Source organism: Avibacterium volantium, assembly GCF_049366555.1.
Taxonomy (GTDB): domain Bacteria; phylum Pseudomonadota; class Gammaproteobacteria; order Enterobacterales; family Pasteurellaceae; genus Avibacterium; species Avibacterium volantium_A.
Window position 1 is genome coordinate 1 of the sequence record NZ_JBMMGT010000006.1, and the last position, 57,671, is coordinate 57,671.

General features: G+C 41.4%; 54 protein-coding genes (1 of these 54 running past the window's edge). 34 read left to right on the forward strand and 20 right to left on the reverse strand.

Annotated elements, in window-relative coordinates; translation table 11 throughout:
* Positions 1-99: 99 nt before the first annotated feature.
* On the reverse strand, positions 100-1,065 hold the full coding sequence (gene cmoB / locus ACLS0A_RS02590; RefSeq protein ID WP_416082286.1) for a tRNA 5-methoxyuridine(34)/uridine 5-oxyacetic acid(34) synthase CmoB: 966 nt from the start codon (positions 1,063-1,065) through the stop codon (positions 100-102).
* A 133-nt stretch (positions 1,066-1,198) separates the two neighbouring features.
* Here cmoB and rng point away from each other — a divergent pair, with 133 nt between their 5' ends.
* The 4 genes from rng (at position 1,199) to tldD (ending at position 5,014) form a co-directional block, all read left to right on the forward strand.
* Positions 1,199-2,674, forward strand: a complete 1,476-nt coding sequence (gene rng, locus ACLS0A_RS02595) for a ribonuclease G (RefSeq protein WP_115249249.1) — start codon at positions 1,199-1,201, stop codon at positions 2,672-2,674.
* Between the two features lie 193 nt (positions 2,675-2,867).
* Positions 2,868-3,140: an AbrB/MazE/SpoVT family DNA-binding domain-containing protein gene (locus tag ACLS0A_RS02600; protein ID WP_103855606.1), complete on the forward strand. Its 273-nt coding sequence runs from the start codon at positions 2,868-2,870 to the stop codon at positions 3,138-3,140.
* 1 nt (position 3,141) lies between these two features.
* The gene (locus ACLS0A_RS02605; protein WP_103855607.1) at positions 3,142-3,495 is read left to right on the forward strand and encodes a type II toxin-antitoxin system PemK/MazF family toxin; all 354 of its coding nucleotides are present in this window, start codon (positions 3,142-3,144) and stop codon (positions 3,493-3,495) included.
* A 70-nt stretch (positions 3,496-3,565) separates the two neighbouring features.
* Positions 3,566-5,014 carry a metalloprotease TldD gene (tldD, locus tag ACLS0A_RS02610; RefSeq protein ID WP_416082287.1) on the forward strand — a complete coding sequence of 483 codons (1,449 nt, stop codon included), beginning with the start codon at positions 3,566-3,568 and terminating at the stop codon, positions 5,012-5,014.
* 45 nt (positions 5,015-5,059) lie between these two features.
* Here tldD and ACLS0A_RS02615 read toward each other — a convergent pair whose 3' ends face one another.
* Positions 5,060-5,410 (reverse strand): helix-turn-helix domain-containing protein, encoded by a 351-nt coding sequence (locus tag ACLS0A_RS02615; RefSeq protein WP_416082288.1) that lies wholly within the window; start codon positions 5,408-5,410, stop codon positions 5,060-5,062.
* 215 nt (positions 5,411-5,625) lie between these two features.
* Here ACLS0A_RS02615 and ACLS0A_RS02620 point away from each other — a divergent pair, with 215 nt between their 5' ends.
* The 8 genes from ACLS0A_RS02620 (at position 5,626) to ACLS0A_RS02655 (ending at position 12,868) form a co-directional block, all read left to right on the forward strand.
* Positions 5,626-6,546 (forward strand): helix-turn-helix transcriptional regulator, encoded by a 921-nt coding sequence (locus tag ACLS0A_RS02620; RefSeq protein WP_416082289.1) that lies wholly within the window; start codon positions 5,626-5,628, stop codon positions 6,544-6,546.
* Between the two features lie 2 nt (positions 6,547-6,548).
* Positions 6,549-7,562 (forward strand): hypothetical protein, encoded by a 1,014-nt coding sequence (locus ACLS0A_RS02625; RefSeq protein WP_416082290.1) that lies wholly within the window; start codon positions 6,549-6,551, stop codon positions 7,560-7,562.
* A gap of 54 nt (positions 7,563-7,616) precedes the next feature.
* Complete coding sequence (locus tag ACLS0A_RS02630) at positions 7,617-8,033, forward strand: hypothetical protein (RefSeq protein WP_416082291.1); 417 nt, start codon at positions 7,617-7,619, stop codon at positions 8,031-8,033.
* 34 nt (positions 8,034-8,067) lie between these two features.
* Positions 8,068-8,454 carry a DNA repair protein gene (locus tag ACLS0A_RS02635; RefSeq protein WP_115249254.1) on the forward strand — a complete coding sequence of 129 codons (387 nt, stop codon included), beginning with the start codon at positions 8,068-8,070 and terminating at the stop codon, positions 8,452-8,454.
* Positions 8,455-8,474: 20 nt separating this feature from the next.
* On the forward strand, positions 8,475-9,554 hold the full coding sequence (locus tag ACLS0A_RS02640; RefSeq protein ID WP_416082292.1) for a chemotaxis protein: 1,080 nt from the start codon (positions 8,475-8,477) through the stop codon (positions 9,552-9,554).
* Between the two features lie 44 nt (positions 9,555-9,598).
* Positions 9,599-11,257, forward strand: coding sequence for an ATPase (locus tag ACLS0A_RS02645; RefSeq protein WP_416082293.1), 1,659 nt, complete (start codon positions 9,599-9,601; stop codon positions 11,255-11,257).
* Complete coding sequence (locus ACLS0A_RS02650; protein ID WP_416082294.1) at positions 11,250-11,516, forward strand: YkgJ family cysteine cluster protein; 267 nt, start codon at positions 11,250-11,252, stop codon at positions 11,514-11,516. Before ACLS0A_RS02645 ends, ACLS0A_RS02650 begins: the two co-directional genes overlap by 8 nt.
* A 149-nt stretch (positions 11,517-11,665) precedes the next feature.
* Positions 11,666-12,868 (forward strand): aspartate aminotransferase family protein, encoded by a 1,203-nt coding sequence (locus ACLS0A_RS02655; protein WP_416082295.1) that lies wholly within the window; start codon positions 11,666-11,668, stop codon positions 12,866-12,868.
* A 52-nt stretch (positions 12,869-12,920) separates the two neighbouring features.
* Here the strand turns inward: ACLS0A_RS02655 and rho are convergent, their stop codons facing one another.
* The gene (gene rho, locus ACLS0A_RS02660) at positions 12,921-14,183 is read right to left on the reverse strand and encodes a transcription termination factor Rho (RefSeq protein WP_103853956.1); all 1,263 of its coding nucleotides are present in this window, start codon (positions 14,181-14,183) and stop codon (positions 12,921-12,923) included.
* Positions 14,184-14,263: 80 nt separating this feature from the next.
* Positions 14,264-14,473 carry a hypothetical protein gene (locus tag ACLS0A_RS02665; RefSeq protein WP_416082296.1) on the reverse strand — a complete coding sequence of 70 codons (210 nt, stop codon included), beginning with the start codon at positions 14,471-14,473 and terminating at the stop codon, positions 14,264-14,266.
* Between the two features lie 166 nt (positions 14,474-14,639).
* Here ACLS0A_RS02665 and ACLS0A_RS02670 point away from each other — a divergent pair, with 166 nt between their 5' ends.
* Genes ACLS0A_RS02670 through hutZ form a run of 3 tightly spaced genes read left to right on the forward strand, consistent with a single transcriptional unit; the run spans position 14,640 to position 17,815 of the window.
* Positions 14,640-16,781 (forward strand): TonB-dependent hemoglobin/transferrin/lactoferrin family receptor, encoded by a 2,142-nt coding sequence (locus tag ACLS0A_RS02670; RefSeq protein WP_416082297.1) that lies wholly within the window; start codon positions 14,640-14,642, stop codon positions 16,779-16,781.
* A 15-nt stretch (positions 16,782-16,796) separates the two neighbouring features.
* Entirely contained in the window at positions 16,797-17,303 is a 507-nt protein-coding gene (gene hutX, locus ACLS0A_RS02675) for a heme utilization cystosolic carrier protein HutX (RefSeq protein ID WP_416082298.1), read from the forward strand.
* Positions 17,297-17,815 carry a heme utilization protein HutZ gene (gene hutZ / locus ACLS0A_RS02680; protein ID WP_416082299.1) on the forward strand — a complete coding sequence of 173 codons (519 nt, stop codon included), beginning with the start codon at positions 17,297-17,299 and terminating at the stop codon, positions 17,813-17,815. The genes hutX and hutZ overlap by 7 nt, the downstream gene beginning before the upstream one ends.
* 125 nt (positions 17,816-17,940) lie before the next feature.
* Here the strand turns inward: hutZ and lipA are convergent, their stop codons facing one another.
* From lipA to rhlB, 10 genes are all read right to left on the reverse strand, one after another.
* On the reverse strand, positions 17,941-18,903 hold the full coding sequence (gene lipA / locus ACLS0A_RS02685; RefSeq protein ID WP_416082300.1) for a lipoyl synthase: 963 nt from the start codon (positions 18,901-18,903) through the stop codon (positions 17,941-17,943).
* Between the two features lie 17 nt (positions 18,904-18,920).
* Positions 18,921-19,574 carry a lipoyl(octanoyl) transferase LipB gene (gene lipB, locus ACLS0A_RS02690; RefSeq protein WP_416082301.1) on the reverse strand — a complete coding sequence of 218 codons (654 nt, stop codon included), beginning with the start codon at positions 19,572-19,574 and terminating at the stop codon, positions 18,921-18,923.
* 26 nt (positions 19,575-19,600) lie between these two features.
* Positions 19,601-19,903 (reverse strand): DUF493 family protein YbeD, encoded by a 303-nt coding sequence (gene ybeD / locus ACLS0A_RS02695; protein WP_416082302.1) that lies wholly within the window; start codon positions 19,901-19,903, stop codon positions 19,601-19,603.
* 93 nt (positions 19,904-19,996) lie between these two features.
* Positions 19,997-21,184, reverse strand: a complete 1,188-nt coding sequence (locus ACLS0A_RS02700; protein WP_416082303.1) for a serine hydrolase — start codon at positions 21,182-21,184, stop codon at positions 19,997-19,999.
* 29 nt (positions 21,185-21,213) lie between these two features.
* Entirely contained in the window at positions 21,214-22,050 is an 837-nt protein-coding gene (locus ACLS0A_RS02705; protein ID WP_423105258.1) for a septal ring lytic transglycosylase RlpA family protein, read from the reverse strand.
* A gap of 58 nt (positions 22,051-22,108) precedes the next feature.
* Positions 22,109-23,224, reverse strand: a complete 1,116-nt coding sequence (gene rodA, locus ACLS0A_RS02710) for a rod shape-determining protein RodA (RefSeq protein ID WP_416082305.1) — start codon at positions 23,222-23,224, stop codon at positions 22,109-22,111.
* Positions 23,224-25,161, reverse strand: a complete 1,938-nt coding sequence (gene mrdA, locus ACLS0A_RS02715) for a penicillin-binding protein 2 (protein ID WP_416082306.1) — start codon at positions 25,159-25,161, stop codon at positions 23,224-23,226. The genes rodA and mrdA overlap by 1 nt, the downstream gene beginning before the upstream one ends.
* A gap of 3 nt (positions 25,162-25,164) precedes the next feature.
* Positions 25,165-25,632: a 23S rRNA (pseudouridine(1915)-N(3))-methyltransferase RlmH gene (gene rlmH / locus ACLS0A_RS02720; RefSeq protein ID WP_017805627.1), complete on the reverse strand. Its 468-nt coding sequence runs from the start codon at positions 25,630-25,632 to the stop codon at positions 25,165-25,167.
* A complete protein-coding gene (gene rsfS / locus ACLS0A_RS02725; RefSeq protein WP_103853974.1) occupies positions 25,633-25,944 on the reverse strand; it encodes a ribosome silencing factor in 312 nt (103 codons plus the stop codon).
* Between the two features lie 149 nt (positions 25,945-26,093).
* A complete protein-coding gene (rhlB, locus tag ACLS0A_RS02730; protein ID WP_416082307.1) occupies positions 26,094-27,341 on the reverse strand; it encodes an ATP-dependent RNA helicase RhlB in 1,248 nt (415 codons plus the stop codon).
* Between the two features lie 477 nt (positions 27,342-27,818).
* Between rhlB and nrfA the strand changes: the two genes are divergently transcribed.
* The 10 genes from nrfA to dnaE all read left to right on the forward strand — a co-directional run bounded on the left by nrfA (position 27,819) and on the right by dnaE (position 40,570).
* Positions 27,819-29,312, forward strand: coding sequence for an ammonia-forming nitrite reductase cytochrome c552 subunit (gene nrfA, locus ACLS0A_RS02735; protein WP_416082308.1), 1,494 nt, complete (start codon positions 27,819-27,821; stop codon positions 29,310-29,312).
* A gap of 108 nt (positions 29,313-29,420) precedes the next feature.
* Positions 29,421-30,044 (forward strand): cytochrome c nitrite reductase pentaheme subunit, encoded by a 624-nt coding sequence (gene nrfB / locus ACLS0A_RS02740; protein WP_416082309.1) that lies wholly within the window; start codon positions 29,421-29,423, stop codon positions 30,042-30,044.
* Positions 30,041-30,718, forward strand: coding sequence for a cytochrome c nitrite reductase Fe-S protein (gene nrfC / locus ACLS0A_RS02745; RefSeq protein WP_416082310.1), 678 nt, complete (start codon positions 30,041-30,043; stop codon positions 30,716-30,718). The genes nrfB and nrfC overlap by 4 nt, the downstream gene beginning before the upstream one ends.
* Entirely contained in the window at positions 30,715-31,677 is a 963-nt protein-coding gene (gene nrfD, locus ACLS0A_RS02750; protein ID WP_126371691.1) for a cytochrome c nitrite reductase subunit NrfD, read from the forward strand. Before nrfC ends, nrfD begins: the two co-directional genes overlap by 4 nt.
* A gap of 256 nt (positions 31,678-31,933) precedes the next feature.
* Positions 31,934-33,853, forward strand: coding sequence for a heme lyase NrfEFG subunit NrfE (nrfE, locus tag ACLS0A_RS02755; RefSeq protein ID WP_416082360.1), 1,920 nt, complete (start codon positions 31,934-31,936; stop codon positions 33,851-33,853).
* Complete coding sequence (locus tag ACLS0A_RS02760; RefSeq protein WP_416082311.1) at positions 33,846-34,442, forward strand: DsbE family thiol:disulfide interchange protein; 597 nt, start codon at positions 33,846-33,848, stop codon at positions 34,440-34,442. Before nrfE ends, ACLS0A_RS02760 begins: the two co-directional genes overlap by 8 nt.
* Complete coding sequence (gene nrfF / locus ACLS0A_RS02765) at positions 34,439-34,909, forward strand: heme lyase NrfEFG subunit NrfF (protein WP_416082312.1); 471 nt, start codon at positions 34,439-34,441, stop codon at positions 34,907-34,909. The genes ACLS0A_RS02760 and nrfF overlap by 4 nt, the downstream gene beginning before the upstream one ends.
* Positions 34,906-35,778 carry a TPR domain-containing protein gene (locus tag ACLS0A_RS02770; RefSeq protein WP_416082313.1) on the forward strand — a complete coding sequence of 291 codons (873 nt, stop codon included), beginning with the start codon at positions 34,906-34,908 and terminating at the stop codon, positions 35,776-35,778. Before nrfF ends, ACLS0A_RS02770 begins: the two co-directional genes overlap by 4 nt.
* Positions 35,775-36,974 (forward strand): NAD(P)/FAD-dependent oxidoreductase, encoded by a 1,200-nt coding sequence (locus ACLS0A_RS02775; protein WP_416082314.1) that lies wholly within the window; start codon positions 35,775-35,777, stop codon positions 36,972-36,974. The genes ACLS0A_RS02770 and ACLS0A_RS02775 overlap by 4 nt, the downstream gene beginning before the upstream one ends.
* A 119-nt stretch (positions 36,975-37,093) precedes the next feature.
* On the forward strand, positions 37,094-40,570 hold the full coding sequence (gene dnaE / locus ACLS0A_RS02780; protein WP_416082315.1) for a DNA polymerase III subunit alpha: 3,477 nt from the start codon (positions 37,094-37,096) through the stop codon (positions 40,568-40,570).
* Positions 40,571-40,627: 57 nt separating this feature from the next.
* On the opposite strand, the gene ACLS0A_RS02785 is transcribed toward dnaE, so the two are convergent.
* From ACLS0A_RS02785 to ACLS0A_RS02805, 5 genes are all read right to left on the reverse strand, one after another.
* Complete coding sequence (locus tag ACLS0A_RS02785; RefSeq protein ID WP_416082316.1) at positions 40,628-41,992, reverse strand: L-serine ammonia-lyase; 1,365 nt, start codon at positions 41,990-41,992, stop codon at positions 40,628-40,630.
* A gap of 78 nt (positions 41,993-42,070) precedes the next feature.
* Positions 42,071-43,312, reverse strand: a complete 1,242-nt coding sequence (locus ACLS0A_RS02790) for a serine/threonine transporter (protein WP_416082317.1) — start codon at positions 43,310-43,312, stop codon at positions 42,071-42,073.
* Positions 43,313-43,695: 383 nt separating this feature from the next.
* Positions 43,696-44,523, reverse strand: a complete 828-nt coding sequence (locus ACLS0A_RS02795; RefSeq protein ID WP_416082318.1) for a class II glutamine amidotransferase — start codon at positions 44,521-44,523, stop codon at positions 43,696-43,698.
* Positions 44,524-44,643: 120 nt separating this feature from the next.
* Positions 44,644-46,053, reverse strand: a complete 1,410-nt coding sequence (locus tag ACLS0A_RS02800; RefSeq protein ID WP_416082361.1) for a multicopper oxidase domain-containing protein — start codon at positions 46,051-46,053, stop codon at positions 44,644-44,646.
* A gap of 1 nt (position 46,054) precedes the next feature.
* On the reverse strand, positions 46,055-46,798 hold the full coding sequence (locus tag ACLS0A_RS02805) for a 1-acylglycerol-3-phosphate O-acyltransferase (protein ID WP_416082319.1): 744 nt from the start codon (positions 46,796-46,798) through the stop codon (positions 46,055-46,057).
* Between the two features lie 120 nt (positions 46,799-46,918).
* Between ACLS0A_RS02805 and lpxH the strand changes: the two genes are divergently transcribed.
* Complete coding sequence (gene lpxH / locus ACLS0A_RS02810; protein ID WP_416082320.1) at positions 46,919-47,689, forward strand: UDP-2,3-diacylglucosamine diphosphatase; 771 nt, start codon at positions 46,919-46,921, stop codon at positions 47,687-47,689.
* On the opposite strand, the gene ACLS0A_RS02815 is transcribed toward lpxH, so the two are convergent.
* Positions 47,619-49,211: a phosphoethanolamine transferase gene (locus tag ACLS0A_RS02815; RefSeq protein ID WP_416082321.1), complete on the reverse strand. Its 1,593-nt coding sequence runs from the start codon at positions 49,209-49,211 to the stop codon at positions 47,619-47,621. The two genes, lpxH and ACLS0A_RS02815, sit on opposite strands and share 71 nt — an antisense overlap.
* Positions 49,212-49,356: 145 nt before the next feature.
* Between ACLS0A_RS02815 and pyrH the strand changes: the two genes are divergently transcribed.
* The 8 genes from pyrH to ACLS0A_RS02855 all read left to right on the forward strand — a co-directional run.
* Positions 49,357-50,073 (forward strand): UMP kinase, encoded by a 717-nt coding sequence (gene pyrH, locus ACLS0A_RS02820; protein ID WP_416080236.1) that lies wholly within the window; start codon positions 49,357-49,359, stop codon positions 50,071-50,073.
* 30 nt (positions 50,074-50,103) lie between these two features.
* Positions 50,104-50,661, forward strand: a complete 558-nt coding sequence (gene frr / locus ACLS0A_RS02825) for a ribosome recycling factor (RefSeq protein WP_103853991.1) — start codon at positions 50,104-50,106, stop codon at positions 50,659-50,661.
* 126 nt (positions 50,662-50,787) lie between these two features.
* Positions 50,788-51,987 carry a 1-deoxy-D-xylulose-5-phosphate reductoisomerase gene (gene ispC, locus ACLS0A_RS02830; RefSeq protein WP_416082322.1) on the forward strand — a complete coding sequence of 400 codons (1,200 nt, stop codon included), beginning with the start codon at positions 50,788-50,790 and terminating at the stop codon, positions 51,985-51,987.
* 145 nt (positions 51,988-52,132) lie between these two features.
* Positions 52,133-52,861 carry a polyprenyl diphosphate synthase gene (gene uppS / locus ACLS0A_RS02835; protein WP_416082323.1) on the forward strand — a complete coding sequence of 243 codons (729 nt, stop codon included), beginning with the start codon at positions 52,133-52,135 and terminating at the stop codon, positions 52,859-52,861.
* 3 nt (positions 52,862-52,864) lie between these two features.
* A complete protein-coding gene (locus tag ACLS0A_RS02840) occupies positions 52,865-53,728 on the forward strand; it encodes a phosphatidate cytidylyltransferase (RefSeq protein ID WP_416082324.1) in 864 nt (287 codons plus the stop codon).
* 12 nt (positions 53,729-53,740) lie between these two features.
* Complete coding sequence (gene rseP, locus ACLS0A_RS02845; RefSeq protein ID WP_416082325.1) at positions 53,741-55,072, forward strand: sigma E protease regulator RseP; 1,332 nt, start codon at positions 53,741-53,743, stop codon at positions 55,070-55,072.
* A 29-nt stretch (positions 55,073-55,101) separates the two neighbouring features.
* Entirely contained in the window at positions 55,102-57,486 is a 2,385-nt protein-coding gene (bamA, locus tag ACLS0A_RS02850; protein ID WP_416082326.1) for an outer membrane protein assembly factor BamA, read from the forward strand.
* A 111-nt stretch (positions 57,487-57,597) separates the two neighbouring features.
* Positions 57,598-57,671 carry the 5' end (the start) of an OmpH family outer membrane protein gene (locus ACLS0A_RS02855; protein WP_416082327.1) on the forward strand. It continues 511 nt past the right edge of the window, so 74 of the gene's 585 nt are visible here — the first part of the coding sequence; it begins with the start codon at positions 57,598-57,600; the stop codon falls past the right edge of the window.

A 57,671-nucleotide genomic window follows, 5' to 3' on the forward strand; every position in this document is an offset into this window, starting at 1 on the left:
GCTTTTTAAGAGAGAGCCTTAGTAAGCGATAAATAAGAATGAAGCATTTTCACTCTTATTTATATTTTTGCATTATTGTAAGTGCGGTGTTTTTTCTAATTATTTATTCGCCAAAATCACTGCTCTTTTTGGCGCAGGATAGCCTTCAATGGTTTTGCTATGATCGTTTGGATCAAGAAAATCAATCAAGCTCTCATTTTCTAGCCATTCGGTTTTACGTTGTTCTTCAAGGCTGGTTACCGCCACATCTACACAGCGCACATTGTGGAATCCGCTTTTTTCTAGCCATAAAATCAAGGCGTTGACTGAAGGGATAAAATACACATTTTTCATTTTTGCGTAGCGATCTTGCGGTACAAGCACGGTATTTTCATTGCCGTCAATCACTAAGGTTTCAAGCACCAATTCACCACCCGCCCTTAACTGATTTTTCAATTGCGCAAAATGCTCAAAAGGGGATTTGCGATGATAAAGCACGCCCATTGAAAACACGGTATCAAACACGCCTAGAGGTTGCATTTGCTCAATGCCAAGGGGGATTAAATTGGTGCGGCGGTCATTATTTAGCAATTTACGCACCGCTTCAAACTGGCATAAAAAGAGTTCAGTGGGATCAATGCCCACCACCATTTTTGCCCCTTCGCCTACCATTCGCCACATATGATAGCCACTGCCACAGCCCACATCTAAAATCACGCGATCGTTGAGTGGGGCAAGGTGAGGCAGCACGCGATCCCATTTGAAATCAGAACGCCATTCGCAATCAATATGAATGCCATAAAGATGATAAGGCCCTTTGCGCCAAGGCATTAATTGCTTGAGATGATAAATAATGCGCTGACGCTCGCCTGCGCTGAGTTCAACATCGCCCTCAGATTGCACCGCACTTTTTAAATTAATCTGATTGGCGTGCAAATCAGGCAGAAAATCTACAATTTTTGCCCATTTGGCGTAATCGCCGTGGGTTTGCTTTTCCCACTGTTTAAGTTGAGCGGGTAAGGTTTCGAGCCAAGCAGAAAGCGGGCTGGTTGCAATTTGTTGATAAAAAGGACGAAAATCGATCATAATTTATAAACTGAACATTCCAAAAGAAATGGTTAAAATTTGAGAAAGGTCATATTTTACCTGATTTGGTACTGTTATTCTATTTCCCTTTTCGCTAGACTAACCAGCAGAAAAATAAGCAAATAAGATTAATATGGAAACCGTAGAATTATTAGTTAATGTAACGCCAAGTGAAACCCGCATCGCCCTTGTGGATACGGGGATTTTGAAAGAAGTGCATATCGAACGCCAAGCCAAACGTGGCATTGTTGGCAATATTTATAAAGGGCGAGTAACGCGCGTGCTGCCCGGAATGCAATCGGCTTTTGTGGATATAGGCTTGGAAAAAGCGGCATTTTTGCACGCTTCTGATATTGTTTCGCACACAGAATGTGTAGATGAAAACGAGAAAAAACAGTTCATCGTCAAAGACATTGCCGAGCTTGTGCGTGAAGGGCAAGATATTGTGGTGCAAGTGGTGAAAGATCCGCTTGGCACGAAAGGCGCAAGGCTGACCACGGACATTACGCTGCCTTCTCGCTATCTCGTGTTTATGCCAGAAAACAGCCACGTTGGCGTGTCGCAACGGATTGAAAGCGAAGAAGAACGTGCGCGCTTAAAAGATCTGGTATTGCCGTTTTGCGATGAATTAGGCGGCTTTATTATTCGTACTGCGGCGGAAGGGGCGCGAGAAGAAGATCTGTTGCAAGATGCCGAATTTTTAAAACGCTTATGGCGCAAGGTAATGGAGCGCCGCGCAAAATATCCAACACGTTCAATGCTTTATGGTGAACTTGCGCTTCCGCAGCGTATTTTACGCGATTTTATTGGGGTCGATTTAGAAAAAATCCGCATTGATTCCCATCTTTGCTTTGATGAAGTGAAGCAATTCACCGAGGAATTTATCCCAAGTTTGACGGACAAGTTAATGCTGCATTCAGGCAAGCAGCCCTTGTTTGATGTCTATGGCGTGGAAAATGCCATTCATACCGCATTAGACAAGCGCGTTAATCTCAAATCGGGCGGTTATCTCATCATAGAACAAACGGAAGCAATGACCACCATTGACATCAATACCGGCGCATTCGTAGGGCATCGTAATCTTGAAGAAACCATTTTCAATACCAATATTGAAGCCACCAAAGCCATTGCGCAACAGCTTCAGCTACGCAATCTCGGCGGCATTATCATCATTGATTTTATTGATATGCAAAAAGAAGAGCATCAAACCCGCGTGCTGGAATCCTTACAAGAAGCACTGGCGAAAGATCGCGTAAAAACCAGCGTGAACGGCTTTACTCAGCTCGGTTTGGTGGAAATGACACGCAAACGCACCCGCGAAAGTTTAGAACACGTTCTATGTGATGAATGCCCTGAATGTAGCGGACGTGGACGGGTGAAAACCGTAGAAACCATTTGCTACGAAATTATGCGTGAAATTATCCGCGTACATCACCTTTTCGACAGTGAAAAATTTGTGGTCTATGCCTCAAGAGCGGTGGCAGATTATTTGATCAACGAAGAAAGCCACGGACTCGTGGCAGAATTAGAAGTATTCGTTGGCAAACAAATTCAAATAAAAACCGAAGTGTATTACCACCAAGAACAGTTTGACGTGGTAGTAATGTAAAACTTCCTCAAAAAGCACCGCACTTTGTTTGAGAGTAGATTAAGGCAGATCAAAGTGCGGTCTTTTTTACGAATTTTTTGCGATAAGCCCTGCGGAATCATCATTCCTTTCTTGCACGACTTGAGAAATTAGCGTAAATTATCAACGTATCATTTGATGATACATTAACTGTTTTGTGAAAGTGAGTAAAGCAATGAATATCAAAGTTGAAATCAAACAGTGGGGAAATAGTAAAGCCGTGCGTTTGCCAAAGGATTTTGCTGCTGCAATGAATTTAAATGCGGGAGATATGTTGGAATTTGCGCAAGTTGATGAACAAACCATTAAAGTTGTTGTGCTACCCAATCCAAGCAAGGTAAAGAAAAAAAGATTAAGCCTTGCGGAACGTATCGCAATGACATCGCATAAAACGTTGCCTGCTTGCGATGAATGGGATTCCATTGAACCTGTGGGAGGCGAAGTTTAATATGGTAAAATCGCCCTTTGATCGTGGTGATATTATCTCGGTGTGTTTAAATCCGACGGTTGGAAAAGAAATTCAAGGAGAACGCAGACCTGCATTAGTGCTGAGTAGTCGTGCTTTTCATCAATTGGGTTTTATGAAAATTGCGCCGATTACACAAGGTAACGCTGAAATGGCAAGAGAAAATGGCTTTGCTGTTACCTTAAGCGGTACAGGCTGTAAAACGCAAGGTATTATTCTAGCTTATCAAACAAGAACCATTGATTTTAGAAATCGAGATGCGAAGAAATTAGAATCTGCACCAGATTATATTGTGTCAGAAGTGCAAGATATTGTTGAATCCATACTCAGAGATTAATATTATGGTTTAAGCTGTTAGCTTGACTAACAGCTTTTTTATTTTTAATGATGATTAAAACGAGAAAACAATGCTAAATAAAGTAACCCAATCGCTACTTGCGCCGAGTCAGTTGGCAACGCAAGATTTAATGAATGTGTTTAACCTAATGGATCACCGCAATATTGATTATGCGGATTTATATTTCCAGCTTAGCCAAGATGAAAGTTGGATGTTAGAAGACGGTATTATTAAAGAAGGCGGTTTTCATATTGATCGCGGCGTGGGCGTGCGTGCGGTGAGTGGTGAGAAAACTGGTTTTGCTTATGCGGATCAAATCAACTTGGCGAGCTTGCAGCAATGTGCCAATGCAGTGAAAGGCATTGCGCAGCCTACGCAGCAAAGTTTTATTTTACCACAGCCGTTCACACCAGTTTCTGCGGTGCAACGCTATGCCGCGATTAATCCACTGGAAAGCCTCAGTAAAGAAAAGAAAATTGAATTATTGCATCTGGTGGATCGCACTGCGCGTTCGGCTGATCCGCGTGTTACTAAGGTTTCTGCTAGTTTAAGCGCAATTTATGAAGAAGTGTTGATTGCTGCCACTGATGGCACATTAGCCGCGGATATTCGCCCTTTAGTGCGTTTGTCTATTTCTGTCTTAGTGGAAGAAGATGGCAAGCGTGAGCGTGGTGGTGCAGGCTGCGGCGGACGCTTTGGATTAGATTGGTTCTTTGAGATAGATAACGGCGAAATGCGCGCAGTGGCGTTTGCCAAAGAAGCGGTGCGACAAGCTTTGGTGAATCTTAATGCAATCCCAGCACCTGCTGGATTAATGCCTGTTGTGCTTGGTGCTGGCTGGCCGGGCGTGCTATTGCACGAAGCGGTCGGGCACGGCTTAGAAGGGGATTTCAATCGTAAAGAAAGTTCCTTATTTACAGGCAAAGTGGGCGAGCTGGTAACTTCACCGCTTTGCACCATTGTTGATGACGGCACATTGCCAAATCGTCGCGGCTCGCTCACCATTGATGATGAAGGCGTGCCAAGTCAATGCAACGTATTGATTAAAGACGGCATTTTGCAAGGCTATATGCAAGACAAAATGAATGCGCGCTTGATGGGCGTTGCACCTACGGGCAATGGCCGCCGTGAAAGTTATGCCCATTTGCCAATGCCAAGAATGACCAATACTTATATGCTTGAAGGAAAAAGCAAATTTGACGATTTGATTGCTTCTGTAGATCGTGGAATTTTTGCACCGCACTTTGGTGGCGGCCAAGTGGACATCACTTCAGGCAAATTCGTGTTCTCAACCTCTGAAGCCTATCTAATCGAAAATGGCAAAATCACCAAACCAGTCAAAGGCGCAACCCTTATCGGTAGCGGAATTGAAGTGATGCAAAATATCTCAATGGTGGCCGACAGCGTAGAAATCGACCACGGCATCGGCGTATGTGGCAAAGAAGGCCAAAGCGTACCCGTTGGTGTTGGGCAGCCCGCATTAAAAATTGAAGAAATTACGGTGGGGGGGACGAGTTAGTCATATTTTTCAAAGTAATTAGCCTCTATTTTTAGAGGCTATTTTTTATTCTTCTTTATATGCTTTCCATTTCAGCATTCGTTCTACCAAATTAAGTAGTTCAGCACGTTCATAACCATCTAATCCTTTTAATAATTGTTCTAATTGTCTAGCTTGATCCATAGAACGATTACTACTATTTGTTAATAAATCTGCAATTTCACAGTGAAAGATTTCAGATAATTCTAATAAACGCAAAATATTTGGAACTGATTTCCCACGCTCCATTCGAGAAACTGCATCATTGCTAATTTCCAAAATTTCTGCCAATTGTGCTTGAGTTAATCCTACTGCTTGGCGGTATTTTGCTATGGCTTGTCCTACATTGAGTAGTAGCTGCTTATTCTTATCCAGCATTATTTTCTCCCTTAAAAGAGAGAAATAATAGATATTGACTTCTATTCATAAATAGCACAATATACTTATACTAGATGTTAAAAGTCTAATTTTAGGGCGGAAAAATAATTTACAAAAAAATAAAAAAATTTTTAGCTCGACACAACCTGACGTAAGTCTTACTTAAAGCTTATTTACAATAGCTTTCAATCAATAACCAAACCGATTTCTAAGTTATGACAAAAAGCAGTAGAACCAATCAGTTAGCTCAACGTATCAGTGCTTTGCTTGCTGATCTCAATATGGGAAAACGTGTTGATATTAACCAACTTGCAGAACGTTTTGAAGTTTCTATCCGCACTTTACAGCGTGATATTAATGAGAGATTAGATTTCCTCCCTTGGGAAGAACTTGGCCCAAGATTTTATAAATTAAACCGCCAAAAGTTAGATATTTTAACGGAAGAAGATATTCAACGCTTTGCACTCTTTGCAAGTATCTCCAACCTTTTCCCAAGTGTTGATAAAGCTTTTTACCAAGAAAAACTCACACAATCTGTGCAAGTGAAAGGCTTTCAATATGAAGATATTTCACATCTGAAAGCTCAGTTTGATTTACTTAATCAAGCCATTCACGAAAGTAAAAAAATCTCTTTCAAATATAAAAAGTTATCAACGAATCAAAACAGTTTTTATCAGATTTCCCCTTATTTACTCACAAATAAAAATGGCATTTGGTATCTGGTTGGTACGGATAACAATCAAAATGATAAACAAAAAACCTTTTGTTTTACCCAAATTAGCCAGCTGGAAGTGCTAGCTGAGCATTTTATTCCTAATCAACAGTTTATTGAGCAAATTAAAAACAGCGATTCGCTTTCTCACGGCAATGTGATTACAGAGGTCGTGATTCAGGTTTCCGCCTTTGCAGCACCATTTTTCTTACGCCGTAATTTATTGCCAAATCAAAAGCTATTACACAAGTTAGAAAACGGTGAATTGTTATTGGCTTCAGAAAATGTCAATCCTCTAGATATTCTGCCTATTGTGCAATATTGGATTCCACATCTCTCTATTATCAGCCCGCAAAACTTGCAGGGAGAATTGCAAAATAATTTGGTGCAGTATTTGAATAAGATGGAAAAAAGCAGGGAGTAATTATGTCAAAGTATGATGTATTAGCAAATTATTGTGAAAATGATCTTCTTTTAACAAGAGAGGAATGGATTGAGCGATATGGTAATAGAACCTATCAAGATATAAATATTAGTAATCTATTAATTGATAAGTTAATCAAAATGAAGGTAGATTTCTCAATTAAAACAAATGATATAGCATATGAAGTGAAACGAGTTGAAGAGATTATTGAAGGTAATGGTTTCTCTTGCCGAGTATATACCGAGAATCGTTCTGTAGCAATTGGTGCCAGTGTTATCTCTGGTATTGGATCTTTGATTGGAGCAGCTTCGGCAGTAGCGATTGCTGCGCATAATTTGGCAACTTATGATCCAGATTTTGAAATTGGTAAAAGTCTAACAGAAAATAAAGTTAATGTGAGATATAAAAAAGGTAATACTAAAGATAATAAGTTTTTGCCACCAGATTCACCAGAAAGCAGCGCTCAAACATCAGTACAGAATAAAATAGAAGATAGTATTAATTGCAAGAATGCTAAAGCAGTAGAGAAGATATTTTCTATGCTAACAGAGTGGGTAAATACCAATTTTGATAAGGTTGAAGATAAATATAAAAGAGATTTTTTAGAAGCAGAATATTTTCTAATTTTATTCCATAATCTGATTAAAGAACTTTCAGAAGATAAATTGATTAATGTTGAAGATGCATCTGATATTGAGCTACTTTCTGCAATTTACTATTATTTTTCATTCTATGATTGCAATGATTTTACAGATTTATTTGAAGTGTTGGATGCATTTTCATCTTATCTAAGTAATAATGATGAAAATGTGATTTCACGTAAATTTGGAGTGGCTGGATTAAATTTTTCTTATTTATACAAGCAAATGTTACTTTTTATGTCAATAAAGTTAATTTTAAAAATGGAACTGGAAAGAAAAGAGCATCCAACTTTTTCAGGTTATGAAAAATGGAAAAAAGAAAAACCTAAGGAACATCAATATGCAATTGATGTGGTTTCTTATCTTTTTAAGTAAACTATCAATTTAGAATAAGTTATTTTAACTTAGCCAACTTTATAGGAGAAAATTATGTTAGTTGATGAAACCTCACTAACGAGAGTTGATTTAAATGATGTAACCTCACTAACGAGAGAACAATTTATTGATAAATATTCTTATCAAACATTTCACTGTTTGGCGATTTCAATGAGTTTTTTACAAAGGCTTATTGAATATAGAATGAATTTTTCTATTAGCACGTCTAATGTGATTGGAGATGCAAAAATAGTTGAAGCTGCTATAGAGAAAAATGGTTTTACGTGTCGTGTTTATACTGAAAATAGGGCGGCAGGTGTGGGAGCGGCTTTATTTTCTGGTGTTGGAGGTGTTATTGGTGCAGCCACTGCTATAGGTATTGCTGTACATAATTTAGCAACCTACAACCCAGATTTTGAGATTGGCAAAAACTTAATTGATAAAAAAATTAACGTAACATATAAAAAATAGTTCACTAAAACACAACGAACAATAGGAGATAAAAATGTTTGTACAAAATCTAACCTTAGAACAACAAGGTGCACTTATTTATTTAGCTAAAGAAGTTGCTCAGGCTGATGGCTATGCTGATGAATTACAAGCAGGTATGGTAGAAATTCTAAAACAACAGTCTGAAACTGGTGTGGCAGAAAGAGAAATTTCTATTAATGAGCTTGGTACATTATTCAACACAAAATTAGCAAAATATTCTTTATTATTAGAATTACTTGGTGTCGCACTTTCTAATGATGAATATCACGCGAATGAACAAAGTCTTATTGTTCAGTATGCTTCTAGTTTAAATGTATCGCAAGATGAATTACATCTGCTCGAAAAATGGGTTGAAAAACAATTTGCATTACAAAAAGAAATTAATGCATTACTAGCTTAATTAATAAGGAGAAAATTATTATGCCACTACCATTTATTTTGGCTGGAGCAGCGGTTGCAGCTGTAGCAGCAGGAGCCAAAAAAGGCTATGACGGCTATCAAGATAGTTCAAAAGCAGATGATATTATTGATAGAGAAAAACGCCGTTATGAGAATGCAGAGGAAAACTTTAAAGAACAAGAGAAATCAATGGGGAAATCTCTTGATAAATTAGGTCAATTACAATTATCTATTGGTGAAGATTTTTCCAAATTTGATACTCTCGCGAAATCCTTACTGGAAAAGCTCTCTCAATATCAAGAAACCAAAGATTTGCAAATCAATATTCCTAAACATCAATTAGATAAAATTCAAGGTGTTGCTTTGTCTGCTACTGTCTATTTAGGACAGATAGCTGGTTCTGCTGCGATGGGGGCTGGCGCAGCTTACGCCGTATATGGTGGAGTGATGGCATTAGCAGCTGCTTCTACAGGCACACCGATTGCAGCTCTTTCTGGTGCTGCTGCCTATAATGCAACAATGGCAGCAATTGGAGGAGGTTCTCTTGCTGCTGGTGGATTAGGTATGGCTGGTGGTGCGGCTATTTTAAGCGGTGTCGTTGCTGCACCAATTGCATTAGTAGCTGGTTTTGCTTATGCAAATCACGCAGAGAAGAAACTTGAAAATGCAAAAGAATATAGTTATGCCGTTAATCAAGCTATTTTAAGTATGGAGTCTGCTAACCAGTATTTTGAAGACACTCAATATTATGTTAATAAAATCTATGATGAACTTAGCAGAGTATATAAAATATTTAAACGATATTTTCAAGATTTAAAAAATATGGATACTTTGGTTCGTAACGGTGCGGACGTGACAGCTATTGGTGAACCGATTATTCGAATTACTCAGAATGGTTATGCCCTAGCTTCTATCTTGACGGATGTCATTACAACACCATTATTTAAAGCGAAAAAACAAGATAATGGCGAATTAGTCAAAGATGAAAATAATACTATTGTATTTAAAACAGATAGTAAGGGAATGAAAATCATCAATAAAATAGAAATTGATGAAAGCCTTGCAAAATCCAAAGATAGCTCAACAAAATTTGAAGCATAAATAATAAAAGGCGAGAAATATCTCGCCTTTTTAGGAGATAACAGATGACAAGCATTGCAGCAGACAAGCCAGAATTTGATTGGGCTGGTGAATTAGAAAAAACAGTAGTAAATTCATTAGTAACAACGTTTGGATTAGATTTTTTACTTTTTGAAGATAAACGGGGAGGGGATGTTGATACGATAAATAATGCTCGCCAGGGTGTTTATGCTACTGAAGAAGCTAAAAATACCTATGAAAATAGAGAGGCTTATGATTCTCACGTTTATCATTCAGATAAACGTTATATAGGAAAAGGTAGAGCGGATAAGGCATTGCAAGAACAAGGAAAATTAGATGATGCTTACCGAGTAGGAAAAAAATTAGGTAATAAGAAAGGAATCCGACAATTAGATCATACGATTTCAGGTAAAGAAATTTCTAATGATGCAGGACGTGTTTTAGCAGGGTTGAATGGAGTTGATTTAGCTAACCAAGAAAGCAATTTAAATTCTACACATTGGTATGTTAATAACTTGAAAAGAGATCATAGTGTAGAAAAGTTTGTTAATGAAATTATACCCAAAAAATCTGCAGAATTAGAAAAATTAATTCAAAAGAAAGAGCAAGAACTTGCTAAAATGCCAACCTCAACGCCACAAGAGCGTCATAAAAAAGATCTTGCCCACAATGAGTTAGAGCAAAGTAAAGCCAAAAAGAAAGTACTTGATGATGTATTAGAAAATAAAGAAAAAATCATTGAAGCAGATCAAAAGGCACGCAAGGCATATAATCAACAAATTAATTTAAAATACTATACAAGTGCTACGTTCTTTAAATCAACTGCGGTAGCCGCAGGTAAAAAAGGATTGCAAATGGGAGCTCGCCAAGCCTTAGGTTTGATTCTCGCTGAAGTTTGGTTTGAATTAAGAGAGCGTATCCCAGAAATTTATCAAGAATTAAAACAAAATTTTACTATTGCTAAGTTTTTAGAAAAAATTGCCGTATCGTTAGAAAATATTTTTAATCGAGTAAAAAAACGATTTAAAGATATTATTTCTGCTTTTAAAGATGGTGCTCTTTCGGGGATACTTGGCAGTATTAGTACAACGGTGATGAATATTTTCCTTGTTTCAGAAAAAATAGTTGTTAAGCTTATTCGCGAAATGTGGAATAGCCTTGTTAGTGTAATTAAATTAATTGCATTTAATCCTGATAAATTAGATACCAAAATGTTGTTTAAAAGTGTATTAAAACTGCTTGGTGCAGGCTTGGCAACTGCCTTGGGGGCAATGTTAAACGCACACTTAGCAAGTATGCTTGTATTCCCTATGGGAGATTTAATTAGTGCATTCTTAAGTGCTTTAGCAACGGGGGTTATGACATTAGCATTTGGATACTTCATTGAAAATGGGCTTTCTTTGCAATTTATATGGGACATAATTAATTCATATAAACAAAAATACGAAGTAATGATCAATCATATGAAAGAAATTAATGCGGAGCTTGATCGTTATTTACTACGATGGGCAGAGATTGAATTTAATCTTAAACCTGATGAAATTATGATTTTTGCCGACAGCTTAGAAGCCTGTAACTCTGAATTAGAACGATCACTTGTTTTAAAACAAGAAATCGAACGACGAAATATTGATTTACCTTTTGACCTAGGTGATGTAGAAAGTGCTAGAAAATGGTTTGCTAGCTTAGCAAAAAATGCATAATCTAACACAATTCCCTTGTGATGCTTGTGGCAAATGTTGTCGCCGAGTCAATTTAAGTGAGCAAACTCGCTTTTTAGATCGTAGCGATGGTGTTTGCCATCATTTCAATGAACTAACAAATCTTTGTAGTATCTACGAAAAGAGACCTCTTGTCTGCCGAGTAAAAGATTATTATTTAGCACATCTTTCTCATCAGTATTCTTGGGAAGAGTTTGTTCGTTTAAATATTGAAGTTTGTGAAATATTGAAGAAAGGATAAAGTCTTTCTTTTATTATTTGTAGCATTCTTGATTGTTAAGTGAGATAGTTCTGAATTAATGGCTTTGTTGATTTTATATTCAAAATAATTGATTAATTATTCATTTTAAACTATGCTATCCTCACTTTTGGAAAATTTAAGGATCGCAAATGAGTGCTTATAACAGACAAACCTTTGATGAAGTGATGATACAAAATTATGCGCCGGCAGAGTTTATTCCTGTGAAAGGGAAGGGGAGTAGAGTTTGGGATCAGAAAGGGCGAGAATATATCGATTTCACAAGCGGTATTGCTGTGAATGCGTTGGGGCATTGTCCTGATGAGATTGTGGCGGTGCTGAAAGAGCAAGGGGAAATACTGTGGCATTCTAGCAACTGGTTTACCAGTGAGCCAACCTTGCAATTAGCTACAAAATTGGTGCAGAAAACCTTTGCGGATCGGGTGATGTTTGTTAATTCTGGCGCGGAAGCTAACGAGGCTGCGTTGAAATTGGCTCGCCGTTATGCAGTAGATCATTTTGGCGCGCAGAAAAGCAAAATTATTGCCTTTAAGCAAAGTTTTCACGGACGTACATTATTCACCGTGAGCGTAGGTGGGCAAGCGAAATATTCCGGTGGCTTTGGGCCGAAACCTGCGGATATTATCCACGTTCCTTTTAACGATCTTACCGCGGTAAAAGCCGTGATTGATGACCATACTTGTGCCGTGATTGTTGAGCCAATTCAAGGCGAAAGTGGCGTGAAACCTGCTGATCCTGCATTCTTACAGGGGTTACGTCAGCTTTGTGATGAAAACAATGCCTTGCTAATCTTTGACGAAGTGCAAACAGGCTTGTCTCGCACGGGCTATCTTTATGCTTACATGAAATATGGCGTTGTGCCTGATATTCTGACTTCAGCTAAAGCCTTGGGCAATGGCTTTCCAATTGGCGCAATGCTCACTACCAATGAGATTGCAAAAAGTTTTTCTGTTGGTGTACACGGTACAACTTTTGGCGGCAATCCCCTTGCTTGTGCTGTGGCGTCAAAGGTGGTGGACGTGCTTTCTGATGAAAAATTCTTAGCAAAAATCCACCGCACTTCTGAATTATTTATGCATAAATTGAATGAACTAAATCAGGCGCTGAATTTATTTAGCGAAATTCGTGGTGAGGGCTTGTTGATTGGCGCAGAGCTAAATGCGAATTATCAAGGAAAAGCCAGCGAATTTGTGAAAAGTGCGGCTAAAAATGGACTAATGATTTTAGTTGCAGGTCCTGATGTCTTGCGTTTCACCCCCGCGTTGAATATTAGCGATGAAGAATTGCAAGAAGGGTTTGTGCGCTTGGAAAAAACCTTGCAAGAATTTGTGTAATAGATTGAATTAAAAAGAAAAACCTCGCATTTAGCGAGGTTTTTTATGGACGTTATGAACGCTTCATAATCTCGAAAAACTCTTCATTGGTTTTGGCAACGGCAAGTTTATCAATAAGGAATTCCATTGCTTCCACTTCACCCATTGGATTAAGGATTTTGCGTAGAATCCACATTTTTTGTAGTTCGTCAGGGGTGGTGAGTAAGTCTTCTTTACGCGTGCCTGAACGGTTAAAGTCAATGGCTGGGAACACACGTTTTTCAGCGATTTTACGCGAAAGATGTAGCTCCATATTCCCCGTTCCTTTAAATTCCTCGAAGATCACTTCATCCATTTTTGACCCTGTATCTACAAGTGCGGTTGCTATAATGGTTAAACTTCCGCCTTCTTCAACGTTACGCGCTGCACCGAAGAAACGTTTTGGACGATGTAACGCATTAGCATCTACACCACCAGAAAGGATTTTACCTGAAGCAGGGGTTACGGTGTTATAAGCTCGGGCAAGACGCGTGATACTATCTAATAAAATCACCACATCTTTTTTATGTTCAACTAAACGTTTTGCCTTTTCGATAACCATTTCAGCAACTTGAACGTGGCGTGAGGCGGGTTCATCAAAGGTTGAAGCAATCACTTCACCTTTTACCGAGCGCTGCATTTCCGTTACTTCTTCTGGACGTTCGTCAATTAATAATACGATAAGCACACATTCAGGATAATTATGGGTGATGCTTTGTGCAATGTTTTGTAACAACATTGTTTTTCCCGCTTTTGGTGGGGCAACAATCAAGCCACGTTGTCCTTTACCGATAGGAGAGGCTAAATCTAAAATACGCGCGGTTAAATCTTCTGTTGAGCCGTTACCACGTTCCATTCTTAAACGTGAATTGGCGTGAAGTGGGGTTAAATTTTCAAATAAAATTTTGCTACGTGAAACTTCAGGTTTGTCATCATTAACTTGATCCACTTTTAGCAAAGCAAAATAACGTTCCCCTTCTTTTGGCGGACGAATTTTCCCTTCAATTTTATCCCCAGTTTGTAAATTGAAACGGCGAATTTGGCTTGGAGAAACATAGATATCATCAGGGCCAGCAAGGTAGGAGCTGTCAGCGGAACGTAAGAAACCAAAGCCATCAGGCAGGATTTCTAACACACCACCACCGAAAATATCCTCACCGCTTTTGGCGTGTTGTTTTAGGATTGCGAAAACAATATCTTGCTTGCGTAAACGGGCTAGATTTTCTAAACCCATTTGTTCTTCACCGAGTTTTACCAGCTCGGAAACAGGCATATTTTTAAGTTCTGTTAAATGCATAATAATTTGAAATGTTGGTTAGATTGGAAAATGAATTTGTAATGAAGATGTTTGAACATAGAATGGGCGTAAAGTTACCATTAAATAGCGGTGATGTCTAGAAGATAAAGGGGTAAATAATAAAAAAATTGGCTAGTGATATTAATGCTAGCCAAGTGCGGTGTATTTTGGTTGAGTTCTTTGGAAAGCACGGCGGATTGTTGTAACTGCTGTTGAGAATCTGTACTTTGAGCAAGTGAAATAGCAGGTAGAAATCCCAGTCCATAAATTAAGCAATTGATTTTACGCATAAAATTCCTTGTTTATGGCGCATACTGTGTTTTAGGTAGGATTTGAATTGTATATAAATGAAAATTATTATCAATATCATTGACAATCCTTTTTTGCCTTTTTAAGATAAGCGAAATTTTTTTGGAAATGACAACTTATCAACAACAAAAAGGATAGAAAACACTTATGAAAATGAAGTTTTCACCATTGTATCTCGCACTAGCATCAACGATTTGTACGACTATTTGTAGCGCGGCTTATGCGGTAGAGCAGTTAGAACAAATTAACGTTCAAGCGTTGCGCGATCCCACGCAGTACACCAAAGATCAAGCGAATATCGCCATTTTAAATCGATCTCAATTAGATACTTTACAGCCTGCTAGCGTAGCGGAAGCCTTATCGACACAAGCGAATGTGGAGATTGCAGGCGGTTCGCGAACACTGGCACAAAAACCAGCTATTCGTGGTTTAAGTGGAACAAGAGTGGTTCAGGTGGTAGATGGCGTGCGGCAAAATTTTAATTTAGAGCATCGTGGATCTTATTTCTTACCAACCAGTATGCTAAGCGAAGTCGAAGTGGTGAAAGGGCCTGCAAGTACCTTATGGGGCAGTGGCGCATTAGGCGGTGTGGTGGCAATGCGAACCTTGAATGCCTTTGATTTACTTAGACCCAACGAAACTTGGGGGGCGTTGATCAAGCAAGGCTATCATTCGGCGGATTCAGGTTCACAAAGTGAATTGGCAGTTTATGGAGCAAATGGTCAGTTTGATTGGTTAATTCAAGGATTTTACAATAAAAATAAAGACTTACGTTTAGGTAAGGGTTTAGGCAAATTACCGCATAGCGAACTCACTCAGCAAGGTGGCTTAGTTAAAGCAGGTTGGCAAATAAATGATCATCATCGTTTAGAATTAAACCTGCGCGGCACGCAAAGTAAACAAACTGCGCCAGCTAATAATGAGATGTATGAGCCTTATACGCCGAATGATTTTGTTGCAGAAGTAGGGCAAATTTATGCAAGCGGTGGCAAGCCTGATTATGGCAAAGCTGGCGGTATCGCTGATCTTTCTGCACAAAAAGTAAAAGATCGTTCTGCGTCATTGCGTTATCTTTTCAATCCAGATTCCCGCTTGGTGAATGGTGAATTAACGCTGTATATCAATGATACCAAAGAAACCGAAACCAATCTTCGCACAGGTACCAATGATGAAACTCATTATAAAACCACGGGATTTAACTTGCGTAATGCCTCAGAGTTTGATCGTGTTGCCTTGATTTATGGGGTAGATTTTTATCAAGACAGAGTAAAAACAAAACGCGAGAAAAAAGCGCAAGATGGCACTTGCATCAATGCGACCTCTCCTCGTTGTCGTGATTATTCTACTGCCAATTATCGCCCAAATCCTTATGATGCCAAAGCCAATGTGTGGGGCGCTTATTTGCTCAGCCACATTAATCTCAGCGACGATTTCGTGCTTTCGCCAGCGCTACGTTTTGATAGCTACCAGAGTTCAGAAAAACAAAGCCAAAGTTATCGTAAAAACCACTTATCCCCTTCCGTTACCTTGGATTATCGAGCCACACCTTGGCTGAATTTAAGCGCAAAATATGCAGAAGCATTCCGCGCCCCAAGCCTGCAAGAACGTTATATTTCAGGCCATCATTTCGGTTTTAAAGGAATGGCGGAAGCGGTATTTGTAGAGAATACCGATCTCAAAGCCGAAGTGGCGAAAAATAAAGAATTGAGCGCCAAATTCCACTGGCAAGATTTGTGGACAGCGCAGGATAAGCTCAGCGTCACCGCAACGGTTTTCCAAAATGATGTAAAAGATTTTATTGAATTACAGCAAATTGGAATGATACGCCAAAAACGCACATTGCAATTCCAATATCGTAACGTACAAAATGCGCGTTTAAGAGGGGCAGAACTTGCCGCTCATTACGAAACGCCACGTTGGTCAGCGGATCTTCAGTATGGCGTATTGCGTGGTAAAGATCGCCAAACGGGCGAAGCCTTAGAAAATATCAATGCGGATAAAATTGTTCTTGCAGCGTCTTATGCGCTTGTGCCAGAAACTTTCACTGTTGGGGCAAAAGTGCGTCACTATTTTGCGCAAAAACGTGTACCTACATCGCATAAGGGGCATTATCCGTCTTATACCTTAACGGATATTACCGCTAGCTATGCACCACAAAAAGGCGAGTGGTCAAATTTACGCATTGATTTTGCGGTGGAAAATTTCTTTGATAAAGCCTACACCCCAGCTTTCAGCTTAACCCCTGAAGCAGGGCGCAATGTCAAAGTATCGTTAGCTTATCAATTCTAATTTGGGGGATAAACAATGATACAACAACAAATTGCGCAGGCATTGGCAGATAATCCTGATTTGCACACCCTTGATCTTGCCGCACAACTCAAGGTGAAAGAAGGAAAAATTATCCAAAATTTACCCCCGCACTTTATTGATTTTTATCGAGGAGATACGGCAGAGTTGCTGGCAGAAATTCATACTTGGGGCAACGTGGTTACCATTGTGGAAAAAGCGGGATCGATTTTTGAAATCAGCGGCATGTTTCCCCAAGGACAATTTGGTTACGGCTATTTTAATCTCAATATGAAAAAGGAAGCCGGCATTGCCTTACACGGACATTTACAGTTAGACAAAGTGAAACACATTGTTTTGTTGAGCAAGCCTTTTCGTGGTAAAGAAAGTTATGCCATCGCTTTTATTACTGATGAAGATGAGGTGCTATTTAAAATTTATCTTGGGCGTGATGAGCAACGCCAGCTCATTCCTGAGCAAGTTTCAAAATTTAACCAATTAAAAAATAAGGACAATTTATGCTAGATCGCCAACAACGTTTAAATCAACGCCTTGCGCCAGAAATTCAGGCCTTAAAACAGCAATGCAAAACCTTGTTATTAGCCACGGTTGATGAAAATGGCACTCCCAATGTGAGCTATGCCCCTTTTGCCGAAGGGGAGCAAGGCTACTATATTTTTATTTCCACCATTGCCAAGCACGCACGAAATCTAAAAAATAATGGCAAGGTTTCCATCATGCTCATTGAAGATGAAAGCGACAGCCGTCAAATTTTTGCTCGCCACCGTTTAACTGCTGATGCGCAAGTCATAGAAGTGGCGAGGGATTCTGAGCAATGGCAAATTGGCACGGAATTATTGCAAAATCGCCACGGCAAGGTGATGGAAGAATTGGTTCAATTCCAAGATTTCTCACTATTTCATTTGATCCCACAGCAAGGGTTATTCGTTAAAGGTTTTGGTCAAGCCTTCCAAGTTGCACCGAATAATCAAGTTGATGTGGTACATTTAGATCAAGGGCATATCGAACAGCACTAAGCCAAAAATAACGGAAAAAAGCCCTGCACTTTATTTCGCGGGGTTTTTTATTATGTAGAAAAAGAGCGGTGAAAAATCTTGAAATTTTCCACCGCTCTTTGTATTAGAGTAATTTAGTTGCTGGATTATTTCACCAATCCGCCGCTGGCTTGGAGATCAGCGTGGTAAGAAGAACGCACGAAAGGCCCGCAGGCGGCGTGTTCAAAGCCCATTTCGTTGGCTTTATCACGGAACTCATTAAATTCTTCAGGCGGAACATAGCGCGCCACAGGTAAATGATGGCGGCTTGGTTGCAAATATTGCCCGAGTGTGAGCATTGTTACGCCGTTGGCGCGTAAATCTTGCATCACTTGCAAAATCTCTTCGTTGGTTTCGCCTAAGCCCACCATTAAGCCTGATTTGGTTGGAATATCAGGGAACATTGCTTTGAACTCACGCAATAATTTGAGCGACCATTCATAATCTGCCCCTGGGCGAATATCACGATACAAGCGTGGCACATTTTCCAAATTGTGGTTGAACACATCTGGCGGATTATCTTTTAATTTTTCTAGCGCTTGTTCGATGCGTCCACGGAAATCAGGCACAAGGATTTCAATTTTGATCCCTGGATTAAGCGCACGGATTTCTTTCACACATTCAGCGAAGTGGCCTGCACCACGGTCAGGTAGATCATCGCGATCCACCGAAGTGATCACCACATAACGTAATTTCATATCCTGAATAGTTTCGGCTAATTTGCGTGGTTCGTCAGGATCTGGCGGTAAAGGCTTGCCGTGTGCCACATCACAGAATGGGCAGCGGCGGGTACAAATTGCCCCTAAGATCATAAAGGTTGCCGTGCCGTGGTTAAAACATTCGTGCAAGTTAGGGCAAGAGGCTTCTTCGCACACTGAATGCAAACCGTGGCGGCGCATACCATTTTTGATGCTATCAATTTTTGCTGAATTGGCTGGCAGTTTGATTTTCATCCACTCAGGCTTTTTCAATAAAGGCTGGTTGGGATCAATATTTTTTACTGGGATAATGGAAGTTTTTGCGGCATCACGGTATTTTACGCCACGTTCCATTTTAAAAGGCGTTGCCATTAACGCTCCTATTTTTGTTAAGAATTTGTTACGGAATTATACCCCAATAATTGGGTGAAGTGTGTAACTAATTTGGGCGAAACCTTGTCTGGCTGCGCTTCTTGTTGCGGGATAAAGTCTGCCATTTGAGACATTTCAAGCCCTGCATAACCACAGGGGTTAATGTATAAGAAAGGCGTAAGATCCATATTAATATTTAGCGCTAGACCGTGGAAAGAACAGCCTTTGCTAATGCGTAAACCGAGCGAGCAGATTTTTTTGCCGTCCACATACACCCCTGGTGCATCAGCTTTGGGATAGCCTTCAATGCCGTAATCTGCCAGCGTTTGCACCACCGATTGTTCAAGAGCGCTAACCAGCTGACGTACATTGAGATCTTTGCCTTGCGCTTTCAGGCGTTTAATGTCGATCAACACATACATAACTTGCTGACCCAATCCGTGATAGGTGATTTGTCCGCCACGATCCGATTGCACCACAGGGATCGCACTTTGTTGCAATAAATGCTCAGGCTTGCCCGCAGAGCCCTGGGTGAACACCGCAGGGTGCTGAACGAGCCAGATTTCATCTTGGGTATTTTCATCACGATTATCAGTAAATTGCTGCATTTTATGCCAAATTTCTTGATAATCTTGCACGCCAAGTTGGCGGATAATAATGGATTGGGTCATCGCCTTTACCTTATTGTTTATGCAGATTAAAGCACCATTCTTACGCCGTCAATTTTGGCAAGTTCGTTATAAAGGGTTTCCACTTGCTCAATATTTTCAGCCACAATATCCACTGAAATGGATTTGTATGTGCCTTTTCCGCTCACATTTTCACGCGGATTATAATCACCTTTGGCATATTTTTGTACCACAGCGATCACATCATCGGCTAAATCTGGGCGGTTTGTGCCCACCACTTTGAAGGTGAAATCACAAGGGAATTCAAGAAGATCTTTAAGTTGTTTTTGTGGAATATCTTCAAGTTTTACGACTTTTTCTTGTTCTGCCATTTTTTGTCCTCAAATTTGTTAAAAATTTAGACCGCACTTTGATTAGTGCGGCCATTTGAGCTTTAGATTGGGAAGATTTTACCAATTTCAAGTTTAGCTGAATAAACTTTTTACAGTTAGTACTAACCAATCCCAGATTTGGCCGAAGAAACCGCCTTCTTCAACATTGTTCATTACTTGTAAATCCACTTTAGCAATATCTTTACCATCAAGCTGATAGGTGATTTTTCCTACCACTTGGCCTTTCGCCAATGGCGCTTCAAGGTATTTTTTATCTAAATCATAACGGGCTTTCACTTCCGCTTGGCGTCCTTTTGGCAAGGTGATAAATTGATCTTGCAACACGCCAAGTTGTACTTTGCTGTTATCGCCATAATAAACACTTTGTTCGGAAACGGTTTTGTTGGCTTCTAGTGCTTTGAAGGTTTCAAAGTTAGCAAATCCCCACTGCAATAATTTTTTGCTTTCTATTTCACGGCCTTTGTAAGTAGGCACGCCCATCACCACTGAAATTAAACGCATATTGCCGTTGCCCAATGCAGAAGCCACAAGGTTGTAGCCTGCTTTGTCTGTATGGCCTGTTTTCATACCATCAACTTTAAGGGTTTTATCCCACAACAAGCCATTGCGATTTGGTTGGCGGATTTTGTTGAAAGTGAATTCTTTTTCCGCATAGATTTTGTATTCTTCTGGTAAATCACGAATGATATGCGCGCCAATTAATGCCATATCACGGGCGGAAGAATATTGATTTTCGTCATCTAAGCCGTGTACGGTGGTGAAATGGGTATTTTTTAGGCCAAACTGTTCTACATATTTATTCATTGCATTGATGAAATTTTGTGTTGAGCCTGAAACGTGTTCCGCCATTGCCACACAAGCATCATTGCCTGATACCACGATGATCCCGCGATTAAGATCGGCAACGGAAACCTGTTGGTTTAAATTTAGGAACATTTTTGATGAACCCGGGAAATTTTTACCCCAAGCGCTATTACCAATGGTAACCATATCTGAATCGTGGATTTTACCTTGTTTTAACGCATCGCCCACCACATAGCTTGTCATCATTTTGGTGAGTGAAGCAGGGTATTGGCGCTGATCAGGGTTAAATGCCGCTAACACCGCACCAGAATTGTAATCCATTAAAATATAGGTTTGCGCATTAAGTTGTGGTGCGGCAATACCATATTGAATATCTTCTGCCATTACAGAATGGCTTGCGCATAATGTAGCAGTGATAAGGGCAAATTTGGTTTTTTTAAGCATATGTTTAAACATAATTCATTACGTCCTAAATAGAGTTAAATTTATTTGTGGCTATAAATAATCAGTGGCTTAGTGCCATTTAATTTATGAAGTTTGGCTTTAAATTGCTGTGCTTCACTTTTAGTTTTAAATGGCCCAAAGGAAATACTGTGAGATTTTTTATTTGAGTCAATTTTTGTTTTGACTTTTAAGCGTTTGGCTTGCTTCACCATTTGTATTGCTTGTTTGTAGGTTAAGTTTAGCATTTTTACTTTATAACCGGAAAAATCTGTGTCAGAAAGCACCGCACTTTGTTTTGCGGATAGATCCAAACGTTTTACTGCTTCTGGTGTTTTCGCCATTTTAGCAAGGCTGTGCGTTCCCGCGCCGAGAATTTTCCCTTTATGATTAACGTGTAGCGCCTCAACGCGAACTTGTCCGACACCACGATGAATAATCCCCAGTTCTTTTGCGGCAACAAGAGAAAGATCAATAATTCTTCCTTTTATGAAAGGGCCGCGATCGTTAATTTTTACGATCACTTTTCTGCCGTTGTGTAAATTGGTGACCAAAGCGTAAGAATTTAATGGCAGAGTTTTGTGTGCTGCCGTATAGCGATTAGGATCATAATATTCGCCATTGAAGGTTTTACGCCCTGAAAATTTTTGGTGGTAGTAACTTCCTCCCCCTGTTTTGGCGTAGTGCTTAGCCGTACTCGGGTGCTTGGTGGTGTAACTGACGCCATTGACCACATAGGTATGGGTTTTGTCAGACATTTTTTGATGCACCAGTTTAGGACCTTTCACCCCATATAATTTTTGCGTTTCGGCATTGCTATTCACACTTGCTAGTGTGAGTAGAAATGCCAAACTCAGCTTAATTATTTGTGTTAATTTCATTTCGATTATTCACTTTAGTTAAAATTTTGTTGGAATACTGGTTAAGAACAATAAATTCTTAGTTAGTTCCCCTAAAGAAATGTTCTTTATGGCTATGAATGGACATAATCAAGCCAAAACCTGCCATTAATGTAACAAAAGACGTCCCACCATAGCTCATTAATGGGAGTGGCACACCCACCACGGGTAAAATGCCACTCACCATTCCGATATTCACAAAAACATAAACAAAAAAGATTAGCGTTAATGCCCCAACAAGGGTGCGACCGAAAGCATTTTGTGCTTCCACGCCAATCACCAAACCTCTTGCCACAATAAATAAATAAAGGCACATCAAAACGGCGAAACCAACCATTCCGTGTTCTTCACTTAATACGGCAAAGATAAAATCGGTATGGGGTTCAGGCAAAAATTCTAGCTGGGATTGCGTGCCTTGCATCCAACCTTTGCCCCAAATACCGCCCGAACCAATGGCAATTTTTGATTGCAAAATATGATAGCCTGCCCCAAGGGGATCTTTTTCTGGATCAAGCAAGGTTAGCACCCTTGTACGTTGATAATCGTGCATTAGGTAAAACCACATTATAGGAATAAAACCAGCCAGCCCAATCACCGCAATTAAAATCAGCCACCAGCTCATTCCTGCTAGAAAAACGACAAAAATTCCAGACGCACTTACCAGAATTGATGTACCTAAATCAGGCTGAATGGCAACCAATAGGGTAGGCACAATAATAATAAAGAGTGCAATAAAGGTATCTCTTAAGGTCGGTGGAAGCGGACGTTTGCCTAAATACACCGCCACCATTAATGGCACGGCAAGTTTGACGATTTCCGAAGGCTGAAAACGGAATAAGCCGAGATCTAACCAACGCTGCGCGCCTTTACTGGTTGTTCCCACCAAATCCACTAGAATCAGCAATACTATGCCCACACCAAATAAATAAGGGGCAATGCCCTGATAAAAACGCGGGGAAAGTTGTGCCATAACAAACATCACCACAAAGCCAAGGGTAACTTGAATGATACGGTTGCGGAACATCACTTCATTGCCACCAGAAGCGCTATATAGCACGAATAATCCATAGGCGGAAATCATTACAAGACCAAGAAATAGCCAGAAATCAATGTGTAAACGCTGCCACAAGCCGAGCCAGATTTTCCTTTTACTCATTATTCTGTTTCCTCTTGTTGGGGTTGTGCTTCGTTCTGTTTGTTTTCCATTTGGTTTACTTGTGGAAGCCGCTGATTAAGATAATAATCCATAATTTTTCTTACCACGGGGCCTGCGTTGCTACCGCCACCGCCTGCATTTTCTAAAATGATAGAAACCACAATTTTCGGGTCTTCATAAGGGGCATAGCCGATAAACCACGCGTGATCGTGCAATTCTTTGCTCAGAGATTTTGCATTATAGGTTTGGTTTTCTTTTAAGCTGAAAACCTGCGCAGTGCCTGATTTTCCTGCAACGTGATAGTTCGTACCAGCAAAGGCTTTACGCCCTGTCCCATTGCTCGCATTAATTACGTTATACATACCGCGTTTGGCTTGCGCCCAATAGCTATCATTGGCTTTAATATCGGGATATAAAAAAGGATCTTGGTAAGGTTCAAAGAAAGAGCCTTCCACCCCTTTCATTAAGTGCGGTGTATTTACCTTGCCATTATTAATTAAGATAGCTAAAGCCTTTGCCACTTGCAATGGCGTTGCTGTCCAATAGCCTTGTCCAATACCCACGGAAATGGTATCACCCTGTAGCCAAGGTTTTTTATACCGTTTTTGTTTCCATTCGCGCGAAGGCATAATTGCCGAGGTTTCTTCACGAATATCTAAACCCGTTGGCATACCAAAACCAAAGGCTTTCATCCAACCAGAAAGTTTATCAATCCCCATATTGTAAGCGAGCTGATAAAAGTAGGTATCGGAAGATTCGGTAATTGCTTTATTGAGATCCGTATAGCCGTGGCCTGATTTCTTCCAGTCGCGGAATTTTTTCGTACTATTTGGCAACATCCAATAGCCCGGATCAAACACCGTTGTGCTTGGCGTGATCAAGGCTTCTTGCAAACCAGCTACCGCAATAAACGGTTTTACCGTAGAAGCTGGCGGATAAGCCCCTTGCGTAACACGGCTATAAAGCGGACGCTCAGGATCTTCAAGCAGGCGTTTGTAATCTTTACCTGAAATGCCATCAACAAAAAGGTTATTATCATAACTTGGCGTTGAAACCATCGCTAAAATGCTGCTGTCTTTTGGATCTAGCACCACCACCGCGCCTTTATGTCCTGCTAGCAGATCGGTGATATAACGTTGCAATTCTAAATCAATGGTGAGATGAATGCTTTTACCCGCCACCGCAGGCTGTTCGCGCAATTTACGGATCACCTTACCACGGTTGTTAATTTCTACTTCTTCAAAGCCCACTTCACCGTGTAATTGTTCTTCGTAATAGCGTTCAATACCGAGCTTGCCGATATTGTGCGAGCCAGCATAATTGGCGTATTTGTCTTCTTTTTTCAGGCGTTCCACATCTTTATCATTAATTTTTGCCACATAACCTAAAATATGGGTGAGCGGTTCGCCGTACAAATAATGACGTTTAAAATAAGGCTTAACGGATAAACTCGGGAATTGATGCTGATTTACCGCAAAACGTGCGATCTGTTCTTCGGTGAGATCTGGCTTGAGTAAAATGGACGTATAGCGCGAAGAACGGCGGCGCTCTTTCTTAAAATTCGCAATATCGTCTTCATTTAACCCCACCATTTTTTTGAGCTGTTCAAAAGTGCGGTCTAAATTTTCTACTTTTTCTGGCACGATATATAAGCCAAAAAAGGTGAGATTTTCGGCAAGCAATTTGCCATAGCGATCGTAAATCAAACCGCGTGTTGGTGGCAACGGCAATAATTTGATACGGTTGCCATTAGAACGGGTTTGATAAGTGTCATAATTGACGATTTGCAGATGGTATAAATTGGTGAGCAAAATTGCAGACAGCCCAAGCACGCCTAAAAAAGACACCAAGGCGCGGCGAATAAATAGATTGCGCTCCGCTTTTTTATCGCGGATCGGCTCCATTGCTGGCTGAGAAAGCAATTTCTTTAAATCCATTGATTACTCTCGATGATAAGGGTGATTGGTAGTAATCGACCAAGCACGATACAAACTCTCTGCCACCACCACGCGCACTAAAGGGTGGGGTAAGGTTAAAGGGGAAAGCGACCAGCTTTGTTCGGCGGCTGCTTTACATTCTGGCGATAAACCTTCAGGCCCGCCGATGAGCAAACATAAATCCCGTCCATCATTTTTCCAACCCTCCAGCTGTTGTGCCAGTTGTTCGGTTGTCCAAGGCTTACCGGGAATGTCTAAGGTAACAATCTTATTGCGCCCACAAGCTGCCAGCATTGCTTTGCCTTCTTGCTCCAAAATGCGTTTAATGTCTGCATTTTTGCCACGTTTTCCTGCGGGGATTTCGATTAGCTCAAAGGGCATATCCTTTGGGAAACGGCGTTGATATTCTTCAAAGCCTGTGGTTACCCAAGCAGGCATTTTTGTGCCTACCGCAATTAATTGGATTTTCATTTAGCCCCAAAGTTTCTCTAATTGATACATTTCACGGCTGTCTGCTTGCATAATATGCACCATCGCTTGCCCGAAATCGACCACCACCCAATCTGCAGTAGCTTTGCCCTCTTCACCGAAGGATTCAAAACCCGCTTGCTTGCTTTCATCAATTAGTTTTTGTGCTAAAGAACTAATATGGCGGCTTGATGTCCCTGTGCAAATAATCATATTGTCCGTTACGCTTGATTTGCCTTGCACATCTAAATGCAAAATATCAACGGCTTTTAAATCGTCTAATTTGTTAATTAAAAAATCTACTAATGTTGTCATACGAAATGTTATCGCTCATTAAATTTGTGTGTTAAAAATCCGTCAATTCTATCACGAGATAAAACAGAAATAATAGAAAAAATCACCGCACTTTTCTTGTTTATGTTTTGTTTATAAAAGTGCGGTGGAATTTTGGCGATTTTTTGAGATTAATAACGCTTTTTAAAATTGCGTTTATTATTTTGATAATGGCTTTGCCCAGTGCGTTTGCGGTAAGGTTTTGGCAAATCACTGAGTAGCGCTTGCGGATCATATTGGCTTACTGGAATAGAATGGCCAATATATTCTTCAATGGCAGGTAAATTCATTGCATATTCTTCACAAGCAAAACTAATGGAAACGCCACTTTCGCCTGCGCGCCCTGTACGTCCAATGCGATGCACATAATCTTCGCGATCATCAGGCAAATCATAGTTGAAAACGTGCGTAACATCAGGAATATGTAAGCCACGCGCAGCAACGTCTGTCGCTACTAGAATGTCCAATTGTCCTGAGGTAAATTGTTGCAACAAAGCAAGGCGTTTTTTCTGTGCAACATCGCCTGTGAGTAGCCCCACACGATGCCCATCAGCGGCTAAATAGCCCCAAATTTCTTCACAGCGATGTTTGGTGTTGGCGAAAATAATGCAACGCTCTGGCCATTCTTCTTCCAACAACGTCATTAATAACGCCATTTTGTCTTGGTTAGACGGATAAAACAGTTCTTCTTTAATGCGGTGGCCTGTTTTTTGCAGTGGCTCAACTTCCACATATTCAGGATCATTCATATCTTCAAAGGCAAGTTCACGCACTTTATAAGATAGGGTGGCGGAAAAGAGCATTGTTAAGCGTCCAGCAGGGGGCGGACATTTTCGCAGTAAGTAGCGAATATCTTTGATAAAGCCTAGATCGAACATTCGATCTGCTTCATCTAGCACCACCACTTCAATATCCGTTAAGCGAATAATGCCTTGTTTAACGTAATCAATCACGCGTCCTGTTGTGCCGATTAAAATATCAATGCCTTGCTCAATCACTTTAAGCTGTTTATCGTAGCCATCGCCCCCATAAGCTAGCCCCATTTTTAGTCCTGTGGCTTGTGAGAGCGCTGCGCCATCATTGCTAATTTGCACGGCAAGCTCGCGTGTGGGCGCTAAAATTAACGCACGCGGTTGCGTGGCATTATGCTGCGAATTTTCGCTTAATAAATGATGAAAGGTGGCGGTGAGAAAGGCCATTGTTTTGCCTGTGCCTGTTTGCGCTTGCCCTGCCACATCACGCCCTGCAAGGGTGATTGGTAAAGAAAGAGCTTGGATTGGCGTGCAGTATTCAAAACCGTTTTTTTCTAAACACTGTAATACGCTTGGATTTAGTGGTAAATCAGCAAAACGTTGCTGAGTTAAATGATTATTTTGCATAGTTATCTGACTATTTTCGATTTTATGAGAAAAAATTGTGCTAAGCATAGCACGAAGGGCAGAAATCCCCAAAAATTCTTCTTTTCTCTCTTCTTTATCTCTAAAAAAGGGAACAAATAAAGTGCGGTTAAAAATGTAGCATTTGTTGGTTGTTTTTTATCACTTTTTATTTTGTTTTATAGCAAGAATAAATTACCCCGTTATGCTTAGAAAAGGCAAATTACCTAGGATTTTAATAACTCTTAAGGGTTATTTTTATGTAGCAAAAATAACTCAAAAAGGTTATTCCTAATAAAAACATTGATCAAACGCAAAAAATAGCAAAATAGCGCTGAAAAATGAGAATGAATTTGTTATTTTTAAGCGCGAAAAACTTTCTCTTAATTCATTATCATATTGTTTTTAATGAGAAAAATTATCATTTATTGCTTAAGTTTATTTGTTGTACAACATTGATCAATGTATGGAGTAATTATCGTGAACATTTTCAGAAAAACTTTAGCTTCTCTGGCGATTGCTGGATTGACTTTAGTGTCTGCCCAACCTTTGATGGCGGCAGATAATAGTGTAGCAGAAAAGCGAGCTCCAACTCGTGAGGAATTAGCAAAACCAAATCCTGATTTGAAAATTCAAGCAATCAGTGAACGATTTGCTGAAAAATATCCAAAACAATATAACAGTTGGGCTGCAACCGCAGAATCTACGGAAATTGTTCCGGCAATTGAAGTTGATCCTAGAATGATCGTAATGTGGGGCGGTTATGCGTTCTCAAAAGAATATAACAAACCGCGTGGTCACTTTTATACTGTAACTGACGTGCGCAATATTTTGCGTACAGGTGCGCCGTTTGATGCTAACAGCGGCCCACAACCAATGGCGTGTTGGACGTGTAAAGGCCCCGATGTACCACGTTTGATTGCTGAATGGGGTGAAGAAGAATACTTCAACGGCAAATGGGCAAAAGGTGGGGCTGAAGTGGTAAATTCTATCGGCTGTGCTGATTGTCACGACACCACATCAAAAGATTTTGCAGAAGGTAAACCTGCTTTACGTATTGCTCGTCCGCACGTTTTACGCGCCTTAGATGCGATCGGAAAAGACTTCGCTCATTTAGATAAAACAGACAAACGTGGCGCAATTTGTGCTAACTGTCACGTTGAATATTACTTTGATAAAAAAGTGGTAAACAATGTGGTATTCCCTTGGATGAAAGGGGTAGATGTGGATAGTATGGAACAATACTATGACAATATCGAATTCTACGATTGGATTCACTCTATCTCTAAAACACCAATGTTAAAAGCACAGCACCCAGACTATGAAACTTGGTTACAAGGTACACATGGTAAAAATGGCGTAACCTGTGTAGATTGTCATATGCCAAAAGTACAAGGGGCTGATGGTAAAGTTTACACTGACCACAAAATTGGTAATCCGCTTGATTCTTTTGAAAATACCTGTGCAAACTGCCACGATCAAAGCAAAGAAACTTTAACCAAAGTGGTGGCAGGTCATAAAAAAGATATCAAAGACGTGATGATTAAACTTGAAGACCAAATCGTGAAAGCGCACTTTGAAGCGAAAGCGGCTTGGGACGCAGGTGCAACAGAAGAAGAAATGAAACCAGCATTACAAGCTATCCGTCACGCACAATGGCGTTGGGATTATTCTGCTGCGGGCCACGGTGGTCATATTCACGCACCAGATATTATCTTAAAAACCATTGCAACAGGCTTAGATCGTATTGCTGATGCGCGTACTAAATTAGCCATTATTCTCACCAAACACGGTGTGAAACAGCCAATCAATTACCCAGATATTTCAACAGCTGAAAATGCGTGGAAAGCAATGGGCATTGATATTGAAAAAGAACGTGCAGCGAAAGCGAAATTCCTCAAAGAAGTTGTTCCACAATGGAATAAAGAAGCGTTAGAAAAAGGCTTAATGGAGAAAGCTCCACCAGCAAAATAAGCCAAAAAGTAACCGCACTTTATTAAGTGCCGACTTAGGAAGAAACCTTAAAGTGGGAAGAAAACTAAAGTGCGGTCTATTTTGAACGAAAATTTGAGGTAATAAGAAATGAACGTTGTATTAAAGAAAATGGTAAAGCTTACCGCCTTATTAGGGGCGATGATCTTGGCTTTGCCTGCACAAGCTAATACAGAAAACTCTGAATTAAGCTATCAACCTACGTTAGAAAATCAGCGTAATCCAAATGAATACTGTGCGAAATGCCACAAATTAGAAGCCACAGATGAACAATCTGGCGGTGATTTACATTTTGGTAAATTCCACGGTACGCACTTATCCAAAACCAATCCAAGCACAGGCAAGCCAATTACTTGTGTGAGCTGCCACGGTAATATTTCGGAAAATCACCGCCGTGGTGCAAAAGATGTAATGCGTTTTGAAAGCGATATTTTCTCTGACAAAAAACCAATGTTCTCTGTGCAAGAGCAAAATCAAGTTTGCTTCTCTTGTCACCGTCCTGAAAAATTACGCGAGAAACTTTGGGCGCACGATGTTCACGCAATGAAATTGCCTTGTGCTGCGTGCCATACCTTGCACCCAGAAAAAGACGCAATGAAAGGCATTGAGAAAAAACAACGTGTTAAACTTTGCGTGGATTGTCACGGAGAACAACAAAAACGCAAAGCCTTAAAAGATCTTGACCCGACCAGCGAACAAAAGGATAACAAATGACAACTTGCTCACGCCGTAATTTTGTTTCTGGAATGGGCGCTTTGATCCTAATGACAGGAACAACAATTAAGTCAGTAGCACAAGATAAGGCAGAAGAAAAGCCAATTCGTTATGCAATGTTGCACGATGAAACCGCTTGTATTGGTTGTACCGCTTGTATGGACGCGTGCCGTGAAACCAACCAAGTGCCAGAAGGCGTTTCACGTTTAGAAATTATTCGTAGCGAACCTTATGGCGAATTTCCTGACGTGAAATATGAGTTTTTCCGTCATTCGTGCCAGCATTGTACCAATGCACCTTGTGTTGCTGTGTGTCCAACAGGGGCTTCATATATTGACGCTTCCACTGGTATTGTTGATGTCAACAAAGATCTTTGTGTTGGCTGCCAATACTGTATTGCCGTATGTCCATATCGCGTGCGCTTTATTCACCCTGTGTATAAATCCGCCGATAAATGTAATTTCTGTCGCGATACGAATTTGGCAAAAGGCAAACAGCCCGCTTGTGTAGAGGCTTGCCCAACCAAAGCGCTAACCTTTGGTAATACCAACGATCCGCAAAGTGAAATTTCTTTGAAACTGAAAGAAAAACAAACCTATCGTACAAAAGTTGAATTAGGTACAGATCCAAATCTTTACCACGTTCCAGCTAGAGCAGGGGAGATCAGACGATGAACAGTCCATTTCATTTCCCATCTTTAGTGTGGGACGGGCCAATTGCGATTTATCTCTTTTTATTAGGGATTTCCGCAGGGGCAACAATGCTTGCGGTATTGTTAAAACGTGCAGGATTAGCAGGGGAACGCCCGGAAGAAAACAATATCTTAAAGGTTAATGCCTTGCTTGCACCGATTAGTATTACCATTGGTTTATTGCTATTGATTTTCCACTTAACCAAACCTTGGACATTCTGGTACTTAATGTTCAATTATCACCACACCTCAATTATGTCCGCAGGGGTGATGTTGTTCCAAGTGTATATGCTGTTCTTGGTATTATGGTTAGCGATTATCTTCAAATCACTGGTGTTGAGCCTTGTGAAGCGCTTTGTGCCGAAACTTGCGAACCTTGCAGAGAAAATCATTGATATTGCCGCTAAATTTACTAATGCCATTGAGATCATTACTTTATTGCTTAGCGTGGCGTTAGGGGCATATACTGGTTTCCTACTTTCTGCATTAGTGAGCTATCCAATGCTAAATAACCCTGTCTTGCCAGTGTTATTCTTGGCGTCAGGCACGTCATCGGGCATTGCGGCATTGATTTTCTTCACCATTTTATGCACCAAAGAAAGCACTCATTCCAAAGGCTTGGCGTTCTTGCATAAATTTGAACAGCCAGTGGTGTTGATTGAAGCCTTCTTATTGTTCGCTTTTTTCTTTGGTTTATACCTTGGTGGCGGACAAAAAACCGTGGCATTTCACACCGCACTTTCGGGGGGCTTCTGGGCGAATGTCTTCTGGATCGGCGTGGTAGGCATTGGGATTGTGTTACCCCTCTTACTCAACGCTGTTGCAGGTGAGAAACTCAAACACCAAAAAGGCTTTATGCTGATTGTGGCAGGATTGGGCTTAATCGGGGTACTTTGCTTGCGTTACTTCATTTTATACGCAGGGCAAATGACTTTGGCCTAATCAAAACAATCAATGATTATCAGGGCGAACCAAGGTGTTCGCCTTTATTTTAATGGCGTTTTTTGCTGTAAATCCCCTAATGGCAAAGGGAAAACTGACGAGAAAAGTTATTTGCAGAAAATAAAGTGCGGTGCATTTTTACGCATTTTATCACTGCTTGAATTGAGAATGAGCTTGATGATTTTTCTGCATAACACAATGACATTGCTACGCATTTTCTCTAAAATACACAACAAATTAACCAACGAATATGACAATGATCCCAGAACTTGCTTTTCTTGCTTTACTTTTTGCTCTTGTTTCCGCATTGCTGTTGGCGATTGTGCCGCATATTGGGATTAAACAAGGCAATCCACGTCTAATTACATCGGCGTGGAATTTGAGTTATCTGTTTGGGATTTTTACCGCTCTTTCTTTGCTTGGGCTAGCTTATTGCTTTGCGACTGATGATTTTTCCGTGCAATATGTGGCAGCACATTCCAATTCTGCCTTACCGCGATTTTTCAAAATTGCTGCCACTTGGGGCGGACACGAAGGCTCAATGCTGTTTTGGCTATTTTCGTTGGGATTATGGACAATGGCATTTGCCTTTTTTAGCCATAAAATCGACCCCATTATTGCCAGCCGAACCTTGTCTATTTTAGGCTTGCTTTGCTTTGGCTTTGCGCTGTTTATCGTATTTTTCTCCAATCCTTTTGAGCGTTTATTTCCTAGCCCCTTGGAAGGGCGAGATCTTAACCCGATGCTGCAAGATGTTGGGTTAATTTTTCACCCACCGTTGCTTTATTTTGGCTATGTAGGCTTTGCGGTGAATTTTGCTCTCACCCTGGCCACCTTGTTAAGCGGACATTTTGATGCCGCACTGGCTCGCTGGACACGTCCTTGGATGCTAGTTTCTTGGTTCTTCTTAACCTTAGGCATAATGCTCGGCGCGTGGTGGGCATATTATGAGCTTGGCTGGGGCGGCTGGTGGTTCTGGGACCCAGTTGAAAACGCCTCATTAATGCCGTGGTTGCTTGGACTGGGACTATTGCATAGTTTATCCGTGAGTGAGCAACGTGGTGTTTTCCATTATTGGACGATTTTATTTTCCCTGTTTGTCTTTGCATTCAGTTTATTAGGTACGTTTATTGTGCGTTCGGGCGTGCTAACTTCCGTACATGCTTTTGCTATGGACGGAGAGCGGGGAATGGCGCTGTTAATGCTCTTTTTCTTGCTCACCACTTGCTCGCTCACCTTATTTGCGCTGAAAGTGAATGTACGCTCAAATGAAAATAGTGCGGTACATTTTTCCTTTTTTTCTAAAGAAAGCCTAATGCTCATTGCCAATATTTTGGTGGCGGTCGCTACGGCAAGCGTATTTTTAGGCACATTTTATCCAATGCTATTTAGCACAATGGGCTGGGGTTCGATTTCCGTAGGCGCACCTTACTTTAACACCATTTTCTTACCTCTTATTGTGCTGGCATTGCTGGTGATGATTTTTGTCGTCAGTGCATTTTGGAAAAAAATCCACCGCACTTTGTTGCGCCGCAATGTCTTATTGCTGATTCCTGCCTGTGGGCTTGCTTATGCAATGATCGCATTCACCATTCAAAATGATGAAACCTTACATTTTCAGGCCTTGCCTTTTGCGTTAATTAGCTTGGCGGTTTGGTTGCTTGGCGTTACCCTTTGGAGCACGTGGCGATCCCTTTCCTTAAAGCGTTGGGCAATGGTGATCGCCCATTGTGGGCTAGCACTTACGGTGATTGGCGCGACAATGTCGAGCTATTTTGCCAGTGAAATTGGCGTGCGTTTATCGCCTAATCAAAGCCAAATGCTCAACGGTTATGCGTTTCACTACCTGGGTTTTCGTAATGAACTCGGGCCGAATTACACCAGCGAAGTAGCGCAATTTGAGATAACAAAAAACGGCGAAAAAATCACCGCGCTTTATCCTGAACGCCGTTATTACGAAGTGCGCACGATGAATATGTCGGAAGTGGGGCTATATTGGAACTTGCTTGGCGATATTTATATTGTAATGGGTGATAAACTTGGCGCGGGCGAATTTTCGTTCCGTCTGCATTACAAGCCTTTTGTGCGCTGGCTGTGGATTGGTGCAACTTTAATGGCGTTTGGTGCATTATTGAGTGCCTTTGCCTTACGCACAAGGAGAGTGAAAGATGAATAGAAAAATCATTGTGTTTTTACCCTTATTCTTGATCATTGCAGTCTGTGGTCTTTTGTTGCTAGGGCTGCATAATGATCCGAAAAAAATTGCCTCCGCGTTAATTGGTAAGCCCGTGCCTGAGTTTTATCAAAGTGATCTGCTTGAGCCTGAAATCAATGTGAGCAACGCATCTTTGCCGAAAGAAACTTATCTCATTAATGTATGGGGCAGTTGGTGTGCCTATTGCAAGCAAGAACACGCCTTTTTGATGCGCTTGCAAAGCCAAGGCGTGCCGATTGTGGGGCTAAATTATCGAGATAAACGGCAAAATGCCTTGCTAATGTTGCACGAAATGGGCAATCCTTTTCATCAGGTGATTGATGATAGCAAAGGCTTATTTGCAATGAAATTGGGCGTGGACGGTGCGCCAGAAACCTATTTGGTTGATGCCAACGGCATTATTCGTTATCGCTATTCAGGGCCGTTGGATCAGCAAATTTGGCAACAAGAATTTCTGCCCTTATGGCAAAAATTAGCAAAAAATGCACCGCACTTAGCGTTGCAAGAAACAGCTAAGCAAGAGACGGCTAGACAGGAAGGAAAAGAATGAAAAAGTGGTGGTTAGTCGTCATAACATTTCTCGCAATCAGCCAACTGGCTCAGGCAGAAATGGTGGATACCTTTGAATTTAGCAACCCTGCCGAGCGCACCCGAGCCGTGGCCTTGGCGAAATCCCTGCGTTGCCCACAATGCCAAAATCAAAACTTGGTGGAATCCAATTCGCCCATTGCTTATGATCTGCGTATTGAAGTGTATAAAATGGTGGAAGCCGGCAGCAGCAATGAGCAAATTATTGACGTGATGACGAGCCGCTTCGGTGATTTCGTGCGTTATAATCCGCCAGTGAAATCCACCACCCTGTTATTGTGGGGCTTGCCTTTCTTCTTGCTATTGCTTGGTGCACTGGCAATGTGGCGAATGTTGCGTGTGAAGCAAAAGCCGCAAAATTCAGCGCTCAGCGCAGAGCAGCAACAAGCATTAGACAATTTATTAGCCAAAACGGATAAATCAGAATGACTTTTTTTATCGGCGTAACCCTTTTACTCTTGATTAGCCTTGGGCTTTGGCTGCCTTTAGGGCACGGAATAAATTGGCAGAAAAATTATCGCCAACAGCAAAATATCGCCCTTTATCAGCAGCAAACGAAAGGTCAGCTTGATCCAGAATTAGCGCAGGAATTTGCCCAACGTTTACTTGATGATGAAAAACAGCTTAAAAAACAACCGCACTTTGTGATGGCTTCAACATTGAAAAGCCGTCCTTATTTTGTGGCATTGAGCCTATTATTGATTGCGCTGCCTATGGGATATTATTTTTCCCTTGATCGCTTTTCTGCTGAAAAGCTACATCAGCAACAACTTCAAGCAAAACAAGTGATTACAACTCAATCAGCCGATCCCTTTGTTGAAACACTTAATAGTCAAAGTGCGGGGCAAAAAAATGAAACTTATGTGGAAAAAATTGAGCAACGTTTGCGCCAAAATCCCAACAACAGTGAGGCTTGGATCGAGTTAGGGCAGGCTTATATGCAAAATAATGAGTTTGATAATGCCTTAGTCGCTTATTCTTATGCCGATCGCTTAACAGGCGGAAAACCCGCAATTTTAGGCTTGGCGGCAAATGCGTTGTATCAAAAAGCAGGGCAAACAATCACCCCACAGGTGCAAGCTATGCTTGATCAAGCGCTCTCGCAAGATTCGAAAGAAGCATCGAGTTTATCACTATTAGCTGGAGAAGCCTTCGTACAAACGGATTATCCCAAAGCCATTGCCCTTTGGCAAAAGGTGCTAGATTCTGACAAATCGGGGATCGATCGGCGCACTATTATTCAAAGTATGCAAATGGCAGAAATGCTACAAAACGCCAAAAAAGGAGCCGCGCAATGACACCTTATTTTTCTGATACGCTGATTATTGGTGCAGGGGCAGCAGGGTTATTTTGTGCAGGTCAGCTTGGCAAACAAGGCAAACAGGTTACAGTTTTAGATAGCGGTAAAAAAGCGGGACGGAAGATTTTGATGTCCGGCGGTGGTTTTTGTAATTTCACTAATTTAGAGGTTACGCCACAGCATTATCTTTCGCACAATCCTCATTTTGTGAAATCTGCTTTAGCGCGTTTTACCCAGTGGGATTTTATCGCCTTAGTGGCGGAATATGGCATTGCCTATTACGAAAAAGAACTCGGGCAGTTGTTTTGTGATGAAAGCGCGCAACAGATTGTGGATTTATTGCTTATGGAATGTGAGAAATATCAGGTTAATATTCAGTTACGTCAGCACATAGAGCAAGTTTCTGCCTTGGAGAATGGTGGTTTTGCCGTGCAAGCAAATGGACAAACTTGGCATTGTCATCAGCTTGTGGTAGCAACAGGTGGGCTTTCAATGCCTGCTTTAGGTGCTTCCCCTTTGGGCTATCAAATTGCTGAACAGTTTGGCTTGGCCGTGATCCCACCGCGTGCGTCCCTTGTGCCATTCCGTTGGCGAGAAACAGAGCAATTTTACACCGCACTTGCTGGCGTGTCTTTGCCTGTGCGTGTGAGTGCTGAAAATGGGCAGTCTTTCTTCAATCAATTATTGTTTACCCACCGCGGTATTTCTGGGCCAGCAATCTTACAAATTTCTAATTATTGGCAGCCGAATGAATGGGTGGAAGTGGATTTATTACCAAATCAATCCATTGGCGATTATTTGCAGGAATTACGCCAAACTTCGCCGAAATTGCAGTTAAAAACCGCATTATCACGCATTCTGCCAACGAAATTAGTGGAGCTTTGGCAAGAGCGTGAGATGATTCCAACAGAAACCTTAGCGAATTTAAGCAAAGTGCGGTTGGAAAATTTAGAAAATTTCATTCATCATTGGCAAATTTTCCCTAATGGCACGGAAGGTTATCGCACCGCAGAAGTAACAATGGGCGGTGTGGATACGCACGAAATTTCGTCAAAAACAATGGAAAGTGCGAAAGTCAAAGGGCTGTATTTTATTGGTGAAGTGCTAGATGTGACCGGCTGGCTTGGTGGTTATAACTTCCAATGGGCGTGGAGTTCCGCTTATGCCTGCGCAAGCCATATTGCCAGTTTATAGGCTAATTTCGCACTTTTATTGCTCGCAAAAAGAAATTTGATCCGCGCTAAAATCTCGTTAAAATGGCAGGCAAATTTCCCTTTTTCATCTCATCAATAGCAAAATAACAAGGATTTTTTATGTCAGAACCGCGTTTCGTGCATTTGCGTGTGCATAGCGATTTTTCAATGATTAACGGTATTGCGAAAGTAAAACCGTTGGTCAAAGCCTGCGAGGAAAACGAAATGGTGGCAATGGCATTGACGGATTTCACCAATTTCTGCGGTTTGGTGCGATTTTATGGCGAAGCTCTTGGCTCAGGGGTGAAGCCCATTGTTGGGGCTGATGTGCTGGTGAAAAGTGGTTTGCTCGGCGATGAACATTTTGAACTCACCTTGCTTGCGAAAAATAACACAGGCTATCACAACATCACCCTATTATTATCCAAAGCTTATGAACGGGGTTACACGGATTTACCTTATATCGATCAGCAGTGGCTGGTGGAACACCGCGAAGGCTTGATTATTCTTTCTGGCGGGCGCAATGGTGATGTGGGGAAAAAATTACTGAAAAATAATCCTGCGGATGTAGAAAGTGCGGTGCGTTTTTATCAAGAATTTTTTCCTGATCATTTTTATTTGAGCCTTTGCCGCACAGGCCGTCCTGAAGAAGAACGCTATATTCAAGCCGCCCTAAAATTGGCAGAAAAACATCATATTCCCCTTGTGGCAACCAATGATGTGTGCTTTTTGTCTTCCGAAGATTTTGAGGCGCACGAGATCCGCGTTGCGATTCACGACAGCTACACGTTAGATGATCCAAAACGTCCGAAATTATACAGCGATCAGCAATATTTCCGTACTGAACAGGAAATGTGCGAATTATTTGCCGATATTCCCACCGCACTGGCAAATACCGTGCAAATCGCCAAACGTTGTAATGTAACAATTCGTTTGGGCGAGTATTTCTTACCAAAATTTCCCACCGGGGATCTCAGCACGGAAGATTATTTGGTGCAAAAATCCCGTGAGGGCTTGGAAGAGCGCTTAGCCTTTTTATTCCCCGATGAAAAAGAGCGGGCGGAAAAACGCAAGGAATATGATGAGCGCCTGCAAGTTGAGCTAGATGTGATTAACCAAATGGGTTTCCCCGGTTACTTCTTAATCGTCATGGAGTTTATCCAGTGGTCGAAAGATAATGATATTCCTGTTGGCCCGGGGCGTGGTTCTGGGGCGGGATCGCTGGTGGCGTATGCGTTGAAAATCACCGATCTTGATCCCCTTGAGTTTGATTTACTTTTTGAGCGCTTCTTAAATCCAGAACGGGTATCAATGCCCGATTTTGACGTGGATTTCTGTATGGACGGGCGAGATCGCGTGATTGAACACGTTGCGGAAACCTACGGACGTGGCGCGGTGTCGCAGATTATTACCTTTGGTACGATGGCGGCTAAGGCGGTAATTCGAGATGTGGGGCGTGTACTTGGACACCCTTATAGCTTTGTGGATCGCATTTCCAAATTGGTGCCGCCCGATCCAGGAATGACCTTAGCCAAAGCCTTTGAGGCTGAACCTCGCTTGCCTGAAATTTATGAAAGCGATGAAGAAGTTAAAGCCTTAATTGATATGGCGCGCAAGCTTGAAGGGGTAACCCGTAACGCAGGGAAACACGCTGGGGGCGTGGTGATTTCCCCGGGGCTGATTACCGATTTTTCACCGCTCTATTGTGATAGTGAGGGCAAACACCCTGTTACCCATTTTGATAAAAATGATGTGGAATATGCAGGGCTAGTGAAGTTTGACTTCTTGGGGCTGCGTACCCTAACCATCATCAAATGGGCATTGGATATGATTAACACGCGCCTTGCTAAAGAGGGCAAGCCGTTAGTGGATATTAATCGCATACCCCTTGATGATCCGCAATCTTTCCAAGTGTTACTCAATGCTGAAACAACCGCGGTGTTCCAGCTAGAGTCGCGTGGAATGAAAGATTTGATCAAGCGCCTAAAACCGGACTGTTTTGAAGATATTATCGCACTGGTGGCGCTATTCCGCCCAGGGCCATTGCAATCGGGAATGGTGGATAACTTTATCCGCCGTAAACACGGAGAAGAAGAAATCTCTTACCCCGATGCGGAATATCAGCACATTTGGCTGAAACCAATTTTAGAGCCAACCTACGGCATTATTTTGTATCAAGAGCAGGTAATGCAAATTGCTCAGGTGCTAGCAGGTTATACGCTCGGCGGCGCGGATTTATTACGCCGTGCAATGGGGAAAAAGAAACCGGAAGAAATGGCAAAACAGCGTTCTGTATTTGAAGAAGGCGCGGTGAAAAACGGTGTGGACGGCACTCTTGCAATGAAAATTTTCGATTTGGTGGAAAAATTTGCAGGCTACGGCTTTAATAAATCTCACTCTGCCGCCTATGCCTTGGTTTCTTACCAAACGCTCTGGCTGAAAGCCCATTATCCTGCGGAATTTATGGCAGCGGTAATGACATCGGAAATGGACAACACGGAAAAAATTGTTGGGCTTTATGATGAATGTTTGCGAATGGGGCTGAAAGTTACGCCACCAGATATTAATACGGGCAAACATCATTTCAGCGTGAACGATAATGGCGAGATTGTGTATGGCATTGGTGCAATTAAAGGGGTGGGTGAAGGCCCGATTGAAGCCTTGATTGCTGCGCGTGAGCAAGGAGGCATTTTTAAAGATTTATTCGATCTTTGCGCCAGAGTGGATTTAAAGAAAATTAACCGCCGCACTTTTGAAAGCCTGATAATGTCAGGTGCATTCGATAAATTAGGCCCACACCGTGCTGCGCTGGCAAAAAATTTAGAAGATGCGCTCAAAGCCTCCGATCAATATGCTAAAAATGAAGCTATCGGGCAGGCAGATATGTTTGGCGTGCTAACTGAAACGCCAGAAGAAGTAGAGCAGGCTTATGCGAAAACCCCACGTTGGAACGAAAAACAAATTTTAGACGGCGAACGGGAAACCCTCGGACTTTATTTAAGCAGCCACCCGATTAGCCCTTATTTAAAAGAGATCGCCCATTACAGCTCAACAAGGCTAAAAGATCTTGTGCCAAATTATCGCGGACAAATTAGCACAACCTGCGGTTTGGTGGTGAGTTCGCGTGTGGCGATCACGAAAAAAGGCAATCGCTTAGGCATTGCCACCTTAGATGATCGCTCGGGACGTTTAGATCTCACGTTATTCGGTGAGAGCCTCGAGCATTTTGGTGAAAAATTGCAGAAAGACACCATTGTAATTGCTTCAGGACAAGTGAGTTTTGATGATTTTTCACAAGGCTTAAAAATGTCTGTGCGAGAATTAATGACTCTTGACGAAGCACGCAGTCGCTACGCCAAAAGTCTGGCAATTTGCTTAACACAAGAACAGCTTTCACCACATTTTATTAAGCAATTTAAAGAGACTCTTAGCCCATATAGCGGCGGTGCGTTACCCATTAATATTTATTATCAAAGCCCGCAAGGGCGTGCTTTAGTGAAACTCGGCGTGCAGTGGTCAGTGAACCCAAGTGATGAATTGATTAATACGCTAGTGGAAATGCTCGGCGAAAGTGCGGTGGAAATTGAGTTTAAATAATTGAAATATAAAAATAAAATAAGGCGGAACAAACCGCCTTATTTTTTGCTGCAAATTTTAGGTGCAAACCACTTTGATTGCCAAACCGCCTTGCGAGGTTTCGCGGTATTTAGCGTTCATATCTTTACCGGTTTCGTACATTGTTTCGATCACTTTATCCAAGCTCACGCGTGGGTTAGAGGTGCGTTGCAATGCCATTCGGCTAGCGTTAATGGCTTTGACGGAAGCAATGGCGTTGCGCTCAATGCAAGGCACTTGCACTTGACCGCCCACAGGATCGCAAGTTAGCCCCAGATTATGTTCCATCGCAATTTCAGCGGCCATACAAACTTGCTCGGGGCTACCGCCCAAAATTTCTGTTAAGCCAGCCGCTGCCATTGAGCAAGCCACCCCCACTTCGCCTTGGCACCCCACTTCAGCCCCTGAAATGGACGCATTCATTTTGTAAAGTGAGCCGATCATTCCGCAAGCAAGCAAATAGCGTTCTACAATTTCATCGGTAATTGGCGAAATGAATTTTTCATAATAAGACAGCACCGCAGGCACAATACCGCAAGCGCCGTTTGTTGGTGCGGTAACTACACGCCCGCCTGCTGCATTTTCTTCATTGACCGCAAGCGCATACATATTGACCCAATCGATCACTTTCATCGGGTCGTTGGAAAGCCCATTATTGGCTTGCAGTAAACGGTGTAAGGTTGCTGCACGGCGAACCACTTTGAGCGGGCCGGGTAGTAACCCTTCCGTAGCCAAGCCGTGTTCGATACATTCTTTCATCGTTTGCCAAATGCGTTTTAGGTGCGTTTGCGTGGCTTCTTTTCCGTGCAAGGCAATTTCATTTTGTAGCATCACGCTCGATAAGGCTAAGCCATTTTCTTTGCAATGATGCAAAATATCTGCCGCACTTTGATAAGGGAAAGGTACATTGATGTCGGACTCTTCCTGCTGATTGAAATGCGCTTCATCAACAATAAATCCGCCGCCAATAGAATAATAGGTTTGCTGATAAAGCAAGTTGTCATTTTCATAGGCGGACAGCGTCATGCCGTTTTCGTGTAAAGGCAGAAAGGTTTGATGAAAGATCATATCGCTTTCATAATCCAACTTTGCCACTTGCTGTCCTTGCGCTAATGGCAAAAGTGCGGTGCTTTTTACATCAGAAATAAATTTAGGGATTAAATCAATATCCACATCGTGCGGTAAATAGCCCGCTAAGCCCATAATAATAGCAATATCGGTATTATGCCCACGCCCTGTCATTGAAAGTGAACCATAAACATCAACCTTAACTTGGGTTACCTTGGCGAGTAAATTTTTCGCCACCAAATCATCGACAAATTGCTTACCCGCTTTCATTGGCCCAACGGTATGAGAGCTAGAAGGCCCAATGCCGATTTTAAACATATCAAAAACACTAATCATCGTTTTCTCGAAGTTTTCTGGCAGGGCATTTCGACCTGCTTAAGGTGATTATTATAAAAGGTGCGTATTCTATCTTAATTAATAAAATAATCCATACACCACTGCTGAGATTGCAATCATTCCCATCACGGTAACGAAAACATTGCTAGCATAGCCTTGATAACGCGCCATCGCAGGTACTTTACGAATGGCATACATTGGCATTAAAAACAGAATTGCGGCGATAATTGGCCCACCAATGGATTCAATTAAACCAAGAATGCTTGGATTGATAATTGCCACCGCCCATAAAGTCAATAAAAAGAAAAGTGCGGTGAAAAAATTCAATTTTTTTCGATTTGTAATGTCTTGTTTGCCCGAAAATTTTAAATACAGCCCCTGAATGCCTTCTCGCGCGCCTAAATAATGGCCAAAGAAAGAGCTGGTAATAGCAAGAAATGCTACTAAAGGGCCAAAGTAGGAAATATAAGGGTTATCAAATTTATTGGCTAAAAAGGAAAGGATACTGATATTTTGTGCTTTGGCTTGCACTAAATCTTCAGGGGTAAGGGTTAGCACACAGCTAAAGACGAAAAACATCACGAAAAATAACAGTAAGGTTGAGGTGTTTTTCAACGCTTGGCTTGCGTGGCATTCGGTCAGCTCTGGCAATTTATATTCCCGTTGTTGTGATTGCGAAAAGCAAGAAATCGCAGGGGAATGATTAAAAGAAAACACTAACACCGGAATGGTGATCCACAGCGTGCTAATAAAACTGGTGGCATCAGGCATTTGGTGAAGCATTGCGGTGTTCCATTGTGGAATTAAATAAATGGAAAGAGAAAATAAAATAAAAACAAGGGGATAGACCAAAAACTCAGTCATTTTGAGCATTATTTTTTCGCTCATCAGCATCACCGAAATCAGGCTTGCAATCAAAATGAAAGAAAGCAAAATGCGGTTCGGTGCGCCTAGCCCTAACTGGTTGACAATAAAGGATTCCACCGTATTGGTAATGCCATTACCATAAATTAACAAAATAGGAAAAATTGCGAAAAAGTAGAGTAGGGTGATAATTTTCCCTGCGCCTTGTCCAAAATGTTCTTCCACTACCTCTGTAATATCGCTGCCGGGTTTGGAAGATGACAGCACAAAGCGAGATAATGCGCGGTGTGAGAAATAAGTCATCGGCCCAACCAACAGCATAATGGCGATTAATGGCCAAAATCCGCCCATTCCAGCATTTATGGGCAAAAACAGCACCCCAGCTCCTACGGCCGTGCCGAATAAATTTAACGTCCAAAGTAAATCGAATTTGTTTGTTATTGTTGTTTTAAACATTGTTTAACTCCGTAATATAAACTTGGATTAGTGTATGTGAATACCCTAATCTCACCGCCGCAGATGATATAGCGGTTGCGAATACGAAACAGGACAAAATATGGAATTTGTGAGAATGATCGACTTTTGCTGGAGTAATTGACTAGAAAATAGCGAAGTGTTTACTTATTTTTAACATTTTGCTTTTTTAGACTTTCGATTTCGCGATATTTTGCTTCGACAAGCAACAAAGTTGAGTCTTTTTTCTTTATTAAGAATGGGTTATCAAAAATTGTAAATGTTTCGTTTTATTGAATGATCTGAGTGAGGGCAGCGCAAGATTGTTAATAATTGGATAAAAAGCACTTTTAATGGCAATAAAAGTGCTTACAACGAGAGAATAATTAAGCGGCTTTCGCATCACCTAATGTGCCATCATCAATGGCTTCTTTTGGCGTACCTAGCACTTCGTAAACTTTATCGCCATCTTTGAAAAACACAAAACCGCCGTGTTCCATTTTTGTCCAGATTTCATCTTTAGTGAGTGGAAAGGTGGTAATAATGGTTACTTTATCTTTCTCGGTGGTATGTTGGCGGAAGTCGATCACGCCGTCATCATCAATGCGTTGCGCTGTACCAAAAGGGGCTTTGCGCGTGATGTAATGCAAATTGGTGGAGCAGTGAGCGATCATCCATTCCCCGTTCGAGAGAATAAAATTAAACGTGCCGCCTTGTGCTAATTCTTTAGTAATTTCTTGAATGACTTGGAAAATTTGTTCTTCAGTGGGCTTTTTACGAAAGCGATTTTTAAGTTGTTCTGCCATATAACAAAACGCAGCTTCGGAATCGGTGGAGCCAATGGGCTGGCAGAAATTTTCCGACATATCAGGGAAGCTCGTCAGATTGCCGTTGTGCGCAAATACCCAGTTTTCGCCCCAAATTTCACGAATAAATGGGTGGGTGTTTTCAATGGTTACCTCGCCTTGCGTGGCTTTGCGAATGTGGGCAATCACATTGAAAGATTTGATGTGATATTGTTTTACGCAATCTGCAATGGGGGAACTATGCCCGGCTTGGTTATCGCGAAAAATACGCACGCCTTTGCCTTCAAAAAAGGCAATGCCGAAACCGTCAGAATGGCTATCGGTAAGCCCTGCGCGGCGGCGAAATCCTTCAAAAGAGAACACAATATCGGTGGGAGTGTTGCAATTCATTCCTAATAGCTGACACATAACGAAACCTTAACTGATTTTAACTTCCTAAATCTTGTTTGATTTAACAAAAAAATTCACAAAAATTCAACCGCACTTTTAGATTAAAGGTGCATATCACATAACTTGGCGTTATTTCCTTTATTGCACCACCATTAAGCCTAAGCAACCTTTGTCTGCTGCCATCAGATCCGCTGCGCCAAAGGTGAAAGGGTGGCCGTTAGAAGACGGCTGTTGAAAGCGAACTAAAATCTGCACTTTGCTCTCAATCCATAGGCTGTCTTTCCACGCAAGATCGCTTTCTGCCACTGGCTTATCATTAATACTTTCAATGATAAATTTTGCCCCCTGAATTTTAAATCCTGCTGGCTCGTTGCTCGTGATTGTCCAGCGTTCCGTGCTGTTTAATTCGGCATTTACATCAATGCGTCTAGGATCGAAACGTTGTTGATTGAGCATTCCATTATTCGCATCAAGTTGAAACTGGCGTTCACGGCGAACTTCCGCCTTTAATGCTTGCGGTGCATCGGTGTTAAACTGCATTGTGTTGTTTTGTGCAAAGGCACTGCTTAAGCCTTGTGGGCGTAGCTCAAGTACCGTGTTGTCGAGCAATTCTTCATCGCTGGCGAAAAAGCCTGTGAGTTTACTGAAGAAATTTCGTTTTTTCCCCACAATTAAGGTGGTGTTTTCCCCTTCATTGAGATTAACAAGAATTTCAGCGCGTTCGCTCGGTGCAAGAAAAAGCACCTTTGTTGTTTTCGCTTGCGGTAAAAAGCCCTGATCAAGCGCGATGAGTTGGAAATCGCGCTCGCCATCAAAGCGTAATTCATAACGGCGTGAAAGGGAGGCGTTCAGCAAACGTAAACGCACAACGCCGCGCGGCACCTCTAAATAAGGTGCTTCTTGCCCATTAACGAATAAACGATTGCCGAAAAAGTGCGGTCGATTTTGTTGGAATAATTGCACCCCTTCATCATTTAATTGCATATCTTGTAAAATCAAAGGAATATCGTTTACGCCATATTTTTGTGGCAAGCTCGATTTACGGCTTTCGTTATCTTCAATAATGCACAGTCCGAGCAAGCCGCGGTAGGTTTGATAAGCGGAATGCCCTAAGGTGCAAGCGGAATACCAGCAAGTACAAGCAGGCTGAGTGATCGGTAGAATAGGCGACCAGCCTTGCCCTTGTTTGAAAGGGTGAGAAATGCCACCCAGTGATTCGGCACTCACTTGTAGGCCTTGAATGGCTAATGCCACCATTTGCGACAAGCTATTGCGATAGTTCAGCTTGGCAAAATCCCCTTGGCGCATTTTTAATGTTGGGCCTAAATAATTACCATTAAATCCCCACACTTCACTGGATTTTCCCCGCTCTAATTGGGTTTGCGCGCTGTTCATTTCTAAAAAAACAGGCTTGCCACGGCGAGTTTCCATTAATGGTGGAACACGCAAAGGCTGGCGATCGGCCGCCCATAATGGCGCAGGAATGGCTGAAAAAGCCCCCGCAGTGAGGGCAGTTTTGAAAAATTGACGGCGAGAAAAATGATTCATTTTATTTTGTGGTGTCTTGTTGAGCTTGGCTGGCGGCAATTTCCGCATCAAGTTCGTTGATTCGTTGTTGCATTAAAGAATGGCAATAGCCCGCCAATTCACGCACATTGTCTTTGGTGTAAGCCGATGTATCCACAGGTGGCAACATTTCACAAATCACTTTGCCATTATCCCAACGGTTAAGATCGATTTTATTTTGCGTGTTGGAACAAACCACTGGCACAATCGGCACACCAGCGGCAATGGCGGCGTGAAATGCGCCAGTTTTAAATGGCAGCAAACCACGTCCACGGCTACGCGTGCCTTCAGGGAACATCCAAATAGAAAGTTTATCACTGTTAATGCGTTCAGCCAGTTGGGTCATTGTGCTATGTGCTTTGGAGCGGTTATCACGATCTAAAAAAATATTACCCGATGCCCAATATAAAATGCCAAAGAACGGGATCCAAATCAGGCTTTTTTTCCCGACACTCACGGTGCGCGGCATCACCATATAAGAAATGGTAACCATATCGTAGTTATTTTGGTGATTGCCAATGTAAATGCACGGCCCGATATTTTCCGCATTAGCAGGGAAGCGATGTTCCACTTGCAAACCGAAAAGGGGATATAAGCGCCCAAACCAACGTGCCACATCGCCCACGTTACTTGGATTTCTGAAACGAATGAGAGAATAAATCGTGCCGAGCAAACAAATTAAAATACAGCACAGCACAACCACAATAATGCGAAGAAGTTTTAGCATAAACACATACCTTGAAAAAAATTTGCACAAGTATAGCGAAAATCCGCAAATATTTGTATCAATCCGCTAAAAAAATGCTAGGCTATCAAACAATTTCCTTCTTCCCAAAGATATTCAACAATGGCAAAGACCTATTTTATTGCAGATTTACATTTAAGCGAAAATCGCCCAGATTTAACCGCACTTTTTGTTGATTTTATGCAAAATCAAGCCAAAGATGCGGAAAGTTTGTATATTTTAGGCGATCTTTTTGATTTTTGGATTGGCGATGATGAGCATTCCCCTTTGATTGATTTGGTGAAACAGCAAATTCGCCACTTAACGGAAAAAGGCGTGAAATGCTATTTTATGCACGGCAATCGCGATTTTCTTATCGGCAAAAAATTTGCCCGATCTTGCGGTTTAACGCTGTTGCCAACCTATCAAGTGATTGATTTATACGGCGCGCCTACCTTGCTTTGCCACGGCGATACCCTTTGCATTGATGATGTGGCTTATCAACGCTATCGTAAAAAAGTGCATCAAAAATGGCGTCAATGGCTTTTTTTACATTTGCCTTTAAAAGTGCGGTTAAAAATTGCCGAAAAAATTCGTGCTAAAAGCAAACAGGACAAGCAATATAAATCCAATCAAATTATGGACGTGAACGCCGATTTCGTGTTGCAAACAATGCAACAATTTAACGTGCCGCAGCTGATCCACGGGCATACGCATCGGCAAAATTTGTATAAAATCCCACCGCACTTTGAACGAATTGTATTGGGCGATTGGGGCGAAACTTCTTCTGTGCTAGAAGTCTCGCCGCAGGGAATGCGATTTATTAATCACTCGTTACAGAAATCAGTGAGTGATGATTTGGAATCACCACCGCAGGATCATCAGGTGCGGTGATTTTTTCAATTTTTTCTTTCAAACCGTAATCTGGCTGTGGCGTATCATCGAAAAGATCCGCATTGGGGTCAATGTTAGCGTTACGAATGCCAATCCAATTCGCCAAGCCTTCCGTGAAGTTCAAGCCTGATTTTGACACCTTTTTTTCGTGACGCTGCTGATCATCACTGGAAATTTTAAACAACGGAATATCGTAATGGCGTTTACTTTTGCCGCTGCTATTGTGAATAGCGATATAGTTATCGCTAATTTGATGAGCTAAGCCGTGATCAGAAAAATAAATCATCGAAAAAGTGCGGTGATTTTTTTGCTGATTTTTGACCAGATCCTGATAAATTTTACTCAGCACTTCATCGGTTTTTTTGATCGAACTGATGTAGCAATTCACGTCCTGATATTTTTTAGCAATTTGATTTTCATCGAAAATCTTGTTGTAATCGGTAACGCGTTCGCAAACCAACGGGTGCGAGCCATATAAATGCACCACAATAAAACGCTTGCCTGTGGTTGGGGTTTGAATGAGTTGAGCAAATCGGTTTAATAAGTTGAAATCGCTCACATCATTACTAATGGAATCGCCCGCGCGTAAAAAGATTTTTTCATCGCTTTTATTGGCAATAGCGGAAATTGGCGTGTCGTATTGCCCTAAATAACCTTGATTGGAAAGCCAATAGGTTTTGATTCCTGCGGATTTAATTAAGTCAATGAAATTTAAGCGATAATTCCCTTCCCAAGTTTGCTTGTTAGGCTTGGTAAACATCAATTTAAGCGAAGCGATGGTGTTTGTGCCGCCTGCGGTTAGGCCATCAATTACCGTTCCTTTAGCAGTGGAAAGAAAAGGCGTGTTGGCAACAGGGTAGCCGTAAGCGTGGTGATAATCTTTTCTCGCGCTTTCGCCGATAACTAAAATGTAATCATCATAATGGGAACGGCTATCCAGTTGGCTTTCGCCCCATTCGCTTGGCACATCAAAGCGGTTGAGTAAGCGTAATTCTTCGACCACTTTTTCCCCTGCTAAATAGCTTTCTTGCAGCGGTTGAAAGGGAATATTTCCCCAAAGTGCATTAACAAAAATGAGCGCCAATAGCCCCTTATTTTTATAAAAAGCCAAGTGGAATTTTTGACTTAACCTGCGATAAAGCAGCGCACCGCCAAGAATCGCAAGGGGATAACCATAATCAAGAAGGGGGATTTGAGCGAAAAATTCTTTGCCTTCTTGTAAGTCTGTGGCGAAAACAGAGGCGATATATTGATAAGATGGCGCGCCAAAATTTACCCCAATGGGCGCATAGCAGGCATAGATAAATAAAATAGGTAATGCAATGAAATAAAAGAGTTTTTTCGAGCTAGAAAAAATAATAATGAAAGACATAAAAAGGCTGATCTGCTGCCAACTAGGTTGCGGAAAATAGCCCGAACCTTGTAGCGCTAACAGGCTGATAATATAAAGTAGCGCAAAACACACCACACTTACTAGCAATGATGAAAGATGAAATGTTCCTTTTTTGTTCTTTTCTGCCACAACATTGTTCCTTATTTTTTAGTTCGCTTCATTTTACTGAATTTTTTTCATTGGTTCTATGCGATTTTTGCCTTGAGCTATTTTCACTGCAAAGATGTTGCTCTATAATATGCAGAATTTTGTACCCAACTTTTGTGAGGAAAAAATGAGCAAACCCGTATATAAAAGAATCCTGCTTAAATTAAGCGGTGAAGCTTTACAAGGTGATGAAGGTTTTGGAATTGATCCTTCAATTTTAGACAGAATGGCGCTTGAAATTAAAGAATTACTAGAAATGGGCGTAGAAGTCGGGGTTGTGTTAGGTGGCGGAAATTTATTCCGTGGTGCAAAACTGGCTAAGGCGGGAATGAACCGCGTGGTGGGCGATCATATGGGTATGCTTGCCACCGTAATGAACGGCTTGGCAATGCGTGATGCCTTACACCGCGCAGATGTGAATGCAAAATTGATGTCCGCTTTCCAGTTAAACGGAATTTGCGATACCTATAACTGGTCTGAAGCGATCAAAATGTTGCGTGAAGGACGCGTGGTGATTTTCTCTGCGGGAACAGGTAGCCCATTCTTTACCACCGATTCAGCGGCTTGCCTGCGTGGGATTGAAATTGAAGCTGATGTTGTGCTTAAAGCCACCAAAGTGGACGGCGTGTATGATTGCGATCCTGCTAAAAATCCAGATGCAGTGTTGTATGAAAAACTCACTTATGCCGAGGTGATTGACAAAGAATTGCAAGTAATGGACTTAGCTGCCTTTACTTTAGCACGCGATCACGGAATGCCAATTCGTGTGTTCAATATGAGCAAACCAGGCGCATTACGCAAAGTGGTTTTAGGTGAGCGTGAAGGTACGCTAATTTGTAACTAATTGATTAAACTTAAATAAAAAGGAATATTTGTGATTAACGAAATTAAACAAGATGCGCAGTTGCGTATGGAAAAAAGCCTTGAAACATTCAAACACCATATTGCCAAAGTAAGAACAGGGCGTGCGCAGCCAAGCTTACTGGACGGTATTCAAGTGGAATACTATGGCGCATTAACCCCATTGCGTCAATTAGCCAACGTAGTGGCTGAAGATGCGCGTACCTTAGCGGTAACTGTGTTTGATCGTAGCTTAATCGGTGCGGTGGAAAAAGCCATCTTAACTTCTGATTTAGGCTTAAACCCATCATCAGCTGGCACAACTATTCGCGTTCCACTTCCACCATTAACGGAAGAACGCCGCCGCGATTTAATCAAAATCGTAAAAGCGGAAGCTGAGCAAGGCAAAGTAGCTGTGCGTAATGTGCGCCGTGATGCGAACGATCAAATCAAAGCGTTGTTGAAAGAAAAAGAAATCAGCGAAGATGAAGAGCGCAAAGCACAAGACGAAATCCAAAAAATCACCGATCTTTATGTGAAAAAAGTGGACGAAGTGTTAGCGGATAAAGAGAAAGAATTATTAGATTTCTAATCATTCTAACGAAATAAAGGGCGAGCCAAGGGTTCGCCCTATTTTTTCTTGCTGAATTACAGGCTTTTGAGTATATTCATGACAATTTTAGCAACCTTAACCCTTTTAAAGTGCGGTCAAAAATTTATGCAAAAACAACAAAAACTCGTCATTCTTGGTTCGACAGGCTCCATCGGCACTAGCACCCTTTCTGTGATAGAACATAACCCTGAGAAATATCAAGCGTTTGCCTTAGTGGGCGGACGTAACGTGCAATTAATGGTGGAACAATGCGTTAAATTTCAACCGACTTTTGCTGCCTTAGATGACGAAAGTGCGGCGAAAAATTTAAAAGAAAAATTGACCGCACTTGGTCTAAGAACCCAAGTGTTAAGCGGACAAAAAGCCATTTGCGAGCTGGCGGCTCACTCTGAAGCGGATCAGGTGATGGCTGCTATTGTTGGCGCGGCGGGCTTATTGCCTACTCTTTCAGCGGTGAAAGCGGGTAAGCGAGTGTTGTTAGCTAACAAAGAAAGTTTGGTGACTTGCGGGCAGCTTTTTATTGATGAAGTGAAGAAAAATCACGCTCAGTTACTGCCTGTGGACAGTGAACACAATGCGATTTTCCAATCGTTACCACCGCAAGCGCAGGAAAAAATCGGTTTTTGCCCGTTGCAAGAATTAGGCATCAGCAAAATTGTACTCACGGGATCGGGCGGCCCTTTCCGTTATACGGATCTTTCAGAATTTGACCAGATCACACCAGAGCAAGCTGTTGCGCACCCTAATTGGTCAATGGGCAAAAAAATCTCAGTGGATTCAGCTACAATGATGAATAAAGGCTTGGAATATATTGAAGCCCGTTGGTTATTCAATGCCAGTGCAGATGAGATGGAAGTGATTATTCATCCGCAATCTATCATTCATTCTATGGTGCGTTATATTGATGGCTCAGTGATTGCGCAAATGGGCAATCCAGATATGCGTACGCCAATTGCGGAAACAATGGCTTATCCGCAGCGTACCTTTGCCGGTGTTGCGCCACTGGATTTTTATCAGCTCAATGGGCTGACTTTTTTAGCGCCAGATTATCAGCGTTATCCTTGCTTAAAATTGGCCATTGATGCCTTTGCCGCAGGGCAATATGCCACAACGGCAATGAATGCGGCGAATGAAATTTCCGTTGAAGCATTTTTAAATCGTCAAATTAAATTTACCGATATTGCTAAAGTGAATACGCAAGTGGTAGAAAAAATCAGCCCACAACAGATTCAATCTATTGATGATGTGTTAGACGTGGATAAAAAAGCGCGCGCTTTAGCGTGGCAAATTATTCAAGCGAAATAACATTTTGTTTTCGTTACAAATAAATCAAGGCGGGCGAAAGTTCGCCTTGATTTTTTTATGCATAATTCTGTGCGTTTTCATAGTAAGTAATATCATATTATGATATATTCAGCCATTAATTTTGTAACTAGAAAATCCTTGATGAATGACTGAGATTGACTTAAACAATATTCCCCAACACGTTGCGATTATTATGGACGGCAATGGGCGTTGGGCAAAACAGCAAGGAAAAATGCGTATTTTCGGGCATAAAAATGGCGTGGCGGCAGTGCGTCAAGCGGTTTCCTATGCGCGAAAAATTGGTGTCAATGTTCTCACTCTTTATGCGTTTAGTAGCGAAAATTGGACGCGTCCAGAAAGTGAAGTGAGCGCATTAATGACACTTTTTATGCAAGCACTGGATTTAGAAGTGAAAAAATTGCATAAAAATAATATCCGCTTAAACATTATTGGGGATAAATCCCGTTTTAGCGAAAAATTACAGCAAAAAATCGAAAAAGCAGAAAAATTAACTGAAAATAACACCGCACTTACTTTAAATATTGCAGCAAATTATGGCGGTTATTGGGATATTGTGCAGGCAACCAAACAGCTTGCTACTTTGGTGAAAAATGAGCAGCTGACGCTTGATGAGATCACTGCTGAACGTTTTCAACAACATTTGGTTACCCAAGATCAGCCTATGGTGGATTTATTAATTCGCACCAGCGGTGAACAGCGTGTAAGTAATTTTTTACTGTGGCAAATTGCCTATGCAGAATTTTATTTTTCTGATGTGCTATGGCCAGATTTTAACGAACAAGAATTCAATCAAGCTATCTTAGTTTATCAACAACGAAATCGCCGTTTTGGTGGAGCAGAACAAGAGGACTAAACTGTGCTTAAACAACGTGTTATTTCCGCAATTATTTTAATTGCTATTGTCTGTGCAGCGTTATTTTTATTTTCTCCTTTTTATTTTGCCTTAGCCTTAGGGGCAGTGGCGACCTTAGGAATTTGGGAATGGACACAATTCGCTCAAGTCAAAAATAAATTTTGGCGTGTTGTAGTGGCAGGCTTAGCAGGTGCGGTGCTTTTTTTGTGGATTTTAAGCGAAGCCAATTATCTCAATGCGGGCCGTGTGTTTGAACATTATGCTGAGCCTATTTTATTAAGCGCAGTGATTTGGTGGATTGTGGCGCTTGGCTTTGTGGTGAGCTATCCAAATTCTGCCAAATTATGGGCAAAATCGGTGATTTTGCAAGGCGTTTTCGCCATCGTAACCCTTGTGCCTTTTATTGTAGGCGTGTTGCGTTTGCGCTTAGATGGTTATGTTGCCAACCCTTATCACGGCTTAATGTTGCTCTTTTATGTGTTTATTCTGGTATGGGCAGCAGATTCTGGTGCTTATTTTGCCGGCCGCAAATTCGGAAAACATAAACTTGCACCAAAAGTTTCCCCAGGGAAAACGTGGCAAGGCGTATTCGGTGGGCTGATTACCGCTGGCGTGCTAGCAGGGATTTTTATGCAAGTCGCCCCACAAGATTTATTCAATGTACCAACCGTGCCTTTTATCGTCTTATCTGTTGCCACTGTGGCAATTTCTGTACTGGGTGATTTAACGGAAAGTATGTTTAAGCGCGAAAGTGGGATTAAAGATAGTAGCAATTTAATCCCCGGACACGGTGGGATTTTAGATCGTATTGATAGTCTTACCGCTGCCGTACCATTCTTTGCGTATTTCTATTTTTATGTATTGTAGGAAAAAACGGATATGTCCTTTTTGTGGTCGTTAGGTTCATTTTTGATAGCCATTTGTGTACTGGTTTTTGTACACGAATACGGACATTTTTGGGCTGCCAGAAAGTGCGATGTAAAAGTTGAACGTTTTTCTATCGGTTTCGGTAAAATGCTGTGGTCGTTCTTTGATAAAAAAGGCACAGAGTTTTCTATTTCGCTTATTCCCTTAGGTGGCTATGTGAAAATGCTTGATGAGCGTAACGAAGCCGTGCCAGAAGCATTAAAATCTCAAGCCTTTAATAATAAATCCGTGGCACAACGTGCTTTTGTGATTGCAGCAGGCCCGATGGCGAATTTTATTTTTGCTATATTGGCCTATTGGCTGGTGTATTCCATCGGGATTCCTAGCGTGAAACCTGTGATCGCAGAGGTTCGACCAGCGTCCATTGCGGCACAAGCGCAAATTCAACCTGGTTCACAAATTATCGCCATTGATGGCACGGCGACACCAGATTGGGAAACCATCAATATGGTGCTTGCCACCAAAATGGGTAACCCCAATGTAGAAATCACTCTTTCGCCTTTTGGTTCAGATGTAAAACAGCAACGCACTTTAGATTTAGCCAATTGGCGATTCGATCCTGAAAAAGAAAGTGCTTTTGGCGCATTGGGTATGATTCCCGTGCGAACTAAAGTGGAAATGACCTTGTCTAAAGTGGCGGAAGATTCCCCAGCACAAAAAGCAGGCTTGCAAGTGGGGGATAAATTTTATACCAATACTGGCGAGCCAATGAATTGGCAAGATTTTATTCAAGATGTGCAAAAAGGGCAGCCTTTTACATTGAGAATTGAGCGAGCAGGGGAAACCTTATATAAAACCTTAATACCAGTGTTAAATGAAAAAGGCAGGTGGTTTGTTGGCGTATCGCCAACGGTTCAGCCCCTTGATGAAAAATATCGCACGGAATTAAAATATGGTGTTTTTGAGGCTTTACAGAAAGGCGTAGAAAAAACCAAGGATTTAATGCTACTGACGGTAAAAGTAATTGGCAAATTATTTACCGGTGATCTTTCTTTAAATAATTTAAGTGGACCGATTTCTATTGCCAAGGGCGCAGGGATTTCCTCGGGAATTGGTTTTGTTTATTATTTAAGTTTTATGGCATTAATTAGTGTAAATTTAGGCATTATGAATTTGTTCCCGTTACCTGTGTTAGACGGCGGACATTTAATTTTTCTTGCCGCTGAGGCGATAAAGGGAAAACCGCTTTCGCAAAAGGTGCAAGATACCGCTTATAAAATTGGTGCAATATGCTTATTAGCTTTAACAGCATTTGCTTTGTTTAACGATTTCTTACGTTTATAACTCTTTCTTTTACAAGGATAAAAGTAACAATGAAAAAACTTTTAATCGCAAGTTTATTATTGGGTTCAACCACGGTGATGGCTGCCCCTTTTGTTATGCAAGATATTCGTGTCGATGGCGTTCAAGCTGGCACGGAAGGCAAAATTCTTGCGAATTTACCCGTTCGAGTTGGGCAACGAGCAACAGATAAAGATATTGCCAATGTTGTAAGAACCTTGTTCTTACAAGGTTATGAAGGGGTTAAAGCCGCCCGAGAAGGAAACACGCTAGTTATTTCTGTGCAGCAGCGTCCAATTATTGCCGATGTGATTCTTGACGGTAATAGTTCAATTCCAAATGAAGCCTTGAAAGATAATTTAGATTCTAATGGCTTTGCCGTTGGTGATGTATTGAATTTTGATAAATTAGAGGCTTTCCGTCAAAGTTTACTTGATCATTATCACAGTGTAGGTCGCTATAACGCAAAAGTGGAAACGATTGTTACGCCATTGCCAAATAATCGTGCGGAAGTAAAAATCCAAATTAAAGAAAATGATGTGGCACTGTTAAAAGGGATCACCTTTGAAGGAAACAATGCCTTTAGCTCAAGTAAATTACAAGAGCAAATGGAATTACAACCTGATGCTTGGTGGAAACTTTTTGGTAATAAATTTGATTCCGTACAATTTGGTAAAGATCTAGATACATTGCGCGAATTTTACCTTGATCACGGCTATGCCAAAATGCAAATTAGCAAAACAGATGTGCAATTAAATGATGCAAAGACTGAAGCAAAAGTTTCTATTGATGTCAATGAAGGTGAAAAATATACCGTTAAAAGTGCGCGTATTGTGGGTAATGTGGCAGGAATGAGCGATGAACTTTCTGCATTATTAAAACAAATTCGTGTGGGTGATACTTTCCGCCGTAGTGATGTTGTCGCAGTAGAAAATGAAATTAAAACAACCTTAGGTGAGCAAGGCTATGCCAATCCTCAAGTGAATATTAGTCCTGAGTTTGATGATCAAAATCATACAATTGCTTTAACTTATGTGGTTGATGCAGGTCGCCGTTATTCTGTGCGCCAAATTCGTTTTGAAGGCAATAACGTAAGTGCAGACAGTACATTGCGTCAAGAAATGCGTCAGCAAGAAGGAACTTGGTTATCTTCTCAATTAGTTGAGCTAGGTAAAGTGCGGTTGGAAAGAACAGGATTTTTTGAAAGCGTAGAATCTCGCACCGAAAATGTGCCAAATACTGATGATGAGCTTGATGTTATCTATAAAGTGAAAGAACGTAATACAGGTAGCATTAACTTTGGTATTGGTTATGGTACAGAAAGTGGTTTAAGTTATCAGGCAAGCATTAAGCAAGATAACTTCTTAGGAATGGGATCGTCAATCAGTTTCGGTGGTTCGCGTAATGATTACAGTACCAGTGTTAATTTAGGTTACACAGAACCTTACTTCACAAAAGACGGTGTGAGCCTTGGTGGAAATGTATTCTTTGAAAAATACGATAACTCGAAAAATGACACTTCCGCATCTTACAGCCGTACGACTTATGGTGTGAATGGAACGCTAGGCTTCCCAGTGAATGAGAATAACTCATACTATGTTGGGCTAGGCTATGTATATAATAAATTAAAAGATGTACGCCCTGAATATAACCGTAATATCTATCGTGAATCAATGAATGTCAATGATTGGACATTCAAATCCCACGATTTTGAGTTCTCTATGGGCTGGAACTATAATAATCTTAACCGCGGTTATTTCCCAACTTCAGGAATGAGAGCCTCAATTGGTGGGAAAGTGACTATTCCGGGTTCAGATAATAAATATTACAAAGTGTCAGCAGATGTACAAGGATTCTATCCGTTAGACCGCGATCATAGCTGGGTTATTTCAGCAAGAGCTTCGGCGGCTTATGCAAATGGCTTTGGCGGAAAGCGTTTACCATTCTATCAAACTTATAGTGCTGGTGGTATGGGAAGTTTGCGTGGTTTTGCTTATGGTGCAGTAGGTCCACAAGCTATTTATCGAGATGAAAAAAATTGTGCAACGACGCCGGATAAATATTGTAAGAAAGGGGTAAATGGGGACATTGTTGGTGGTAATGCAATGGTAACCGCAAGTGCTGAATTAATTGTTCCAACCCCATTTGTGGCAGACAAAAATCAACGTTCCGTAAGAACGTCTCTTTTTGTTGATGCGGCAAGTGTATGGAATACAAAATGGAAAACAGACGGAAAATCACGTTTCACGAATTTACCTGATTACGGTAATCCGAGCCGAGTTCGCTCATCAGCTGGGGTTGCCTTCCAATGGCAATCACCGATTGGGCCTTTGGTGTTCTCTTATGCCAAACCAATCAAAAAATATAAAGGCGATGAAATTGAACAATTCCAATTTAGTATCGGCGGAACATTCTAATTGGAACTTCTTTCATTCTTTTTAGTCTAAGTAAAAGCTTGGAAAGCTAATGGGAGCTTGCTCCCATTGGTATTGAATTTAAAAATTGATTTATTTTAAGGAAACTCAAAAATGAAAAAAGCAGTAAAATTAACCGCACTTTCTTTAGCGTTAGCATTAGGTTCATCAATTGCAATGGCTGAAGA

Coding starts and splice junctions, on each gene's coding strand:
- cmoB (WP_416082286.1), bottom strand. CDS start 1,065: ATGATCGATTTTCGTCCTTTTTATCAACAAATTGCAACCAGCCCGCTT.
- rng (WP_115249249.1), top strand. CDS start 1,199: ATGGAAACCGTAGAATTATTAGTTAATGTAACGCCAAGTGAAACCCGC.
- ACLS0A_RS02600 (WP_103855606.1), top strand. CDS start 2,868: ATGAATATCAAAGTTGAAATCAAACAGTGGGGAAATAGTAAAGCCGTG.
- ACLS0A_RS02605 (WP_103855607.1), top strand. CDS start 3,142: ATGGTAAAATCGCCCTTTGATCGTGGTGATATTATCTCGGTGTGTTTA.
- tldD (WP_416082287.1), top strand. CDS start 3,566: ATGCTAAATAAAGTAACCCAATCGCTACTTGCGCCGAGTCAGTTGGCA.
- ACLS0A_RS02615 (WP_416082288.1), bottom strand. CDS start 5,410: ATGCTGGATAAGAATAAGCAGCTACTACTCAATGTAGGACAAGCCATA.
- ACLS0A_RS02620 (WP_416082289.1), top strand. CDS start 5,626: ATGACAAAAAGCAGTAGAACCAATCAGTTAGCTCAACGTATCAGTGCT.
- ACLS0A_RS02625 (WP_416082290.1), top strand. CDS start 6,549: ATGTCAAAGTATGATGTATTAGCAAATTATTGTGAAAATGATCTTCTT.
- ACLS0A_RS02630 (WP_416082291.1), top strand. CDS start 7,617: ATGTTAGTTGATGAAACCTCACTAACGAGAGTTGATTTAAATGATGTA.
- ACLS0A_RS02635 (WP_115249254.1), top strand. CDS start 8,068: ATGTTTGTACAAAATCTAACCTTAGAACAACAAGGTGCACTTATTTAT.
- ACLS0A_RS02640 (WP_416082292.1), top strand. CDS start 8,475: ATGCCACTACCATTTATTTTGGCTGGAGCAGCGGTTGCAGCTGTAGCA.
- ACLS0A_RS02645 (WP_416082293.1), top strand. CDS start 9,599: ATGACAAGCATTGCAGCAGACAAGCCAGAATTTGATTGGGCTGGTGAA.
- ACLS0A_RS02650 (WP_416082294.1), top strand. CDS start 11,250: ATGCATAATCTAACACAATTCCCTTGTGATGCTTGTGGCAAATGTTGT.
- ACLS0A_RS02655 (WP_416082295.1), top strand. CDS start 11,666: ATGAGTGCTTATAACAGACAAACCTTTGATGAAGTGATGATACAAAAT.
- rho (WP_103853956.1), bottom strand. CDS start 14,183: ATGCATTTAACAGAACTTAAAAATATGCCTGTTTCCGAGCTGGTAAAA.
- ACLS0A_RS02665 (WP_416082296.1), bottom strand. CDS start 14,473: ATGCGTAAAATCAATTGCTTAATTTATGGACTGGGATTTCTACCTGCT.
- ACLS0A_RS02670 (WP_416082297.1), top strand. CDS start 14,640: ATGAAAATGAAGTTTTCACCATTGTATCTCGCACTAGCATCAACGATT.
- hutX (WP_416082298.1), top strand. CDS start 16,797: ATGATACAACAACAAATTGCGCAGGCATTGGCAGATAATCCTGATTTG.
- hutZ (WP_416082299.1), top strand. CDS start 17,297: ATGCTAGATCGCCAACAACGTTTAAATCAACGCCTTGCGCCAGAAATT.
- lipA (WP_416082300.1), bottom strand. CDS start 18,903: ATGGCAACGCCTTTTAAAATGGAACGTGGCGTAAAATACCGTGATGCC.
- lipB (WP_416082301.1), bottom strand. CDS start 19,574: ATGACCCAATCCATTATTATCCGCCAACTTGGCGTGCAAGATTATCAA.
- ybeD (WP_416082302.1), bottom strand. CDS start 19,903: ATGGCAGAACAAGAAAAAGTCGTAAAACTTGAAGATATTCCACAAAAA.
- ACLS0A_RS02700 (WP_416082303.1), bottom strand. CDS start 21,184: ATGTTTAAACATATGCTTAAAAAAACCAAATTTGCCCTTATCACTGCT.
- ACLS0A_RS02705 (WP_423105258.1), bottom strand. CDS start 22,050: ATGAAATTAACACAAATAATTAAGCTGAGTTTGGCATTTCTACTCACA.
- rodA (WP_416082305.1), bottom strand. CDS start 23,224: ATGAGTAAAAGGAAAATCTGGCTCGGCTTGTGGCAGCGTTTACACATT.
- mrdA (WP_416082306.1), bottom strand. CDS start 25,161: ATGGATTTAAAGAAATTGCTTTCTCAGCCAGCAATGGAGCCGATCCGC.
- rlmH (WP_017805627.1), bottom strand. CDS start 25,632: ATGAAAATCCAATTAATTGCGGTAGGCACAAAAATGCCTGCTTGGGTA.
- rsfS (WP_103853974.1), bottom strand. CDS start 25,944: ATGACAACATTAGTAGATTTTTTAATTAACAAATTAGACGATTTAAAA.
- rhlB (WP_416082307.1), bottom strand. CDS start 27,341: ATGCAAAATAATCATTTAACTCAGCAACGTTTTGCTGATTTACCACTA.
- nrfB (WP_416082309.1), top strand. CDS start 29,421: ATGAACGTTGTATTAAAGAAAATGGTAAAGCTTACCGCCTTATTAGGG.
- nrfC (WP_416082310.1), top strand. CDS start 30,041: ATGACAACTTGCTCACGCCGTAATTTTGTTTCTGGAATGGGCGCTTTG.
- nrfD (WP_126371691.1), top strand. CDS start 30,715: ATGAACAGTCCATTTCATTTCCCATCTTTAGTGTGGGACGGGCCAATT.
- nrfE (WP_416082360.1), top strand. CDS start 31,934: ATGATCCCAGAACTTGCTTTTCTTGCTTTACTTTTTGCTCTTGTTTCC.
- ACLS0A_RS02760 (WP_416082311.1), top strand. CDS start 33,846: ATGAATAGAAAAATCATTGTGTTTTTACCCTTATTCTTGATCATTGCA.
- nrfF (WP_416082312.1), top strand. CDS start 34,439: ATGAAAAAGTGGTGGTTAGTCGTCATAACATTTCTCGCAATCAGCCAA.
- ACLS0A_RS02770 (WP_416082313.1), top strand. CDS start 34,906: ATGACTTTTTTTATCGGCGTAACCCTTTTACTCTTGATTAGCCTTGGG.
- ACLS0A_RS02775 (WP_416082314.1), top strand. CDS start 35,775: ATGACACCTTATTTTTCTGATACGCTGATTATTGGTGCAGGGGCAGCA.
- dnaE (WP_416082315.1), top strand. CDS start 37,094: ATGTCAGAACCGCGTTTCGTGCATTTGCGTGTGCATAGCGATTTTTCA.
- ACLS0A_RS02785 (WP_416082316.1), bottom strand. CDS start 41,992: ATGATTAGTGTTTTTGATATGTTTAAAATCGGCATTGGGCCTTCTAGC.
- ACLS0A_RS02790 (WP_416082317.1), bottom strand. CDS start 43,312: ATGTTTAAAACAACAATAACAAACAAATTCGATTTACTTTGGACGTTA.
- ACLS0A_RS02795 (WP_416082318.1), bottom strand. CDS start 44,523: ATGTGTCAGCTATTAGGAATGAATTGCAACACTCCCACCGATATTGTG.
- ACLS0A_RS02800 (WP_416082361.1), bottom strand. CDS start 46,053: ATGAATCATTTTTCTCGCCGTCAATTTTTCAAAACTGCCCTCACTGCG.
- ACLS0A_RS02805 (WP_416082319.1), bottom strand. CDS start 46,798: ATGCTAAAACTTCTTCGCATTATTGTGGTTGTGCTGTGCTGTATTTTA.
- lpxH (WP_416082320.1), top strand. CDS start 46,919: ATGGCAAAGACCTATTTTATTGCAGATTTACATTTAAGCGAAAATCGC.
- pyrH (WP_416080236.1), top strand. CDS start 49,357: ATGAGCAAACCCGTATATAAAAGAATCCTGCTTAAATTAAGCGGTGAA.
- ispC (WP_416082322.1), top strand. CDS start 50,788: ATGCAAAAACAACAAAAACTCGTCATTCTTGGTTCGACAGGCTCCATC.
- uppS (WP_416082323.1), top strand. CDS start 52,133: ATGACTGAGATTGACTTAAACAATATTCCCCAACACGTTGCGATTATT.
- rseP (WP_416082325.1), top strand. CDS start 53,741: ATGTCCTTTTTGTGGTCGTTAGGTTCATTTTTGATAGCCATTTGTGTA.
- bamA (WP_416082326.1), top strand. CDS start 55,102: ATGAAAAAACTTTTAATCGCAAGTTTATTATTGGGTTCAACCACGGTG.